Genomic DNA, 54,949 nt, shown 5'->3' with positions numbered 1-54,949 from the left:
CCCCCCGCCTCAGCTGGCCAGGGTCTCCTGGAAGCGGACCGGGCGGCCGGCGGCGGGGCCGATCAGTTCGTCGTCGCGCATGACGGTGCGGCCGCGCACGATGGTCATGACCGGCCAGCCGGTCACCTCCATGCCGTCGAACGGGGTCCAGCCGCAGCGCGTGGCCATGTCGGCGTGGCGCAGGGTGCGGCGAGCCTTCAGGTCGACGATGGTCAGGTCGGCGTCATAGCCCTCGGCCATGCGGCCCTTGCCGGCGATGCCGAACACCCGCTGCGCCCCGTGGCTGGTCAGGTCGACGAAACGCTCCAGCGTCATCCGCCCCTCGGCGACGTGGTTGAGCATGACCGGCACCAGGGTCTGCACCCCCGGCATGCCCGACGGCGAGGCCGGATAGGGCCGCGCCTTCTCCTCCAGCGTATGCGGGGCATGGTCCGAGCCCAGCACGTCGGCCACCCCGTGGGTGATGGCGCGCCACAGGCCGGCGACGTGGCCGGCGTCGCGGATCGGGGGGTTCATCTGCGCCAGCCCCTTGAGCCGCTCGTAGGCCTCGGGCGCCACCAGCGTCAGATGCTGCGGCGTCACCTCGACCGTGGCCACATCCTTGTTGTGCGACAGGAACTCGATTTCCTCGGCCGTGGTCACGTGCAGCACGTGGATGCGGGCGCCGGTCTCGCGCGCCAGCCGCACCAGCCGGTGCGTCGACTGGATGGCGCTCTGGGCGTCGCGCACCTCCGGGTGGCTGGTCCAGTCGCCGGTGCGGGCCAGCGGCCGGCGCTCGGCGAGGCGGTACTCATCCTCGGAGTGGAAGGTGGCGCGGCGCTTCACATGACGCAGCACCTCGCGCACGCCGTCGTCGTCGGCCACCAGCAGGGTGCCGGTCGAGGCGCCCATGAACACCTTGACGCCGCAGCAGCCCGGCAGGCGCTCCAGCTCGCCCAGCAGGCGCGCGTTCTCGTGGGTGCCGCCGACGTAGAAGGCGTGGTCGGTCCACATGCGGTCGCGGGCGCGGGCCAGCTTGTCCGCGAGCGCCTCCGGGTCGGTCGTGGCCGGCTCGGTGTTGGGCATCTCGAACACGGCCGTGACGCCCCCCAGCGCCGCGGCGCGGCTGCCGGTCTCGAGGTCTTCCTTCCACTCCAGCCCGGGTTCGCGGAAGTGCACCTGGGTGTCGATCACGCCCGGCAGGACGGTCAGGCCCGTGGCGTCGATCACCTCGCCGGCCGAGGCCTGGCCCAGGTCTCCGACCTTGACCACGCGACCGTCGATGACGCCCACATCGGCGAGCCCGCGCCCGGCGTGGTTCACCACCTCACCGCCGCGGACGATGAGGTCGAAGGTCGTGGTCATTTGCGGCTCCGGACGAGAAGGTTTCGAGCGACCTGCAGCACCCTCTCGGCCGGCAGGTCCATCATGTGCTGAATGGCCTGATTGAGGCCCGGGTCAAGAGCCCGGAACTCGTCGAGGCTGCGCGGTCCGCGCACCGCCTCGCCGCCCCACGGCCCGGTGCGGGTCTCGTCGGAGGGGCCATAGACCGCGACGGCGGGCGTCCCGGCCGCGACCGCCAGCTGGGTCCAGATCGAGTCCGCGCCGATATAGAGCGTCGCGCGCGACAGGGCGGCGGCCGTTTCGAGCCGGGTCAGCTTGCCCTGGGCCTCGATGGTGCGGTCGCGCGAGGTGGCCAGCCGGATGCTGTGGGCCGCATCCCGGTCCACCTCCTCGCCGACGATCAGCAGCCGGCCGCCGGCCAGCGGACCGTCGTCGGCCAGAAGCGCCGCGGCCACCTTGGCGAAGCGCTCGGCCGGCCAGCGCCGCCCGATCCACTCCACGCCCGGCCCGATGGCGAGGATGGGGCGATGGTCCGGCCGCACCAGGGCGTCGGCGGCCGCGAGGGTCGCCTCGCCGAAGAACAGGCGGGGGGCGGGCGGCGTCTCCAGCTGGAGCACCCGGGCCGCCGAGACCACCGCATGCAGGGGCTCCGGATCCGGCGTGCGCACCGCGCGCTTGCGCCGACGCAGCTTGTCCGACACCGGCCCGCCGCGCAGGTCGACGATCAGCCCCCAGCGCGTGCCACGCACCTGGTTCCACAACTTCAGCCAGTCGAACGCCTTCTCTCCGTCCAGGACGATCAGGCGATCGAGCCGCGGCGTATCGGCGAACAGCGGGGCGCTGGCGGCGGAGCCGACGACGGTGAAGGTCGCCCGCGGCATCTGCTCGACGAGATACCCCAACACGCCCGATGACAGGACCGCCGCCTCCACGTCGGCCTCGGCGATGTACAGGATGGGAAAGGGCCCGCTCATCGGTTCAGCCTTACGCGGATTCTGTCGCCAGAATGAGGCCGCACTGTTAGGGTGGCCAATGCTTCCTCTTGTCCCGGATCGCACCTGCGGCGGCTGCACCGAGTGCTGCCGGGCCATTCCGCTCAGCCTGCCGGAACTGTCGAAGCCGACCGGCAAGCTGTGCGCCTACGCCGTCGAGGACGGCGGCTGCTCCGTCCACGCCATCCGGCCCGAGGCGTGCCGCACCTGGTTCTGCCTGTGGCGCGTCGTCGACCTGCCGGAATCGTGGCGGCCCGACCGCTCCGGCGTGATCCTGCGCCCCGACGGTCTGATCGAGGGCCGCATCACGATCCACGTCGAGCGGCCGAACGAGTTCCTCGGCGGCGACGGCTTCTTCCTGGCGGTGTCGCAGTGGATGGCCGACGGCCTGCACATCGCCGTCAGCGTGCCGGGCCCGGTCGGGACCTTCCCGGCCATCGCCGACGCCACCGCCTATCTGCGCCCGCCAGTCGAGGCCGGCGATCCGGCCGAATTCCTCGCCCGCCTGCTGCGCCTGCTCGACAGCCTGTCCCGCCACGACTTCGAGCCCGACGGGCTGGTCGAGCACTACGCGGTGAAGTGAGCGGCGCTCTCCTCCCCCATAGCGCAGCGTATGGGGGAGGGGGACCGCGCGCAGCGTGGTGGAGGGGGCGACCGCTGGCGCCGCGCCTGAACTCGCCCCCTCCACCGCCTTCGGCGGTCCCCCTCCCCCGGGCCACGGGGAGCGATGCACCGGCTGCGCTCCTGCTCCCTTCCCCCTCGATGGGGGAAGGGCCGGGGATGGGGGTGGGAGCGCCAGGGCTTGAGGACATGGCGCGCGAGGCGGCAGCGCCTCCTGCACCCCTCCGCATCGGTCGCGCCCCCACCCCCACCCCACCCTCCCCCATCGAGGGGGAGGGCTTTGGCGCTCACGGCCGCCCCCTCCCCTTCTGCCGCCCCTGCCCCGCGCCTATCTTGCCATCATGCCCGTCGCCCGCCTGAGCTCTCGCGCCCTCGTCCGCGTGTCCGGACCGGACGCCCGGTCCTTCCTGCACGGCCTGCTGACCCAGGATGTCGAGACCCTCGCGCCGGGCGCCCTGCGCTTCGGGGCCCTGCTGACGCCCCAGGGGCGGATGCTGTTCGACCTGTTCCTGTGGGGCGAGGCGGACGCCGTGATCCTTGACGTCGCCGCCGACCGGCGCGCCGCCCTCATGCAGCGGCTGAGCCTGTACCGCCTGCGGGCGCAGGTGGAGATCGCCGCCGACGACCGCCCGGTGCTGGCGGCCTGGCCCGATGTTCCGGCCGGGTTCGTCGCGGATCCCCGGCTGGCGGCGCTGGGCGGCCGGGCCCTCGGCGAGGTCGCGGCGCCCGACGCGGAAGAGGCCGCGTATCAGGCCCACCGCCTGTCGCTTGGCGTGCCCGACCCGACCCTCGATCTCGACGAGAGCACCTACCCGATCGACGGCGGCCTCGACCGGCTCAACGGCATCGACTTCGCCAAGGGCTGTTTTATCGGCCAGGAGACCACCAGCCGGATGAAGCGCCGCGGCGAGATCAAAAAGCGCATGCTGCCACTCACCTTCGACGGTCCGCCGCCGCCGCCGGGCGCCGAGGTGCTGAACGGCGAGCTGCGCGCCGGCGAGGTGCGCACCGGGCTCGACGGCGCCGCCATCGCCCTGCTGCGACTGGACCGGCTGGTCGGCGAGCTCACCGTCGAGGGCCGGCCCGTCAGGGTGCGGACGCCGGTGTGGCTGGAGGGTTAGCCGCCTAGCTTGGCGACGGATAGCGCACTGATCCTCAAGATCAGAGTGGGCTTATGCCCCCCGGGCCTCCCCGCCAGTAATCGGCGCGCTTGGCTGCTCCGACCCGGTCTTCGGCGGGCGTGCGCAAAATGAGCGCGCCCGGATGAGGATCCCGTGGATCCGCTCGCGTCGGCATCTGCCAGTCCAGCCTGCAAACGCGACAGCTGCGCTTGTCGATGAATACGGAAGACGCGTGGTTGAGAGAGGGTTCGCCCGCCGGTGTCCACTGCTGGACCATCACGGAAGACCCCTGGTCGTAGACCTCGAAGCCGAGATCGCGCTGGGCAGGATACGGCGACCGGGTAGCGATCGCATGTTTCGCTGTTTCGACGTAGTCGCAACGCTCAACAGTCGGCCCGGTGCATCCCGGGGCAGCGACATTGGCAGTCATGAGCAGGCCGAGGCCAGCCAGGATCACCAGCAAACCGAAACCCGGCCACCCCAGACTGGCGATCAGTTTTCCGCTGTTCACGCGTGGTGTCCCGGCGCAGCCCTCTCCAAGGACACAGTACCACCCCAGCGACACCTTTGGGCTACCCTCCCCCCATGACCGACTCACGCTGCGCCTGGTGCGGGACCGATCCGCTGTATGTCGCCTATCACGACACCGAGTGGGGCGTACCCGAGTACGACCCGCGCGCCCTGTGGGAGAAGCTGGTGCTGGACGGGTTCCAGGCTGGTCTGGCGTGGATCACCATCCTGAAGAAGCGGGAGGCGTTCCGGGCCGCCTTCGACGGCTTCGATCCGGACAGGGTCGCCCGCTACGGCGAGGCCGACCGGGCCCGGCTGCTGGGCGATGCGGGAATCGTCCGCTCGGGCGCCAAGATCGACGCCGCGATCCGCGGCGCGCGCATCTGGTGCGACATGCGCGAGCGCGGCGAGGACTTCTCGGCCTTCCTGTGGGACGTCGTCGACGGGCGGCCGGTGCAGACCGGCGCAACGACGATGGCCGAGGTGCCGGCGCAGACGCCGACCTCCGTGGCCATGGCCAAGGCGCTGAAGGCGCGCGGCTTCAGCTTCTGCGGCCCGGTCATCACCTACGCCTTCATGCAGGCCACCGGCATGGTCAACGACCACGTCCACACCTGTTTCCGCCATGCCGAGGTGAAGGCTATGGGCGGGCGATGAGCAAGGCCCGGCCGATTCCGACCCTGACCCTCGAGACGCGGCTCTCCGGGCGCGTCTGCGGGCCGGTGTGCGGTGTCGACGAGGCGGGGCGGGGTCCCTGGGCCGGCCCGGTATCGGCGGCGGCGGTGATCCTGTCGCCGGACCGCCTGCCGGCCGGGATCAACGACTCCAAGGCGCTGACAGCAAGGCGGCGCGACGCCCTCGAGGCGGAGATCAAGGCCTGCGCTGTCGGCTGGGGCGTGGGCTTCGCCTCGGTCGAGGAGATCGAGGCGCTGAACATCCTGCAGGCCACGGGCCTGGCCATGCGCCGGGCGATCTCGGCGCTGGAGGTGGCCCCGGCGGCGGCGCTGGTGGATGGCAACTACCGCTTCGAGCTCCCTTGCGAGGTCGAGACCGCGGTCGGCGGCGACCGCCTCAGCCTGTCGATCGCGGCCGCCTCGATCCTCGCCAAGACGGCGCGGGACCGGCTGATGATGGAGATGGACGCCCTCTATCCGGGCTACGGCTTCGCCGGGCACAAGGGCTACAGCGCCCCGGCGCATCTGGCGGCGCTGAAGGCGCTGGGGCCGTCGCCGATCCACCGTCGAAGCTGGGCGCCGATCCGCGCCTTGCTGGCGCCGGAAACCGTCTAGAGGGCGAGGGCGGAGCCCAGCAGCGCCCCGAGCAGGGCGGCGGCCACGCCACCCCCGCCGACGATCATCCAGCGCGGCGTCGGCGCAGATGGACTCTCCCCGGCGTCATTGGCCGGGGCGCGGGACGTGCGCGGATAGCTGGGCGCGCGCCACGCGACCGGATCGAAAGCATCCGCCGCGCGCCGCAGCCGCAAGCTCGCGCCGGACACGCCGAACGTCTGGTCATGCTGTGGAGGTGAGGCCACGTCGCTTCCGTCCATGCTCGCCGAACGCCCATCAGAGCCGTCTCGTTCCGGGGCGGTCAAGCGCGCGCACGGGGTTCAGGCCGCGCGACGTGACGACAGTGGCTCGCCGACCACGAACAGGCGCTCGACGTTGCGCAGGCGCCCCACCGCGCCGACCTTCACGCCGCGGCGATCGTGGATGCCGATGCGCGCCCCGACATAGCGCGGCCGCTCGACCTCGATCACCTGGACAGGCCCACGCGACTCCAGCATCTGCATCAACGTCGGCAGGTCGACGAAGCCCTCGTCATTGAACGACACAATCAACCGCCGGCACGGCAGGCGGGTGATCACGTCCCGCAGCGCGGGCGCGATGCCGTGCTTGAAATTGAAGGGGCTTTTGCGGGTCCGGCAATCGACGCGCTTGTTGGCGAGGCCATAGGTCTCGGGCCGGTCCCACAGCACGAGGCTCTCCCAGATATGGTAGTTCCCCAGATAGGAATGGTGGTTGTAGGGCGGATCCAGGTAGACGAGGTCGGCCTCGACCTCATGGGCGATGTCCAGCACGTCGGCGCGGGTGGCGCGGCACGGTCCCGAGGCGGAGCGCGGCAGCAGTTCCGGCACGCGAAGCCGGATCGGGTTGAGCGCGCGCGGGGCCCAGCTCTTCATGAAGGCCATCTGCACCCCGGCAGTGGAATCGACCTTGTCCGCCGCCTGGATCAGGCTGGTCAGGGCGATGGCCTCCAGCTCGGGCTCCAGATGCAGGGCGGCGATGTGCTCGCGCACCGCGTCGATGACGGCGCCGTTGTCCGGATGGAAGAAGCGCGCCTGTTCGCAGAAGGTCTCGGTGAACCAGCCCGGGCGCGGCGGCAGCGCCGCCAGCTCCGCGATCAGCCGCGACGCGCGATCGCCCCAGACCTCGAGATCGGCCTGGACGAGGGCCGTGGCGAGAGTGGCCGCATAGGCGTTGACGTCATTGGACCAGACGGCGAGGCCGCGCTGCTTCAGCGCATGGCTGACGCGGGCGGACCCTGAAAACAGGTCCGCGACGGTTCCGCCGTCCGGCAGCAGGGCCGAGACAGCCGCCGTGAGCGGCTCCATCACCCCGCGCTTGGACCCGATGTATTTGATCACCGGCGCAGCATGCGGCCGGGGCGAGGCGATTCACAATCCCCGCCCCGGCGACGCGACGCCGGCTCAGCGCAGCTCGACCTCGAGGGTGTAGGCGCCGGTGTCGCGCCCCAGGCTGCTGGCGCGCACCGAATAGATGCCGTCCTCGTCGAAGGTGTACTGGATGCGGCTGTTCAGGCTGCCCGCCCCGTCGTCGTCACGGGCCAGTTCCGCCCCGTCGCAGCTGACGCCGGTGTAGAGCTTCAGATAGGCGTCGAAGTCGGTTGAGGAGTGGGTGATGGTCACCGCCTGGCCGTTCAGGGCGCCGAAGGTGAAGCAGTCGAAATAGGCGCCGCCGCCGGGCTCGGCCCGGTCGCCGGCCTCGAGGTTGCCGTACTCGGTGCCGCGCAGCAGCACGCGGGTCGGCAGGGCCGTCGTGCCGCCCCCGGCGCCGCGCGAGCGCACGCCGAGGATGGTGTAGCGACCGGTGTCGCCATCGCTCAGCGAGGTGGCGCGCACGAGATAGCGGCCGGAATAGTCGAAGGAATACGACAGGCGCGAATTCAGGCCGATGCCCTCACCGTCGTCATTGGTGCCGAACACGCTCATGCTGCTGCCGCAGCCCGAACCGCTGCCGATCGCCAGGAAGGCGTCGAAGTCCTCGGACTGCAGGGTGATGGTCCAGGTGTCGCCCGCCTGGGCGTCGATGGCGTAGCAGTCGTAGAAGGCCCCATCGACCTGCGGGTCGCTGGTCTGCAGCCGCCCGTTCTGGACGATCTGGTCCTGCAGGGCCGACTGGGCCTGGGCGGCGCCCGCAGCGAGCGCGAGCAGGCTGGCGGCGGCCACGGCGGCCGTCATGCGCTTGATCATGTTGAATTCCCCTCTGGTCGTTGCCCCCAAGTGACGCAACCTTGGCCGTCGCCGGCGGTCATTGCAACCGCGGTTATGCGACATCCGGCTGCAGCGGCGCCCGCCTCAGGGCGGCGAGATCGCCTGAACCGGTGCAGAAGCAGACCGTGCGTAGCTGGCGCGCGACCCCCTCAAAATGGGTCACTACCGCCTCGGTCGAGACGGTCGCCGCCGCCAGCACGCCGGCCGCCTGGCCGACCAGATCGGCGCCCAGCCGGAGCGCCCGGGCGACGTCGAGGCCGTCGCGGATGCCGCCGGACCCGATCAGTCCGATGTCCGGACAGGCGGCGCGCACCGCCTGCAGCGAGGCCGCCGTCGACAGGCCCCAGCTGGCGAAAGCCAGGGCGTGGGCCTTGTCCGCCGGGTCGGTGGCGCGCTCGCCCTCGATCAGGCCCCAGTTGGCCCCGCCGGCCCCGGCCACGTCCAGCGCCGCCACGCCCATGTCCGCCAGTCGCCGCGCCGTCGCCGCCGACAGGCCGGCCCCGGTCTCCTTGACCACCACCGGGGCGTCGAGCCCGCGGACGAGGGCCTCCAGCGCCGCCGCCACGCCGCGCCAGTCGCGGTCGCCCTCGGGCTGGCAGGCCTCCTGCAGCGGATTGAGGTGCACGATCAGGGCGTCGGCGCCGATCATGTCGAGGGCGCGGCGGGCGGCGTCGAGGCCGAAGCCGCGGGTCAGCTGGGCGGCGCCGATATTGGCGAGGATCGGGACACCCGGCGCACGATCCCGCAGGCCGCGGTTCAGCCCGCCGGCGCCGCCATCCTCCAGCGCCGAGCGCTGCGAGCCGACCGCGAGGGCGATGCCGAGCTGCTGCGCCGCCTCGGCCAGCCGGGCGTTGATGGCCTCTGCGCGCGAGGGGCCGCCGGTCATGGAGCTGATCAGCAGCGGCGCCTTCAGCCGTCGGCCGAGAAAGGTCGTCCCGAGATCGATGGCGGCATGATCGAGGTCCGGCAGGGCCTCATGCACGAACCGAACCCGCTCCAGCCCGGTGGTCAACGCATGCCGCCCGCCGCCGGCGAGGACAACGTCCAGATGCTGGTCCTTGCGATCGACAGTCCGACTCATGGGTCCATCCGCGCCTTCGGGTCGCGCTGGCGGTCGATAGCCTGAAAGGCTAGGAGATGACCATGCCCTGGATCGCCTTCACCCTGCTGACCCTGGCGGTGTTCTTCCTGATGGAGGGCGTCGCCTGGTGGTCGCACAAGTACATCATGCACGGCTGGGGCTGGGGCTGGCACCGGGATCACCACGAGCCGCACGACAAGCCGCTGGAGGTCAATGATCTCTACGCCGTGGTCGGCTCGGTGGTGGCCATCACCCTGTTCGTCATCGGCTGGGCCACGGGGCTGTGGTGGGTCTACGCCATCGCCACCGGCGTGACCCTGTATGGCGCCGTCTACGCCTTTGTGCACGACGGCCTGGTGCACCAGCGCTGGCCGTTCCACTTCATGCCGAGGAACGGCTACGCCCGTCGCCTCGTCCAGGCGCACAAGCTGCACCATGCGGTGCAGACGAAGGACGGCGCGGTCTCGTTCGGCTTCGTCTTGGCGCCCGACCCGCACAAGCTGCGGGCGAAGCTGAAGGCCCTGCGCGCGGCGCGGAAGACGGATGCGTGAACCCCTCTCCCTCCCCTTCAAGGGGAGGGTGGCTGAGGCCGCAGGCCGAAGCCGGGTGGGGGCGGCGCGGCGACCCTGCGACGTCGGTTGCGTGACCTTGCAGCTCAAGGGATCACAGCGACCACAACGGGCCCTGTGCAGCGGGGCGCGCAGCGCATTCCATGGAAGGGCCAGCAGGGCAATCGCCTGCGGCGCCGTCCTGCGACGCCGCCGTGCCCTCCGTGCCTTCCTCTGTGATCTCCGTGATGAACCTTCGACGGTCGCCACGACAGCCAGGCGTCGGCGCCGACACCCCTCATCCGTCATGCTCCGCATGACACCTTCTCCCGCAAGGGGAGAAGGGGCGAACGGCCGGCGCCGCTCTCGTCGTCCCTACACCCGCGTCCACATGTCGGGGCGGTCCGGCGCGGGCCGTCCGCGATCCAGCAGCCGCGTCCAGAAGGCGATCAGCAGGCCGCGGCTGAAAAGCCACAGCTTCGCGCCCTTGCCGACCACGGCGCGACGGTCCCAGACGCGGGGGCCGTCGCGGACCACCTTGCGGCCGATCTCGCGATAGACGCCGCGCGCCGCGGCGATGGCCAGGGACGAACGGAACGGCAGCGAACGGAGGCCCTCGCGGGCGCTGTCGTAGTAGGGCTCGGCCACGTCGAGCAGGCGGCGCGCCACGTCATGCACGGCCGCGCGGTTGGCCGGGTCGGCGACCGCTTCCGGCGTCGGCGTCAGGCCTGCCTCGACCAGCCATTCGGAGGGCAGATAGACGCGACCGTTGCGGGCGTCCTCGATGACGTCGCGGCTGATGTTGGTCAGCTGGAAGGCCAGGCCGAGATCCTGGGCGCGGCGCAGCACCAGCGGGTCGGACGCCCCCATCACCCGGGCCATCATCACCCCGACCACCCCGGCCACATGCCAGCAGTAGGCCAGCACATCCTCGAGGGTGCGATAGGGGGTCTGGGCCACGTCCATGGCGAAGCCGTCGATCAGATCCAGCGGCCAGCGCTCGGGCAGCTGGTGGCGCAGGGCCACGCGCTGGAAGGCGGCGAAGGTCGGATCGGCCATGGTCTCGCCGGCCAGGGCCCGGCGCGTCAGGTCGTAGAGCCGCGCCAGCCGGCGCTCCTGCTCCTCGCGGCTCAGCGCCTCCTGGCCATGCCCGTGGTCCTGCCCGTCGATCTCGTCGTCGCAGCGCCGGCACCAGGCGTAGAGCAGCCAGGCGTCCTCCCGCACCTGCGGATCGAACAGCCGCGAGGCGGAGCGAAAGCTCTTCGACCCGCGGGTGATCGATTCCTTCGAGGCGGCCAGGACGGCGTCGGTCATGGCAGGGTCTTGAGGTCCTCGAGCATCAGGCCGGCGGTGGCCTTGGCGGAGCCCACCACGCCAGGAATGCCGGCGCCCGGATGGGTGCCGGCGCCGACAACATACAGGTTCGGCACGCGGTCGTCGCGGTTGTGGGTGCGGAACCAGGCGCTCTGGGTCAGGATCGGCTCCAGCGAGAAGGCCGAGCCGAGGTGGGCGTTGAGGGTGTCCTCGAAGTCGTCCGGCGTCCAAAGACGATGGGTGACCAGATCCCGCTTGAGGTTCGGAATGTACCGCGCCTCGAGGTAGTCCATGATCTTGTCCGCATAGCGCGGGCCCTCGACGGACCAGTCGATGTCGGCCGCCCCGAGGTGGGGCACGGGACTGAGCACATAGAAGGTCGAGCAGCCCTCCGGCGCCATCTCCGGATCGGTGGCGCACGGGCTGTGCAGATAGAGCGAGAAATCGTCCGGCAGGGTCGGCCCCTTGAAGATCTCGCCGATCAGCTCGCGATAGCGCGGCCCGAAGCAGATGGTGTGGTGGGCCAGCTGCGGGTGCTTCGCCTTCAGGCCGAAGTGCAGCACGAACAGCGACATGGAGAAGCGCTTGGACTTCAGGTCGCGCGCCTTGGCCTGGCCGCGGGCGGTGTGGCCCAGCAGCCTGTCGTAGGTGTGCACCACGTCAGCGTTGGAGGCGACCATGTCCGCCGCGATCGTCTCGCCGCTGTCCAGCGTCACGCCCGTGGCGCGACCGTCGGCCATCTCGATGCGGGCCACCGGCGCGTTCAGCCGCACCACCCCGCCCATGTCCTCGAAGGCGCGCACAAGCCCGGCGATCAGCGCGCCGGTGCCGCCGCGCGCGAACCAGACGCCACCCCGCCGCTCCAGCGCATGGATCAGGGCGTAGACCGAGCTGGTCTTGAACGGGTCGCCGCCCACCAGCAGGGTGTGGAAGCTGAAGGCCTGCCGCAGGTGCGGGTCCTGGATGTAGCGGGCCACCATGGCGTGGACGCTGTTCCAGCTCTCCAGCCGCGCCAGCTCCGGCGCCGCCTTGATCATCGACCAGAAGCTCTGGAACGGGACCGCTCCGAGCTTGATGTAGCCCTCCTGGTAGAGCTCCTCGGAATAGGCATGGAAGCGGTTGTAGCCGTCGACATCGGCCGGGTTGAAGGCCGCGATCTGGCGCTCCATCGCCGCCTGGTCGTCGTTGTAGTCGAAGCTTTTCCCGTCCTCCCAGCACAGGCGGTAGAAGGGATCGACCGGCATCAGCTCGACATAGTCGGACAGCTGTTTGCCGGTGCCGTCGAACAGCTGGGTCAGGCAGTCCGGATCGGTGATGACCGTCGGGCCGGCGTCGAACTTGAAGCCCTGGTCGTTCCAGACGTAGGCGCGGCCGCCCGGCTTGTCGCGCTTCTCGACAAGGGTGGTCTGCACCCCCGCGCGCTGCAGGCGAAGGGCCAGGGCGATGCCGCCGAAACCGGCGCCGATGACCACTGCGCGGCGGGCCGTGACGTCTCTCATGGGGTCTGACTTTCGCCTGTCTCGCGCAGTTCGCGCAGAGCTTTTCGGATAGGTACGGGGGGTTTTCCCGCCAGGATGCGGGCCTTGTCCAGCACGGTGGAGCGGCCTGCGTAGAACCGCCGCACGAGGCCTTCGGGCAGGCCGTAGAAGCGCTCCAGCACCCGCCAGCGCGCCTCCGGTTCGGCCGCCCGGAACAGCATCCGGTCCAGCAGGCGGTAGAAGCCGCGCCGGCGCCACAGGTCGCGAGAGCGCGTTTCCAGCAGCCCCCTGAGCGCCGCGCCATCGAGCGATGGCGACGCGGCCACAAGGGCGGCGGTCTCGACCGCGTCGGGCAGGGAGTAGCCGGTCGTCGGGTGGAACAGGGCCGCCGCCAGACCTGCCCGCGCCACACCCGGCGCGCCGGCGCTCCAGAAGGCGTCCATGTCGCCGTCGAGGGCGATGGGCAGGATGCCCTCCTCCTCCTCGACCACCGCCGCGACGCGCCAGCCGCGCGACAGGGCGTAGGCGTCGATGCGGCGACGCAGGGCCTCGCGATCCAGCGCCGGACCGTCGGCGTAATAGGTGTCCTCGACCAGCACCGTGTGCGCGTCGAACGGCAGCAGATAGACGAAGCGGTAGGCCCCGTGCTGGGCCACCGTGGCGTCCATGATGGTCGGGCGGGTCAGGCCATGCGGGGCCTCGAGGCGCAGGGTGCGGCCGAGGAAGACCTGCCAGCCCAGTTGCAGCTCCGGCGACGGGCCTGGCCCGCGTGCATCGACCACGCCCCGCGCCGTCAGGGTGCGCTGGTCCGCCAGCCGCACCGTCGTCGGCGACAGATCCACCGCCTCCGCTGCGATCAGCCGATCGCCCAGCAGCGGCCGCACGGCGGCGTCGAGCCGCTCCGCCGTGAGGCTGTTGTAGGGCGTGCGCAGGACCCGCGAGCGGTTGGGGAAATGCACCTCGTAGCCGTCGGCCCAGCGGTGGGCGATGGCCGGCGTCAGCCAGACCCGGTCCGCGTCAGAGACGTCGCCGTCGAAGAAGGACCAGGTGTGACGGCCGCCCAGCCGGCCCTCGCGCTCGACCACGGCCACGCGCAGGTCCGGCCGCGCAACCGCCAGACGCCAGGCGATCAGGCTGTTGGCCAGCCCGCCGCCGACCAGGATCAGGTCGAACTCGGTGTCGGCGGGCACGGACGCGGTCCTCAGGGCTTGGGGTCGACCCTCAGGATGTAGGGTCCCAGCTGCTTGGCGTCGAAGCCCTGCGCCCGGATGACGTAGACGCCGTCTTCCCGCGCGGTCCAGTCGAGACGGGCGTGGGTGTCGGACAGGCCATCGTCGTCGCTGGATGTCGCCATGAAGGGCTCAGCCTCCGGACCGATCGCGACCACGGCGTCGAAGTCGTTGGACGCCATGATGATGCGGATGGCCTCGTCGGCCTTCAGCCGGATGCGATAGGCGTCGAAATAGACGCCGTCCTGCAGCCCGTCGTCCTCGCTGAGCACGCCGCGCGCCACGCCGCCGACAAGGATGCTGCCGGGCGCCGGCGGCGGACCGCGGTCCAGCGTCTCCAGCGCATAGAGGCCGGTGGCCTCGCCGCCGAGCGGCGAGACCCGGAGCAGGTAGGCCCCGTCTGTCTCCGGCACGAAGTCGAGGCGGGAGTTGAAGCCCTCGCCCAACCCGTCGTCATCCTCCGCCAGCGGCAGAAACTCGCCGTCGGCCGCGGAGAGTCGCAGATAGCTGTCGAAGTCTCCGGACCGCAGGATGGCCTGGAAGCGCCGACCGGCCTGAAGCTCGAGCCGGAAATCCTGATAGTGGCGCCGCTCCTCGTCGCGCGGGCTGTCATCGGTCAGCTCGCCGCTGTGATTACGGCCGACGGCCAGATCGAGCGGCGGCGGCGGCGGCGCGACCGTTTCCAGCGCGACGGTGTAGCGGCCCTCGCCGCCATCGAGGAAGGCCCGGACCTCGATCAGATACTCGCCCGCCGTCGCGAGGGTCTGGGTGATCCGGGAATTGGTGCCGACGTCGCCGCCGTCGTCGTCCTCGGCCACCAGCGACCCGTCCGGCCCGATCAGGGACAGATAGGTGTCGAAGTCGTCCGAGCCGAGCGAGACCTGCACCCGGTCGCCGGCGGCGCCGGTGAAGGCGTAGACCTCGGCGCGATACCCTTCGGCCGTCACCGGCGCATCGGCGGTCAGCTCGCCCGAGCGGCTGTCGCCCACCGCCAGCGTCGTGCGCGGCGGCGGCGGCGGCGGCACGGTGCGCGTCAGTCGGTAGGCGCCGAGCGCGCCGCCGCCGAGCGGCCGGGCCCGGACAACATAGTCGCCCGCCTCCGGGGCGGTGAACACGAGCCGGGAATTCAGCCCGAGGCCCGGCGCGTCATCGTTGCGCGCCAGCTCCACGAACCCCCCGTCGGTCTCGCGGCCCACGAGGAGCAGGGCGTCGAAATCCTCGGACTCGAGGGTGAACATGTCGCGCTGGCCGTCCGCCGCCGAGAAGACGAAGGCGTCGAAGGCGGCGTCAAACTCGTCCACCGGGTCGCCCTCGGCGATCTCGCCGGAGACCGGGTCATCCAGACCGATCGGCTTGGGGCTCGGCGCCGGCGGCGCGGGCGCGCGCTCGCTCAGCGTCAGGGTGTAGGGCCCGCCCTCCAGCCCGCCGAGGGCCCGGGCGCGCAGCACGAAGCGGCCGCTGTAGGGGGCCGTGAACCGCAGACGGGAGTTGAAGCCTTCGCCGAGGCCGTCGTCGTCCCACGCCAGCGCCTCGCCCTCGCTCCCGTCCACGGCGAACATCTCGAGGTAGGCGTCGAAATCGTCGGCGCGCAGGGTCGCCTCCAGCCGCTGCCCGACCGCGGCGTCGACCGCATAGTCGTCGTAGCGATAGCCGTCCCGCTGACGGTCGGCCGCGGTCAGGGCCCCGTTGATCACGTCGCCGACGCCGAGGGGCGCAGGGCTCTGGGCGATGGCCCCGCCGGCCATGGCCAGGGTCAGGGCCGCCGCAGCGGTGGCGGCCAACAGGGTGCGGCGCATGGCGAGTCTCTCCGAACGGACGCGCGATCATAGACGCCGAACCCCCGCCTCTGTAAACGCGCCGCGTGCCTTTCAGGTCAGAGTTCCGGAGCCCCGCCATGGCCGACGCCCCCGTCCCCGCGCGCCGCATCGACGGCAAGGCCTTCGCCGAGGGCCTGCGTCAGCGCGTCGCCGCCGCCGCCGCGCGGCTGCAGGCTGACCACGGCGTCCAGCCCGGACTGGCGGTGGTCATCGTCGGCGAGGACCCGGCCAGCCAGATCTATGTGCGCAACAAGGGCGAGCAGACCGCGGCCGCGGGCATGCGCTCGGACACCCACCGCCTGCCGGAGAGCACCTCGCAGGCCGAGCTGCTGGCGCTGATCGCCGACCTCAACGCAGACCCGGGTATCCACGGCATCCTCGTGCAGATGCCCCTGCCCGGCCACATCGACTCCGCCGCCGTGCTGGACGCCATCGCCCCGGCCAAGGACGTCGACGGCTTCCATGTGGTCAACGCCGGACGGCTGGCGGTCGGCCTGCCGGCCCTGACCCCCTGCACGCCGCAGGGCGCCATCCTGCTGCTGCGCGACACGCTCGGCGACCTTTCCGGGCTGGAGGCGGTCGTCGTCGGCCGCTCCAACATCGTCGGCAAGCCGATGGCCCAGCTGCTGCTGGCGGAGAACTGCACCGTGACGGTGGCGCACTCCCGCAGCCGCGACCTGCCCGCCGTCTGCCGCCGCGCCGACATTCTGGTGGCCGCGGTCGGCCGGCCCGAGATGATCCGCGGCGACTGGATCAAGCCGGGCGCGACGGTGATCGACGTCGGCATCAACCGCGTGCCCTCGGCCGATCCGGTCAAGGCGGCGGCCGGCGGCACCCGCGTGGTCGGCGATGTGGCCTATGCCGAGGCGGCGGCGGTCGCCGGCGCGATCACGCCGGTGCCGGGCGGCGTGGGCCCCATGACCATCGCCTGCCTGCTGGCCAACACCTATGTCGCCGCCTGCCGCGCGGCCGGCGTGGAGCCCGAAGTCCTCGGCTGAGCACGGCGACTGTCGCAAACCCGCGCTTGAACCGGGTGGAGCTGCGCTGATACCTCTAGGGGCACAACACCCGGGAGGATGGGGCATGGTCGGACTTCAGCGGCGTCTCACGGTGATCGCAGCCATCGCGGCCCTCGCGCCGCTGACCGCGGCCTGCGGCGTCAACGCCATCCCCGAGCAGCAGGAACGGGCCGAGGCGGCGTGGGCCGACGTCCAGAGCCAGTACCAGCGGCGCGCGGATCTGGTGCCGAACCTCGTCGCCACGGTGCAGGCCTCGGCCATCCAGGAGCGCACCACCCTGACCCAGGTGACCGAGGCCCGCGCGCGCGCCACCTCGATCAACCTCGACGCCTCGGACCTCAGCAACCCCCAGGCCTTCCAGCAGTACCAGGCCGCCCAGGGCGAGCTGTCCAGCGCCCTGTCGCGCCTGCTGGTGACGGTCGAGGCCTATCCGCAGCTGCAGGCCAACCAGAATTTCCTCGCCCTGCAGTCGCAGCTGGAAGGCACCGAGAACCGCATCCAGATCGCCCGGCGCGACTACAATGAGGCGGTGCGCCAGTACAACACGACCCTGCGTGTGTTCCCGACGGTGATCTGGGCCAACACCATCCACGGCGGTTCGGAGCCGATGCAGCTGTTCACGGCCACGGCCGAGGCCCAGACCGCCCCGACGGTGAACTTCAACCTCGAGGCCCCGCCCGCCGCCGCGGGCGCGCCGGGCGGTGGCCAGCCGCCGGTCACGCCGGGCGCGGCGCCGGGAGCCTGATGACCCTGTTCCGGCGGCTCGCCGCCCTCCTGCTGATCCTGATGCTGGCGGCCGCCCCGGCGGCGCTGGCGCAGACATCGCCGACCTTCCCGACCCTGACCGGCCGGGTGGTCGATGAGGCGGATCTGCTGTCGCCGGAGACCGAGGCTGCGCTGGAGACGCGGCTGGCGCAGCTGGAGACCGACACCTCGGACCAGCTGGTGGTCGTCACGGTGCGGACCCTTCAGGACCTCGAGATCGAGGACTACGGCTACCGCCTGGGCCGGGCATGGGGCATCGGCCAGTCCGAAACCGACAACGGGGTGCTGTTGATCGTCGCCCCGGTCGAGCGGCGCGTGCGGATCGAGGTCGGCTACGGGCTGGAGCCCATCCTGACCGACGCCTGGTCGGCCCTGACCATCCACAACGACATCCTGCCGCGCTTCCGCGAAGGCGCCTATGAGGGCGGCATCCTCGCCGGGGTCGAGGCGATCGAGGGTCAGCTGCGCGCCGACCCGGCCGAGGCCCAGGCGCGCGCGGCGGCGGTCGAGGCCCCGCGGGCCGAGGCGCCGGCCGGTCCGGCCATCGTGATCGCCCTGGTGTTCCTGTTCCTCTTCCTCGGCCTTGTCGGCGGAGGTCTGCGCGGTCGCCGGCGTCGCAGCTCCGGCCTTGGCCCGGTCATCGCCTGGACCGTCCTCGACGCGCTCAGCCGCGGCGGCGGCAGGGGCGGCGGATTTGGTGGCGGCGGCTTCGGCGGCGGCGGGTTCGGCGGCGGAGGCGGCGGCTTCGGCGGCGGCGGCGCCTCGGGAGGCTGGTGATGCGGGTGAGCGAACAGGATCAGGCGCGCATCGCCGCGGCCATCGTCGAGGCCGAACGCTCGACCTCGGGCGAGATCTTCTGCGTGCTGGCCCGGCGCGCCGCCGGCTGGCAGGACGTGGCGCTGGCCTGGGCCGCCGCGGCCGCGCTGATCCTGCCGCTGGGGCTGATTCCGCTGGGCTTCGACGCCGCCTGGTTCCCCGGCATGGGCGAGAACTGGGAAGCGGCCCATACGGCGGCCCGCGACGTCACCATCGGCCGCACGCTGGCCGCCTACGGGATCGCCCAGGCGGCCGTGTTTCTCGCGGTTCTTCTGGCGCTGCAGTTGCCGGGCCTCCGGCGCATCATGGTCCCCGGTCCGCTGCGGCGGGCCCGGGTGCACCGCGCCGCGATGGAGCAGTTCCTCGCCCACGGGATCCACGTCACCGAGCAGCGCACCGGCGTGCTGATCTACGCTGCGCTTGAGGAGCATGTGGTCGAGGTCGTCGCCGACCGCGGCATCTACAGCCGCGTCGACCCGGCGATCTGGAGCGAGGTGATCGAGCAGCTGGCCCGTCGCCTCAAGCAGGGCCGCGCCGGGGATGGCTTCGTCGAGGCCGTCAGCCGCTGCGGCGCGGTTCTGGCGGAGCACTTCCCGCCGGGCGCGCGCAATCCCGATGAACTGCCCAACCACCTGATCCAGCTGTGAGCATTCACCGGGTCGCCACGCCGCGCCCACGCCGGTAGAAACGCCCCATGCCCCGCCTGATGACCTGGAATGTCCACCGCTGCGTGGGCGGCGACCGTCGGCTCGATGTCGACCGCGTCGCGGCGGTGATCGCGGACAGCGCCCCGGACGTCGTGTGCCTGCAGGAGCTGGATGTCGGCCGGGCGCGAACCGGCCATGTCGACCAGGCCGCGGCCATCGCCGACCGGCTGGGCATGGAGCTACGCTTCCACCCGGCCATGACGATCGAGGCCGAGCTGTATGGCGACGCCATCCTGACCCCGCACCCGGAGCGGCTGGTCAAGGCCGGCCCGCTGCCGACCGTGACCGGCATCCCCGGCCTCGAGCCACGCGGGGCCCTGTGGGTGCAGCTGGAGATCGACGGTCAGCCGCTCAACGTCATCAATACCCACCTCGGCCTCGTGCCGCGGGAACAGCGGCTGCAGGCGGCGGCCCTCGTCGGGCGGGACTGGCTGGGCCATCCGGAGATGCAGGGGCCGGTCATGCTGGCCGGCGACTTCAACGCCACCTCGATCACCCGCCCCTATCGGCTGATCGCCGCCCGCCTGGCGGATGCGCAGCGCCGGCTCGGCCAGAGCCCCACACTCAAGACCTTCCCGTCCGGCTTTCCGGCCATACGCATCGACCACGTCTTCCTCAGCCCGGAGATCCGGCCGACGGCGGTGTCGGTCCCCTTCTCACCCCTCGCCCGGATGGCGTCTGACCACCTCCCGCTGGTGCTGGATTTCGCTATCGGGACGGCGGACGCCGCCTAGCTCCGGGGAACGCGCGGACGCTGCGAGGGCAGCCGCCGCCGCCATGGCCGGAAGGAGTCGCGCGGCGAATGCGGATCGCCCAGCTGCCACTCGGCCACCATCTGCTCCAGCGGCGTGGGGCGGTCCTCGCCGAGCAGCCGCATGCGGCCATCGGCCAGCTTCTCGATCGCGCGCCCGGTCGAGCCCTCCAGCGCCTCCACAGCGGCGAAGGCCTCCGCCGACTGGCCGAGGAAGTGGGCGATGGTGCGATGCCGGAAGGCGCGCACCACCTCGCGGCCGGCCTCGTCCCGAGGCTCGACGGCGACGTCGCACTCGGTGTCGAAGCCCATCGACCTGTTGTTGAGATTGGTCGAGCCGATGCGCAGCAGGGCGTCATCGACGATGGTCACCTTGGCGTGGACGATCAGGCGCTCCCGGGCCTCGGTCAGCGGACTGAAGGCGAACAGGCGATGGTATCGGTCCGCCTGTTCGAGCCGGTACAGCATCTCGGCGCGGGCCGGATCCATCGTCATGCTGTCAAACCAGCTGGGCGCACGCCCGGTGGTGACCAGCACGATCTCCGGCCCGTCCGGCTCGGCCAGACGCGCCGCCAGCGCCTCGGCGATCACGGTCGAGGTGAAGTACTGGTTCTCGAAGTAGATCAGCCGGCGGGCCGCGGCGATGACCGACAGATGCAGCGCCTCGTTCTCGCGCACCTCGGGGCGGCCGCGCCAGCCCGGCTCGGTGCGGGCGATGCCGACCGGGACATCGATCAGGTCGGGCGTGACCGAGGCGGGCCAGGGGTCGCTGCGCACCTCGACAGGCGCCGTCCGCTCCCAGGTCGCGCGATACCAGCGGTCCCGGGCGAGATCGGCCAGGGCCCGGGCGGCGGGGCCATCGAGCACGCACATGGTCTCGTGCCGCGGCGGGGCGATGCGGCCGCCGGGCATGACGCGGCGCGGATCGCCATCCAGATGCTCGGGGGTGTCCCAGCGATCCGTGGCGATGTCGCCGCCGCCGACGAAGGCCACCGCCTCGTCGATCAGGACCAGCTTCTGGTGGTGACAGGCGCCGATCGGTCCGGGGGAGTCGAGATGCAGCTCGACCAGCCGCTTGCGGAACCAGGCCTGGGCCCGGTGCGGATAGAAACCCTGGGATGCGGCGATCAGGATCGGGGAGCGCCAGATCAGCAGGCGGACGTCGAGGTCCGGGTTCTGACGCACCATGCGCCTCAGCCGCCGGCCGATCTCGGCGTCCCGCCCCTCGGCGGACGGGTCGAGGCGGGTGCGCGGATCAAACTGCCAGCCGAGGACGATGACTGACCGCCGCGCCGCCGCCAGGGCCTCGTCGAGCGCGTCGAAATAGGCGGCGGTGTCCAGCAGGACCGCGAAGCGGTGCGCCGGGGCGACCCGCCAGCAGTTGCGGCCCGGGTCGAGCAGCGACGACGGCGTTCCGGGCCCCGCCTCCATCCGCCTCTGCCTCCCTTGTCCGTGCCTGCCGGAAAGCCTTAACTGACCCTGAGTTTCTGCCTAGACCGAAATCGGTTCAGTTGGACGTCGTCCAACGCGGCCCGGATTTCGGTCCAGCTTGAATCGAGAGCCTGGTTCACGGCATCGGCGGGGTCTCGCAGCGATCCCACGTCAGCCGAACAGGCTCTGGACGGCAGAGGTGACGATTTCTTCATGCCCGGGGCGCTTGTGCGGCGCGCCGCCTGCGCGCATAGAGACAGGTGGCTCTTGGCAGGGGAAGGACAGATGCAGGCGCTGATCGACCTGATCGCAGGCTTTCTCGTTCTGCTGGCCGCTTCCGCGCTCGCCCAGTTCGGCGTGGAGATTCGCCGTCCCGCCGATGACCAGCCTGAAGTGCGCCGGGTCTCGGACTGCGGCGAGACGCCGTCGCGCCCCGCCGCCATCGTCGCTGTCCAGCCCAAGTGCTGACCGGGCGCCTGCGCGCCCTTCCCGCCGCGCTCCCGACCCGCTAGGTTCGCTGCCTGCGCGAGCCCGCCCTGCCTGCTGGCTGAGTCGCCACTCGAGACCGGATGACGATGACCCGCCGCCCACGGCAGCCTCTCACCCTCCACGATCCCGCCGAGGACGCCGCTGCGCCGGCGACCGGTCCGGACGACGCGGCGGAGGCGATGGCGGCGGATCTCGCCGGTCCGCCGGACCTGCCCGCGGACGACGCCCCTCCCGAACTTGAGCCCCTGCCCGAACCGCGGCCAGACTTGCGGCCGGACGTGCGTCGCCCGGTCCTGTCCGAACGCCGTCGACGCCGCCTGGCCGAGGACGCGGCCCTGCGCCTGACGCCGGACCGCGAAGCGGAGGCGGTTCCGCCGCTGCGTGAGATGGCCGATCCCGCCGCCGGGGCGCCGCCGGCGCGCCGGATGGAGATGCCGGTCGTGGAGCCCACGCCGCCGCCCGCCGGGCCGGCTCGCGAAACGACGGCGCTGACCCCCATGCGCGATCCGCCGGCGGAAGGGCGCGGACCGGGCCTGCCAGCCATGGCCGCCGCCCTCGTCTGGACTGGCGGCGTCGCCAGCTGGCTGGCGTGGGAGATCGGCTCGGGCGCCGTCGAGTTCGAGCCGCTGCGGGTCGCGGTCTATGCGCTGCTGGCCGTCGCCCCCGCCGGCCTGATCCTGCTGATCGCCCAGGCGCTGCGGCAGAGCCGCCGGCTGGCCTATGAGGTGCGGCGCGCCCGCGAGCTGGCGGAGAGCCTGACCGCCCCCACCACCCTCGCGGCCCGCGAGGCTGGCCAGGTCATGCAGAGCCTGCGCGCCGACATCGACCAGGTGACCCTCGCCACCGAGCGCGCGCGTCAGGACCTCAACCTGCTGCGCGAGACCCTTGGCGAGGAGACCCGCCGGCTGAACGACACCGCCGAGGCCGCCGCCCGCATGGCGCACCGCCTGTCGGATCAGCTGTCCGCCGAGCGCGAGGCCATGACCGGCCTGACCGCCAACCTCGACCGTCAGGCCGCGGCCGTGGTCGACGCGGTCGAGCGTCAGTCGCGCATGGTCGGCGACGCCTCCGACCTGGCCCAGGCGCAGCTGCGCGAGGCCGAGGCCGCGCTCGCGGCCCGCGCCGCCGACCTGGCCGCCGCCGCCCAGGAAGCCCAGGACGCCGCCCGGCTGGCCTCGGACGACCTGGCCCGCCAGACCCTGCGGCTCGAGAACGCCGGGGCCGGCGTGGCCGAACAGATCCAGTCGGTCGAGGAAGGTCTGGGCCAGCAGCGCGCCGCCCTCGTTCAGGCCGCCTACGCCCTGCGCACCGACCAGGAGGACTTCTCGGCGCTGGTCGAAAGTCAGCGGGCGCAGCTGATCGAACAGCTGGGTCAGACGCGGACCGCCGCCGCCGACCTCGGGGACGTGTCGCAGCGCGCCGGCGAGACCCTGCGCGATCTCGTCGAGGCCGCCGCCGAACAGTTCCGCAGCCTGATGGAGATGGCCGCCCGCGAGTCCGACGAGTTCGACGCCGCCACCAAGGTGGCGCTGGACAAGTTCGACGCCCTCGCCGCCGACGCCCGCGACACCCTCGTCGAGGAAACCCGCCGCGCCCTCGAGGCGCTGAAGGCCACCGCCGATGACGCCCGGCTGGCGGCGGACGCCGCCGCCGAGCAGGCGCAGATCCGGGCTGACCGGCTGGGCGAAGCCCTGTTCGAGTCGGCCCAGAAGGCCGACGCCGCGGCCGACGCCCGCCTCGACGAGGCCCGGCGCCTGGCCGCCGGCGCCGCCGACATGGTCGAGCGCACCGGCGAAGAGACCGTCGCCCGTCTGGAAGGCATGCTGGAACGGCTGAGCCAGTCGCTGGAGACCGTCCGCGCCTCCGTGGCCGAGGTCGAGGCCCGCTCGCGCAGCCTGCCGCAGGACACTCAGGCCCAGATGCGGGCGCTGGAACAGACCGTCGACGCGGGGCTCAACGCCTTGGCCGAGGCCGCCCGCCGCGCCCAGGCCGAGACCGACGCGCTGGAGGCCGGCTTCCAGGAGCGGGTGCGCCGCAACTACGACATGCTGAGCGAGACCGTGCGCCTGATGGGCGTGGTGTCGGGCGAGACCCCGGGCGCGCGGCGCACGCCGCCGCGGCCGCCCGAGGGGCTGCCCCCGCTGCAGTTCGCCGAGCCGCCGCCGCGCCGCCCCGCCCGGCCCGAACCGGAGCCGTCCCGCGCCTTCGGCCTGCGCGGCCGCCTTTCGGCCGAACCCGCTGCGCCCGCCTCCCCCGCGTCCGGCGGGCCGCTGGACTGGAGCGACCTGGAAGGCCCGGCCGAGGCGCCGCTCGAACTCGACACGCCCCTTCCGTCCACCACGGTCGAAGCCGACCTCGAAGCCAGCCAGGCCCGCGTCGGCGAGGCCATCCGGCGGATGGGCGTCGACCCCAACGCCCTGCTGCCGCGCACCCGGGTCGAGGACGCCGCCGCGGCGCTGGCCCAGGGCGACGCCGACGGCGCGCGGCAGGTGGTGCGCCGGGTGGCTCCGGCCGCTGTCCGCAGCGTGTCGCGCAAGGTGCTGGCCGATCCGGAGCTGCGCGCCGATGTCGAGCGTCACGTCCGGCTGGTGGCGCGTCAGCTCGCTGACGCCGCCCGTCGGGGCGACCGGGATGCCGTGATCGACCGGCTGCACAGCGACGCCGGCCGCGCCTTCCTGCTGCTGGACGCGGCGGTCGGCGACCTGGCCTGACACAACGTCACTGCGCCCGGCCGGTCACAGGCCGCACCCCTTCCGACAGGAACCGCGCTGCTCCGGACTTGACCTGCCGCGACCGGGGTCGCAGGGTCGCCTGCCCGTCATCATTTCGTCACGGACGCCCGGGGGCCCATGCTCGATCCCAACTTCGAGGCTGAAGCGGCGCGCCGTCCGCACGTGGGGCTTTGCCCGGTCGGGGTGCCGGATGTTCCCGCCCCGCCCGCCAGCCACGGGGCAGGCTACCGCACCCTGTCCGGCGATGCCGACGCCCTGCTGCGCGCGCTCAACAGCGGTGAGGTCCAGGGCCTTCTGATCCTCGCCCCGGGCCGGGCCGACGGCGCCTTCCAGCTACAGCTGCGCGCCGAGAATCGCACGCCGGAGGGGCAGCGGCTGCTGCCCGTCGGCCCGAGCGTGGCGCGGGCGACCGTGCCTGTGCCCGAGCTGGTCCGGGCGCTGCTGGACCGCCAGGAAACGGCGGAGGTGGTCTCGGCCGCTGCGCCGGACGGGGCCGGGGCCCTGTTCTACGGGGTCCTCGCGGGCCTCGACGACTATCGCGACACGCCGCCCGTCGGACTGCTGCGGGTGCCGGCAGACGCCTCGCCGGATCGCATCGCCGCCGCTGCCGCCGCCTGCGCCCAGGCCATGGGGCGACGGCTGGCCCCCCTGCCCCGTCAGGCCTGAGCGGGCGCGCCCAGCCGCCCCCGCAACCGCAGGGCCGCCAGTCCCCCGGCAGCCGCCAGCCCCGCCATGGCGACATAGCCCGCAGCGCCATAGGCGTCGTAGAGCGGCCCCGAGACCACGGTCGCCAGCCCGATCAGGACGCCGGACGACAGGGCCGAGGACAGGGTCTGGGCGGCCGTCTGGTGCTGCGGCGCGCTCAGCCGCTCCACCAGTTCGAGCCCGGCCAGGAACACCGCCGCGAAGCTGAAGGCGTGCAGGGCCTGCAGCGGCCACAGGGCCCAGGCGGGCGGCGCCAACGCCAGCACCGACCAGCGCACCACGGCGAAGGCCGCGCCCCAGCCGAGCAGGGTCAACGGCCCGATGCCGGCGCGACGCCGCCAGGGCTCCACCACCCACATCCACAGCACCTCGGCCATGACGCTGAAGCCCCACAGGAGGCCGGTCATGCCCTCGGAAATGCCCCGCGCCTTCCACTCCACGGCCGAGAAGGCATAGTAGAAGGCGTGACTGGCCTGGACCGCGCCCACCGCGATGATGGCTGTCATGAAGACCGGATCGGCCACCAGCCGTCCGAGGCCGGCGAAGCGCTCACGCCCCCGGGGCGGCGTGGGGCCGTCGGCGACCGGCTCCGGCGGGGCCAGCAGGGCCACCGCCCCGGTCAGCAGGCTGGCGACGGCGATCCACAGGATGATGACATCCGCCGGCGCGCGCAGCAGCAGGCCCCCCATGGCCACATTGGCGATGACAAAGGCGATCGAGCCGGCGCTGCGCGTCGGGGCGAAGGCGAAGCCGCGGGCCCGGCCCAGCCGAAGGGTCAGCACATCGGTCAGGGGAATGATCGCCGCCGCCGCCGAGGCGCCGATGAACCACAGCGGCAGCCACAGGGCGAGGCCCTCGACCAGGCCCGCCGCGCCATAGCCGAAGGCGGCGACGACGCCGAGGATGGCGATGGGGGTGCGTCGCAGCCGGAAGCCGTCGGCCCAGACCGCCAGCAGCGGCCCGACCACCAGTCGGGCGAGGGTCGGGGCCGCCAGCAGCGCGCCGATCTCGGCCCCGCTCAGGCCCTGTTCGCGGAACCACAGTCCGGCGAACGGCAGGCTGACGCCGGTGGCGCCGAAGAGCAACACATAGAGCAGACCCATCCGGGCGGCGGCGTTCATGGGCCGCGCGATAGCAGACTTTCGGAATTCCGTCGGCTAGGTTCACAGAAATGACTCACCCCTCCCGCCTCGCCGTCGTCGCGGCCCTGAACGGCGCCCTTGCGGTGGCCCTCGGCGCGTTCGCGGCGCATGGCGTCGGCCCCGACGCGGAAGCCCTGTTGCGGACAGGCGCCCAGTACCAGGGCGTCCACGCGTTGCTCGGCGTGGTCTGCGCCGTCGCAGCGCCCGCGGGCCTGATGCGGCTCGGCGGCTGGCTGGCCGTGAGCGGCGGTCTGGTGTTCTCCCTGGCCCTTGCGGCGATCGCCCTGCTCGACGTCCGGGTGATGGGCGCGGTCGCCCCCGTGGGCGGCAGCCTCATGATTCTCGGCTGGCTGACCCTCGCCGCCGGCGCCGTCCGGCGCCCCGGCTCTCCGCCGGCCTCACCGACGCCGTCCACCTGATCACCGCCCCGGCGGACCTTTCCGGAGTACCGAGTTCCCCATGCTGTTTCCCACGACCCCGACCACGCGCCGCGACCTGTTCCCGGAAATCGAGCCGTTCGCGACCGGCTTCCTGTCCACCGGCGGCGTCCACGAGGTCTATTACGAGGAATGCGGCAATCCGAACGGCCGGCCGGTCGTGGTCCTGCACGGCGGTCCCGGCGGCGCGGTGAATCCGGGCATGCGGCGCTACTTCGATCCGCAGAAGTACCGCATCATCCTGTTCGACCAGCGGGGCTGCGGGAAGTCGACGCCGAACGCCTCGCTTGAGGACAACACCACCTGGACCCTGATCGAGGACATCGAACGGCTGCGCGAGCGTTGCGGGGTCGAGGCCTGGAGCGTGTTCGGCGGGTCGTGGGGCTCCACCCTGGCCCTGGCCTACGCCATCACCCACCCCGAGCGGGTGCAGGCGCTGATCCTGCGCGGTATCTTCCTGCTGACGAAGAAGGAGCTGCACTGGTTCTACCAGGACGGCGCCTCGATGCTGTTCCCGGACGCCTGGGAGCGCTTCCTCGCCCCCATTCCCGAGGCGGAGCGCGGCGACCTGATGGGCGCCTACTACCGCCGCCTGACCGGCGACGACCGCGAGGCGCAGCGGGCCTGCGCCGTGGCCTGGTCGAGCTGGGAGGGCGAGACCGTGTCGATCGAGGGCCCCGCCGCGCGGCCGGACAAGTTCGCCGACCCGGATTTCGCCCTCGCCTTCGCCCGCATCGAGTGCTGGTACTTCACCAACGGCGGCTTTTTCCCCGAGGACGGCTGGCTGCTGAAGAACATCGGCCGCATCCGCCACATCCCCGCCTGGATCGCCCAGGGCCGGTTCGACGTGGTGACCCCCATGTCAGGCGCCTGGGCGCTGCATCGCGCCTGGCCGGAGGCGAAGCTCGACGTCGTCCCGGACGCCGGCCACGCCTCGTCCGAACCGGGCATCATCGACAGCCTGGTGCGCGCCACCGACTGGGCCGCGAGTCTCTAGCCGCCACCGGGGTCGGTCCGGTCGACCAGCTCGTCGAGGCGGAAGCCGATCCGGCGCGCCTCGCGGGCCTTCGGCCGGGCCATGGCGTTCAGCACCACGCTGACCTGGGTGTAGTGCTGGACCAGCCGCACCGGCCGCCCCTCGGCAGTCCGACCGAAGAACAGGATGAGGTCCGGCCCCCAGAAGCCGAGGTCCTCGATCTGCATCATCTGGTCGCCGGGCAGGCCGACCAGCCGGACCCCGACCTCCTCGTCCGGATCGAGGCTCGCCTCGAACTCCTTGATCAGCCGCGACAGGCGGACGAAGGCCCACTCCGCCGGGTTGTCGCGCATGTGCACGCCGCGGGCGAGGCCTTCGGTGTTGGCGGGCTCGCCGGCCATGGGCTGCGGACAGGGGGCGAACATGGCCGGATCGGCCTTGGGCAGGGGAGCGTCGGTCATGCCCGCAGCCTCGCATGCTCCGGCGGCCGGATCAGCCCCTGACGCGGCCGTCGGCTCAGATCAGGCCCGAGCCCTTGGGCAGTTCGGTGTAGCGGTGCACGCGGACGGCCTGGATCAGGCCGAACCCGACCATCAGCATCAGCATCATCGAGCCGCCGTAGGACATCAGCGGCATGGGCACGCCGACGACCGGGGCCAGCCCCATCACCATGGCGCCGTTGATGAGCAGATAGACGGCGAAGGTCGCCGTCACGCCCAGCGCCGCCAGCCGCGCGAAGTGGCTGTGCGACAGGGAGGCGATGCGCAGACAGGTCAGGACGATGGCGAGGTAGCAGACGAGGATGGCCACCGAGCCGACGAAGCCGAACTCCTCGGCCACGGTAGCGAAGATGAAGTCGGTGTGCCGCTCGGGCAGGAACTCCAGCTGGCTCTGGCTGCCGAGGCCGTAGCCCTTGCCGAGCAGCCCCCCCGAGCCGAGGGCGATCTTCGACTGGATGATATTGTACCCGTCGCCTGACGGGTCGGCGGAGGGGTCGAGGAAGGTCAGCACCCGTTTGCGCTGGTATTCGTGCATCCCGAACATGACGTACGGCGGGATCGAGACCACGGCGGCGATGGCGATCGGGGCGATGATCTTCCAGCTCAGACCCGCCACGAACATGATCGCCGCTCCGGTCAGGGCGAGCGACATGGCGGTGCCGAGGTCCGGCTGGTGGGCGACCAGAATGAACGGCAGGCCGACGATGGCGGCCGGGAAGACCAGCTTCCAGTGCAGCCGGGCCTCCTGGGCCGTGGCGCCGTGGTACCAGCGGGCCAGGGCCAGCACGACCGCCAGCTTCATGAACTCGGCCGGCTGCACCCGGGTGACGCCGAGGTCGAGCCAGCTCTGGGCCCCGTTGACGGTGACCCCGACCACCTCCACCGCCAGCAGCATCAGCAGGGTGACGCCGTAGAAGGGATAGGCGACGGCGAACCAGATCCGCAGATCCAGCAAGGCGAGGCCGATCATCAGCATGACGGCGAAGCCGAAACGCATCAGGTGATTGGCGGCCCACGGCTCCCACGAGGCCCCGGCCACCGAATAGAGCATAGCCGTCGAGGCGCCGCCGATGACGCACAGCAGGGCGGTCAGCCGCCAGTCGATCTGGCTCAGCTTGACCGGCAGGCGGTCGCGCTCGCCGGGACGGGTCAGGGCGGAGGCGGTCATTGCGGCGGCTCCGCCAGATAGGGTCGTGGACCGGCCGGGGCCGGCGCAGGCGCGGCCGGGCGCGGCGAGGGGGCCGGCGGCGGCTCGGGCGTCTCCTCGGGGGCCGGCGGCGCCGCCCCCTCGTCGACCGCGTCGAGCGGCGCCTCGGGCGCCGGGGGCAACGGCCGCTCGATGCGGGCGCGCATGTCCGGGTCCTTCAGCAGCGCCACCTTCATGATCTCGCGGGCGCGCGGCGCGGCGTCAGCCGAGCCGCCGACGGGGGCGTGCTGGATGATCAGGGCGATGGCATAGCGCGGCGCGTCGTGCGGCGCGAAGGCGACGAACAGGGCGTGGTCGCGCTTGCTCCAGACCGCGTTACGCGGCCCGCGGTCCTCGCCCGGGCGATAGTCGCGCGACTGGGCCGTGCCGGTCTTGCCGGCCATCAGGATGTCGCCCAGCCCCAGCTGGGAGGCGCGGTAGGCGGTGCCGCGCACGTCGTTGGCCACCGCCGCCATGCCTTCGCGGACGATGTCCAGGTGCTCGGTGGCGAAGGGCAGGTCCGGGAACGGCGCCTGGGGCCGCTCCTCGCCGCCGACCGACTTGATCAGGCGCGGCTGCACCGACTTGCGGCCGTTGGCGAGACGCGCCGTCATGATGGCCAGCTGCAGGGCGTTGGCCTCAAGCGCGCCCTGGCCGATCGACACCGACAGGGTCTCCCCCGGATACCAGGTCGGGTCGCCGCGCCCGACGGCCTCGACGAACTCGCGCTTCCAGCGCGTCGAAGGCACCGTGCCGTCCGACTGGCCGCCGATGCCGATCTCGTAGGCCTTGCCGAAGCCGAGATCCTCGGCCACCCGCGCGATACGGTCGACGCCGGCGCGGTTGCACAGGTGATAGAAGTAGGTGTCGCACGAGTTCTTGATCGCCTCGTGCATGTTGACCGAGCCGTGCCCGCCGGCTCTCCAGCAACGGAAGGTGCGGCCGCCAAACCGGTAGCCGCCGGTGCAGACCACGCGCTCCTCGGGGTCGATCCCGGCGTCCAGATAGGCCAGCGCCGTGGTCATCTTGAAGGTCGAGCCCGGCGGGAAGGTGCCGTAGATCGCCTTGTCGAGCAGCGGGCGGCGCTCATAGTCCGCCCAGGCGCGATAGATGTCGCTGGGCACGCCCGAGACGAACAGGTTCGGATCGAACGACGGGGCCGAGACCATGCACAGGATGTCGCCGTTACGGACATCCATGACGACGCAGCCGCCCGACTCCTCGCCGAACACTTCCAGCGCCCGGTTCTGCACATCGGCGTCGAGGGTCAGCACCACCTCGGCGCCGGGCTCGGCCGGCCGGCTGCCGCCGACATCCTCGGCCACCACGCGGCCACGGGCGTCGACCTCGACCCGGTTGCCGCCGGGCTCGCCGCGCAGAACCTCGTCGAGCGCCCTCTCGACCCCCTGGCGGCCGACCCGGAAGCCGGGGTTGAAGAACAGCGGCGGCGGCTGCTCCCCGCGCTCCGTATAGGCCTCACGGTCCCGGGCGTTGGGCTTGGCCACATAGCCGAGCACATGCGCGAAGGCGCCGCCGAACGGATAGAAGCGCTGCTCGTGCATGTCCGCCATCACGCCGGGCAGCTCGTTGGCGTACAGATTGACCTTGGCGAACTCCTCCCAGGTCAGGTCGCTCTTGACCGGCACGGGAGAGAAACGCGGCGCGGCGTTGACGTCGCGGATGATCGACCGTCGGCGATCCACCGTGTCGGGCAGCAGCTGGCCCAGCAGGTCGAGCGTCTGGTCGAGATCCTTGGTCTCGTCGCGAACCACCAGCACCCGGAAGCTGGGGCGGTTGCCAGCGATGACGACGCCGTTGCGGTCCTTGATCACGCCGCGCGGCGGCGGCACGAGGCGGTAGTTGAACTGGTTCTGGGTCGCAAGCGTGGCGTATTCGCCGGCCTGCACCACCTGCAGCTGCCCGAGCCGGAAGGTCAGGGCCGTGACGCCGAGGCCGGTGATGCCGCCCAGCACCAGGGTGCGGCGCAGGAACGAGCCCTGCCGCTCATTGACGTCGGAGAAGAAGATCGAGGGTTCGCCGCTCATCGGGTCTCCCTTCCAAAGGCGTTGCAGCCGTGGCGCCGGCCTGTAACGGGGGTGTGGCGGAGACAGGTCATCTGAACCGCACGTCCGTGTCGTCGAAGCGTTCGATCAGCCAGGCGGCCGCCGGGAAGGCCAGCAGCGTGGGCAGCACCTGGCCCAGCAGGGCCAGCAGGCTCGGCGCGTTGCCGGCGCGCACCGTGACGATCAAATAGGCCATGAGGAAGGCGCCGAGGGTGGCCAGGGCGTACCAGCCAAACAGCACCCGGGTCTCCTGTCCCGCCAGCAGGTTGCGGCTCGCGAGCACGGCCCCGTAGACCCCCAGCAGGCACAGGGGCCAGAGCCCGACCGGACCGCCCCAGAACAGGTCGAGAAACAGCCCGACGACGAGCAGGGCCGCCGGGGCCGCCATCGACGGCCGGATCAGCGGCCAGGCGAAGGCCAGCACCAGCGGCAGCACCGGCTCGGGGAGTTTCAGCCCGAACAGCTCGATCGGCGTCGCCAGCAGCAGCGTCGCCGCCAGAACGACGAGCGCGGGATAGACGATCCATTGCGTGGGCCCGACCACCCTGACCGCGCCACCGCGCCTCACCGGGGCTGCGCCCCCGGCGCAGGCTGGGGCGAGGCGGCTTCGGCGCGGGCGACGGCCTGGGCGGCCGCCGCCTCCGCGGCCCGACGCACCGTCTCGTCGCTGATCGCCGCCGCCGTGGCGGCGTCGACCGGCGGGGCGGCCGTCAGGCCGGCCAGCGGCGGCGCATTCAGGGCCTCACGGTCGGCCAGCTGGGCGAAGTCCTCGAACAGGAGGATGCGGACGTAGTCGATCGCGCCCCGATCGCTGAACAGCTTGACCCGCCAGGAGCCGTCGATGCCGCGCGCCGCCACGCCGATCGGCACGCCGCGGGGCACCCCGCCGCCGTCGCCGGACGAGAGGATCCGGTCGCCGGACTGGATGGCGTTCGAACCGCGCAGGAACTCCAGCCGCGGGTTGCCGCTGCCATCGCCGGTCATGATGGCGCGGGCGTCGGTGCGGTCGACCAGCACCGGCGTGCGGCTGGCGACATCGGTCAGCAGGACCATGCGGCTGACCCCGGGGGTCACGCCGGCGATACGCCCGACGAGGCCGTGCTCGTTGACGACCGGATTGCCGACCCTGATGCCCTTGCTGGAGCCCGCGTCCAGCAGGCGGGCGTTGGCGAAAGGTCCGCGCGACTCGGACACGGAACGCGCCGTGGCCATGGCCACCGGCGGCTCGACCCGCAGGCCCAGCATGGCCTCGTAGCGCGCATTGACGTTCTTGAGGGCGATGGCCTGGTCGCGCCAGGGCTCAAGTTCGGCCAGCTGCGCCCGCAGGCGGCGATTCTCCTCGACCGCGTTGAAGTAGCCGGCGATGTGGTCCGACGCCGCGCCGATCCAGCGCACCGGAGCCGCGAACAGCCCGCTGACGGGTCCGGCGGTCTGGGCCACCCCGCCGCGCAGGCCGTTGTAGGGCCCCTCGCCATCGGCCGTACGATCGCCGAGCAGCAGCACGACCGCCAGCACGCCGGCGGCCACGGTCGCGGCCGCCGCGGTCCAGGCCAGCGGCACCTTCAGGGTCTCGAACGGTCCGTCGCGAAACGCCACGGCGCGCCTTCCTCGGCAGGGGGCGGAAGCGGCGGGACAACCCCCGCCGCACGGGCAGCCTATTGCAGAATCAGGCCGATTTGAAAACGGCCCTCACGCGGGAATGACCGCGCCGACCTCAAAGGGTGGCGTCGAGCACGCCCTTCATCCAGCGCGGGTGCTCCAGCACGCGGCCGCAGCCGATGGCGACGCACGACAGCGGGTCGTCGGCCACGGTCACCGGCAGGCCGGTGTGGTCGCGCAGCTCGGCGTCGAGGCCGCGCAGCAGGGCCCCGCCGCCGGTCAGCATGATACCCTTGTCGGCGATGTCGGCGGCCAGTTCCGGCGGGGTCGCCTCGAGCGCCACCTTCACCGCCTCGATGATCTGGGTGACCGGCTCGGCCAGGGCCTCGGCGGCCTGGCGTTCGGAGATGCGCACCTCGCGAGGCACGCCCTGCATCAGGTCGCGACCCTTGACCTCGATCGACAGGCCCTCGCCGTCAGGCGGGATGCGGGCGGTGCCGATGTCCTTCTTGATGCGCTCGGCGGTGGTCTCGCCGATCAGCAGGTTATGGTTGCGGCGCATGTAGCTGATGATCGCCTCGTCCATCTTGTCGCCGCCGACGCGGACCGAGCGCGAGTAGACAATGCCCGACAGCGACAGCACGGCCACCTCGGTGGTGCCGCCGCCGATGTCGACGACCATCGAGCCGGTCGGCTCGTGGATCGGCAGGCCGGCGCCGATCGCCGCCGCCATCGGCTCGTCGATCAGGCCGACGCGGCGGGCCGAGGCGTTGAGACAGGAATCGTTGATGGCGCGTCGCTCGACCGCCGTGGCGCCCGACGGCACGCAGACGATGATCTTCGGGTTCACGAAGCCCTTGCGGTTATGCACCTTGCGGATGAAGTGCTTGATCATCTCCTCGGCGACTTCGAAGTCGGCGATGACCCCGTCGCGCATCGGACGGATCGCTTCCATGTGGCCCGGGGTGCGGCCCAGCATCTGCTTGGCCTCGATCCCCACCGCGTGGACGATCTTGCGCCCGCCGACGTTCCGCAGCGCGACCACCGACGGCTCGTTCAGCACGATGCCCTTGCCCTTCATGTAGATCAGGGTGTTGGCGGTGCCGAGGTCCATCGCGATGTCGTTCGAGATCGCGCCGAAGAGGGAGAAGCTCATGGGGGTCGGTTACCGTTCAGGTTGGGGCCGTGGAGGGCGATGCTGGTCCTGCCCGCGGCGGCGACGCCCCTGACCGCAGCGCATCCCCACGCGCCATGGCCTTCCGATCGTCCTCGCCTCGCGGACTGTCCGCCCGTTTGCCTGCTGCTACAGGCGATTACAAGCCCTGAAACCACGCCATCCCGATGCGGGAGGCGAACGGCGGCCGGGCGCGCGAGGCGGCCTCGCAATCAGACGGCGCCCACAGAGCCGGAAGGGCCGCCGGCGAGGCGGTCGACGAGGGGGTACAGCTCGGCGTTCTCCCGCTCGATCCGCAGGGCCAGGGCCCCGATGACGCCGCGAGTCGCGGCGCGAAAGCGCTCCGGCGCGGACAGGATCGCCTCGGCCGACCAGTGGTCGCGATAGGCCAGCCAGGCGCCGAGGAGACCGCCCATATCCTGGAAACAGGCGCCCGCGGCGGCGCTGACCCGTTGGTCCGCAGACGCCATGAGCATGGGGTACATCCAGTCGTCCTCGGTGGTGAGGTGGACGACAAGCAGCCGGTCCAGCCCGACGATGGCCGCCCTCGCCTCGCTCGCAAGGTCACGGGTCAGGTCGCGATCCACGATGCCGGCGAGACCGCTCGCCTGACGCAGGATGCGGTCGTGTTCGTCCCGAAGCTGCGCCGTCGCCGTCATGCCGGCCTCCTGACCTTCCGCAGCGTGGGCGGGAAAGCCGTAACGGGGGATTAAGGATGCGGACGATCGGCTGTCGCGGCTTCGCGCCGGCGCACCCACTCGCGCACCAGCAGCATCAGGCCCAGCCAGACCACCGCGACCGCGGCGAGGATCAGCGAGGTCCAGACGCCGTCGCCGCTGACCGCCGTCACCACGGCTCCGCCGAAGAAGGCGACCAGCGCCGTCTTGGGCAGCACGCCCAGCGCGCAGCCCAGCAGGAAGGCCGGATAGGAGGCGCGCGTCGCCCCGAACGCCATGTTGACGACGATAAACGGGGCCGACGGGACGTTGCGGATCATGAAGCTGGCGTAGAAGGCGTTGCGCCCGACGAACCGCTTGAGCCGCTCCAGGGTGCGGCTGTCCAGCCGGTCGACCAGCCGCGCCGTCGGCCCGCGCCCCATCCAGTAGGTGACCCCGGCCGAGACCACCGTCGCCGCCCAGCTGTAGAAGAACCCGAGGCTCGGCCCGAACGCCACCACGCAGGCGGCGATCAGGATGAACTGCGGCGCCCCGATGAAGGCCGCCAGGACGAACAGCACGACGGTCGCGACGAAGGCCCAGGGGCTGCCGGCATAGCCCTGCAGCCACGCCTCCAGCCGATGCTCGGTCTGCAGGCCCAGCTGGGTCTTGCCCAGCCAGAGCAGGCCGAGGGTGGCGGCCAGCAGCAGCCCCGCCGCCAGCGCCGTGCGCCAGCGGCGGGCCTCCATGTTGAGGATGAAATCGAGCAGCCGGCGCATGGTCAGGCCTCAGGCGCGAACGGATCGATGATCCATTCGGACAGCATCCACTCGGAGAGATTGGGGTCCCAGACCCACAGCTGCCGATAGGGCGCGACCCTGCGGTCGTCGCCAGCCCTGTAGCTTGCGACGCCGGTGACAAGGCCACGGCGCGCATCGAGGCCCTCGAACGTCCGCTGCTCGAACCGGAGGTTATCCAGCTCCGCCAGACGGGCCACGATGAACTCGGCCACACGATTGTCACGGCCGCGTTCAGTTCGGACCTCGACGCCGGCCCAGTTGAGCACCGGCGAGCCGTTGGTCCCCAGCGCCGCGCGCCAGGCTCGGGGATCGGCGGGATCGAGACCGCGCCGGGGGCCGATCTCCGACCGGGCGTTGCGCAGCTCGACCGCTGTGAACCGGTCGCCGCGGAGCGCCATACAGGCGGCGAGGATGTTGACGTGACTCCGGTACCGGGTGGTCTCGAGTTGGTCGCAGGGCGCGATCGTCTCCACCGCGATCTCTGCAAGGCGGAAGGCGAAGCGGACTGTCAGCCCGTCGGAGCAGGCGTCCTCGGTGCGTCTGCGAACAGGTTCAAGGCGAAAACGTTCGGGCGAGGAGTTCGCCATCTCCACCGTAGAGACCCACGAATGCAGACAGATTGACGGGAAGCCGCCGGCCGCCGGCAGTTGCTCGAGCTGGCGATCCGCGAACCGCGACTCCGTCCTGACCCGGTTCCATGTCTCGAACGAGACCGGGCCGGAAAGGGTCTGGCCGGCGAACCCGTAGACAGTCGCGACGGGCGAGGCCCCGGGCCGGCGTTCGAAGGCGACCGCCGGCATCTCCTGTCCGTAGCCATCGACATAGAAGGCCCGGTAAACTTCCGCCCCCGACGCCGCCTCATCCTCGATCGAGGTAACGCCAAGGCGGGCGCGCGTCGCCGCCTGGCTGATGCTGTCGCAACGGTCGACGCCATTGTCGTCGAGACAATCACGGGACACGACCGGATCCTGCGCCAGGATGAGGGCGGCGACCCCGACCATAAAACTCATCGTCCCGCTCCTTCGAACCAAGGCCATTTGCACGCGCTCGCGCCCGCCCGTAAACAGCCGTTCTCCCCGAACGAGACTCGTCCATGTCCCAGCTGCAGTCGTCCGCCCTCGCCCGCGTCAAGCCGTCGGCGACCCTCGCCGTCACCGCCAAGGCGCGGGAGCTCAAGCGCGCCGGCCGCGACGTGATCGGCCTCGGGGCCGGCGAGCCGGACTTTGACACCCCGGAGAACATCAAGGCCGCCGCCATCGCCGCCATCCAGCGCGGCGAGACCAAGTACACCGACGTCGACGGCCTGCCCGAGCTGAAGGCCGCCGTGGCCGCCAAGTTCGCCCGCGAGAACGGCCTGACCTACGGGACCGACCAGATCCATGTCGCCCCGGGCGGCAAGGCGGTGATCTACAACGCCCTGGTGGCCACCCTGTCGCCCGGCGACGAGGTGATCGTGCCGGCGCCCTACTGGGTCAGCTATCCGGACATGGTGCTGCTGGCCGGCGGCGAGCCGGTGGTGGTGATCGGCCACGAGGCCGACGGCTTCAAGCTGAAGCCCGAGGCGCTGGAGGCGGCGATCACGCCGAAGACCAGGTGGCTGATCCTCAACAGCCCGTCGAACCCGACCGGCGCGGCCTATACCCGGGCCGAGCTTGAGGCCCTGGCCGGCGTGCTGGCGCGGCATCCCCACGTCTGGGTGATGACCGACGACATGTACGAGCACCTGATCTACGGCGACTTCGAATACACCACCATCGCCCAGGTCGCGCCGTCGCTCTACGAGCGCACCCTGACCGTCAACGGCGTGTCCAAGGCCTACGCCATGACCGGCTGGCGCATCGGCTATGCCGGCGGGCCGAAGCCGCTGATCGACCTGATGCGCAAGGTCGCCGGCCAGACCACCTCCAACCCCTCCTCGATCAGCCAGTGGGCCGCCGTGGAGGCGCTGAACGGGCCGCAGGACTTCATCGGCGAGCGCCGTGACGCCTTCGAGCGCCGCCGCGACCTGGTGGTGTCGATGCTGAACCAGGCCACGGGCATCCGCTGCCCCAACCCGGAGGGCGCCTTCTATGTCTATCCGTCGGTCGAGGGCCTGATCGGCAAGGCGACCGCGGAGGGCAAGGTGATCGACAGCGACGAGGCCTTCGCCACCGCCCTGCTGGAGGCCGAGGGCGTGGCCGTGGTGCACGGAGCGGCGTTCGGCCTCAGCCCCTATTTCCGCATCAGCTACGCCACCTCGGACGCGGTGCTGGAAGACGCCTGCCGCCGCATCCAGCGCTTCGCGGCGGGGCTGCGCTGAGGGGTCGACCGGCCTCGGGCGGGGGCGTGACGGTCGCTATTCGCGGCGCGGGCCGTTGATCAGCTCATCGACCTCCTGAAGACGACGGTAGCCGGAATAGGCTGGCTGCCAGCCCGCCGCGACCAACTGCCCCTGGCCGTCGAGCTGACGCCAACTGGCGATTGTGGAAGTCGTCACATGAAAGGGCATGGCTCCCAGCGCAGAAAAGACATTCGTCTGCGTGAAGCTGCCGCCAGTCGAGGCGTGAAGACGCACGAGGAGGACCGAAGCTCCAGCCTGATCCAGGTTACGCGCCACCTGTCGAAGCCGGAGCAAGGCGCCAAGCTGGGCCCCATCGTCCGCGGCAAGCTCTTCGCCAAACGTCTGATAGGCCGACAGCGCAAGATCTAGCTGCGCGCAGAGATCCAGCCGCGACGCCAGACGGCCGGCTGCCGCCTCCTCCTCCTCGGCGAGCGCCCTCATCTGGACGCAGCGTCGCCGTCCCGGCTCAAGGCCGCTGCGAGCCTCATCGAGAGCGAGAAGCTCGGAGCTCAGTGCAACAGCCACCTCGCGGCTGACGGGTCCGGTCATCGGCTGTAGCCGCCGCGCCTGACCCGGAGGCTCGGCGGCCAGCACGGCAGCGACAAGCGCGGCGTCGTCCAGAGCCGGTACATCAAGGCCCGCGGCTGCGTAGTCGCTGCGGAAATAGCTCAACAGGGAATTGATCAGCGGAATCGCGGCGGATAGAGCGCCAACGCCCTTTCGCCCTCCGCTTTCCGCAATGCCGAGGCCCGGAGCGGTAATCTGGTCCGCGATGAGTCGAGCTCGTCCCAACTGCGCTGTCAGCGCCGCGTGCCGAACTTCATAGACGCGCAGGGGTGTCTGATCAGGGAAGACGTCACCGCCAGCAACAAAGACCGGCCCATTCATTCCTCGCGCCAGATCCGAAATGATCCCGGTTCCGACGTCTCCAAGGTGTCGCGCGGCGAGCACCATTGCCTCCGCCTCGCCAGCCCCGTCACCAACGTTCATCTCGCCCTCAACACCGGATTCCGGTAGAGTCGGGGTTCGCAGCGTTCGGATTTCCTGCTCGAGTTTGGCGATATCGCGTTCCAGCTCCAGTTCGGTGCGCCGCTGCTCGGCGGGCGATGGCGGCGTTTCGCCTTCCACAGGTGGCGTCTGGGCGTGAGCAGAAGCTCCTGCCATCAGCAGAAACGCCCCTGCCATCAACGCTTGCGCGGACTTGTTCATTTTCGCCCCTCCCGAGAAGGGGCAACCCTACGACGAATAACGTCGATACGCCAGAGGTGTTTAACGCGTCAGGCCGCCCGGCTGACGGCGAAGTCAGCGAGGCTTTCCAGCGCCGTGCGCCACGGCCCCGGCGCCACCGTGCGCAGGGCGGTCTTGGCCGCCTCGGCGTAGTCGTGGGCCATGTCGAGGGTGGCGGCCAGGGCGCCGGTGCCGAGGATCAGCTCGCGCGCCCGGCGGAACTCCTCGTCACCGCGCTGGCCACCGTCGATGGCGGCGCGCCAGAAGGCGTCCTCGCGCCCGGCGGTGCGGGCCATGGCCACCAGCAGCGGCAGGGTCACCTTGCCCTCGCGGAAGTCGTCGCCGGCGTTCTTGCCCAGCACCTCGGAGGCCCCGCCGTAGTCGAGGGCGTCGTCGGCCAGCTGGAACGCCAGGCCGAGGTTCAGGCCATAGCTGCGCAGGGCCGTCACCGCCGCGTCCGGGGCCTCGACCGCCAGCGCCCCGGTCTCCGCCGCCGCGGCGAACAGCTCGGCGGTCTTGGCGGCGATGATGCGCAGATAGGTGTCCTGGTCCAGCTTGAGGTCGTGGGCGCGGGTCAGCTGCAGCACCTCGCCCTGGGCGATGACGCTGGAGGCGTTGGCCAGCACCCCGAGGGCGCGCATCTGGCCGGTGTCGACCATCAGCTCGAAGGCGCGGGCGAACAGGAAGTCGCCGACCAGCACGCTGGACGGGGCGCCCCAGATCAGGTGCGCGGCGACCTTGCCGCGGCGCAGCTCGGAGCTGTCGACCACATCGTCGTGCAGCAGGGTGGCGGTGTGGATGAACTCGACCGCCGCGGCGAAGCGGTGGGCGTTGGCCAGGTCCCGGCCGCCGACGGCGCGGGCCGCGGCCACGGCGATGAGCGGGCGCAGGCGCTTGCCGCCCGCCGAGACAATATGCTCGGCCAGCAGCGGGATGACCGGCACGGTCGACTGCATGCGCTCGAGGATCAGGCGATCCACCTCGGCCATGTCGGGGCCCGCGAGGCGCGCCAGGGCCTCGGCGTCGCCCTTCGGGCGGTCGGTCCGGGCGCGGGCTGCGGCGAGGGCGGCGTCCAAAGGCGGTCTCGTTTCTTCGTTTTGGCGCGGGGGAGCGCGCGGGATTCGCGTCGACGACTTGCCCCGGCGCGGCTGCGCCGACAATGGTGAGCCGGCCATGAGGGGTCAAGCCGCGTGACCGTCGCATCTACCGCCGCCGCGCCGGGGTCAACCCCTGTGCGCGAGGACCTGTTCCTCGGAGGGCGGGTGAAACTGCGCCAGCCGACACGCGGCTATCGCGCCGGGATGGACTCCGGCCTGCTGGCGGCCGCCTGCGCCGCCGGCCCCGGCCAGAGCGTGTTCGAGGCCGGCTGCGGGGCCGGCGCGGTGCTCTGCCAGATCGGCGCGCGTTGCCCGGACGTGCAGCTTCAGGGGCTGGAGCGCGATGCCGCCATGGCCGCCCTCGCTGGCGAAAACCTCGGGCTCAACGCCCTCGCGGACCGGGGGGCGGTGCGCCTCGGCGAGGTCGCGGCCGGACCGCTGGCCGACGAGCGCGGCCGGTTCGACTGGGCCGTCAGCAACCCGCCCTTCTTCGACGACCCCGGGGCCCTGCGCGCGCCGGGCCCCGGCAAGCGCGACGCCTGGCTGGCCGACGACGGCCTGCAGGCCTGGCTGGACCTGCTGTCGCTGAACGCGCGCGAGGGCGGCCGGGTGCTGCTGATCCACCGGGCGGACCGGCTGGCGGACATCCTGGAGGGGCTGAAGCGCCGCTGCGGCTCCTTCGCCGTGCGGCCCGTGCACCCCTTCGCCGACGCCCCGGCCAAGCGGGTGCTGGTCCGCGCCATCCGCGGCGGCCGCGCCCCCCTGATCCTGCACCCGCCCCTGGTGCTGCATGAGCGGAGCGGGGGTCACACGGCGGCCGCGGAAGCGATCCTGCAGGGCGAGGCCGGTCTGGAGGTCTGATCAGGCGGCCACAGCCGCCGCCAGACGGCCCTGCAGGCCCCGCGCCCCGGTCGCCGCCGCAGCGTCGCCGCTGACCCGGAAGTAGGAGACCAGCCGCGACAGCTCCTGCGACTGGCCCTGCAGGCTGGCCGCCGCCGCGTTGGACTCCTCGGCCATGGCGGCGTTGTGCTGGGTGGTCTGGTCCATCTTGCCGACCATGGCGTTGACCTGATCCAGGTTGTCGGACTGGTCGCGCGACGCCGCGGCGATGTCGGCGATCAGGCCGTCGATGTGGCCGACCCGCTCGACGATGCTCTGCAGCGCCGAGCCGGTGTCCTTGACCAGCTTCGCGCCGTGCTCGACCTCGGTGCTGCTGCCGGCGATCAGATCCTTGATCTCCTTGGCCGCCTCGGCCGACCGCTGGGCCAGGGCCCGGACCTCCTGGGCGACCACGGCGAAGCCGCGGCCTTGATCGCCCGCGCGGGCGGCCTCGACCCCGGCGTTGAGCGCCAGCAGATTGGTCTGGAACGCGATCTCGTCGATCACCCCGATGATCTGGCCGATCTGGGTCGAGGAGGCCTCGATCCGCTGCATGGCGGAGATGGCCTGGGCCATGATCTCGCCCGAGCGCTCCGCGTCGTTGCGCGCGGTGGAGGCCGCCTCGGCCGCCTGCCGGGCGTTGTCGGCGCTCTGGCGCACCGCCGAGACGATCTGGCCGACGGTCTCGACCGTCTCGCTCAGGCTGGCGGCCTGCTGCTCCGTGCGGGACGACAGGTCCTGCGACGCCGTGCTGATCTCGTGGGCCCCGCCCTCCATGGCGTCGGAAGCCTTGCGGATCGCCGCCACGGCCCCGGCCAGGCTGTCGATCGCCGCCAGATAGTCGGCGCGCAGCTGGCTGTACTCTTCCGGCATGTCGTCCGGCATCTCATGGGAGAGGTCACCGCGGCTGAGCGCCGCCATGGCCTCGCCGACGGTCTTCACCACCCGTTGGCGCTCGGTATGCAGCACCTCGGCCTCGGCGGTCTTTCGCGCCGCCTCGGCAGCTTCCAGATAGACGGCGATAGCCAGGTCCATGTCGAGCATCACCGCCTTGGCGATGGCCCCGGCCTGGGCCTTCAGCGCGGCCGACGAGCTGCGGCCGCCCATCAGCCTGCCCTTGGGCCAGTGCGAGTCGATCAGCTTGCCCAGCAGGTGCTCCAGCACCAGCGCATAGCCGCCGATGTACCAGCGCGGCTCCAGCCCGATGCGGGCATGGGTGTTCCCGACCTGGGTGACCGCCGCCATGAAGTCGGCGTCGAACCGGCCGGCGGCGATGGCGCGCCAGTGGTCGATCTGGCGCCCGCGCGCACCCGAGATATGGTTCTCGTCCCGGAAGAAGCGGCGCGTCTCCGGCGTGGCGCGCACCTGGGTGTAGAAGGCGTCCAGGGCGTCCGGCAGGGCCCCCAGCACCACGTCCTGACTGGCGTTCAGCGCCGCCTGGGCGTCAGGGCCAAGGCGCATGAAGTTCAGGCGGTCCTGCAACGCCTGGTTGGACATTGGCTTCCTCCGTAGACATGGGCCGCCTTGGCCCTTTCCCCGCGAACACTGATCGCCCAGCGTGTTGAGCGAGGCGTTAACGCGCGTTCAGGAGTGCTGTGGCGCGTTGTCTACGGGGTTCTACGGATATGGTCCGGAAGGACCGCCGGTCCTGTCAGGACTCAGCGCTTGGTGGCGCTCCCGCGCGGGCCGAAGCCCTGGACCAGCGCCTGGTGCAGGGCCGTGGGCCGGCCGGCGTCGTCGAAGGCCAGGGGACTGTCCCCGCCCCCTTGCCGGTTCACGAAGCTGTCGCCGTCGCGCAGCCCCCACAGGGTGAAGGCGTAGCGCTGACGCTCGGGCAGGGCGGCGAAGGCCTCGGCATACTCCATCACGCGGGCGGTCTGCAGCGCCCGGCGGGAGTCGCGCCGCGCGCGGTCCAGCAGACCCGCGCCCATCGGCGCGTCCAGCTCCGACACATGGATCGGCAGGCCGAAGGCGGCGGCGTCGCGCATGAAGGCGCTGATCTGTCCCGCCGGGATGTCGATGTCGAGGTGCGCCTGGGTGCCGATCCCCGTGATCGGGGCCCCGGCGGCGAGCAGCCGCTCCACCAGCCGCAGGAAGGTCGCCCCCTTCAGCGGCAGGTTCTCCAGATTGTAGTCGTTCAGGAAGAGGACCGCGTCCGGGTCGGCGGAGCGGGTCTGCTCGAAGGCGCGGGCGATATAGCCGTCCTGCCCGAACCGGGCGCTCCAGTGGCAGTGGCGCAGGCCGTCGCCGTCCTCGGCCACCGCCTCGTTGACCACGTCCCAGCCGGCCAGCTGTCCGCGGTAGCGCCCCGCCACGACGGCGATGTAGTCGTCGAAGGCGCGGGCGCGGCGCGCCGGCTTGATCGCCTCGAACCAGTCCTGCCCCTGCGAGTACCAGATCAGGGCATGGCCGTGCAGGCGCATCCCGTTGGCCCGGGCGAAGGCGGCGATGCGGTCGGGCGCGTCGAAGCGCCAGCCGCCGTCCTCGGCCAGGATGTACTCCATCTTCATCTCCCACTCGGGCGTGAGCTGGGAGATCTCGCGGCGGGCCAGGGTCGTCCACGCCGTATCGTCGAGCTGGCCGCTCATCACGGCGACCCCGACCGGGGCCGGGGCCAGCGCCTTCAGCGGCGCCGCCGCCGGCGCGGCCTGGACGGGGGCCCGGCCGCAGGCGGCGAGGGCCAGCGTGGAGAGAAGGAGGGCGCGGCGAGTCGCCCGCATCGCGGTCAGGGGCGGGGGGCGGATCACGCCGACCGGCGGCGCAGGCCCAGTTCGTCCAGCGCGGCGCCGTCGCGCTTGCCCTGGGCGGCCAGCTGGTCCAGCCGGGCCACCTCGGCCACATGCTCGAACTTCTTGAGCTCCTCGAAGGCCTCGCTGAGGGCGTCGCGGGCCCCGGCCTCTTCGGACTCGATCACCGCCAGATCGCCCTCGGCTACGGTGCGGCGCAGCTTCCAGCCATCGAGATAGGCGGTCAGCATCATGTTGGCGTCGGTGTCCTGGCGGGCGCGCTCGCGCTCGACCTCGGCCTCGGCCTCCAGCACCGCCAGCCGCATCTCGGCCGAGGCCCGACGCCCGGTGATCTCGGCGAGGCGCTTCTGCAGCGTCTCCACCTGATGGTTGGAAATCCGGATCAGGGAATGCGCCCAGGCGGTCATGGCAGGTCCTCCGTCAGCAACCCTTGATTCAGAATCGTTTCCAGACGGCTAAAGCTCTCGGCCATCGGCGTCGCCTCGTCGGGCGACTGGCTGAGAAAGGCCTCCAGACCGGGGTTCAGGGCGATGGCCCGGTCGACGATCGGATCGGCGCCCGCACGGTAGGCGCCGATGCGGATCAGCTCCTCCATGTTGGTGTAGGCGCTCAGGCTCTGGCGGGCGCGGCGCGTCAGGTCCCACTCCGCGGACGACTGGCAGCCCGGCAGGGTGCGGCTGACGGACTTGAGCACGTCGATGGCCGGGAAGCGGCCGCGCTCGGCGATCTTGCGGTCCATGACGATGTGGCCGTCGAGGATCCCGCGCACGGCGTCGGCGATCGGTTCGTCGTGGTCGCCGCCGTCCACCAGCACGGTGAACAGGGCGGTGATCGGTCCCGCCGTGGTGCCGTCCGGGCGGCGCGGCCCGGGCCCGGCGCGCTCCAGCAGCTTGGGCAGTTCGGTGAACACGGTCGGGGTGTAGCCCTTGGTGGTCGGCGGCTCGCCGGCGGCCAGACCGATCTCCCGCTGGGCCATGGCGAAGCGGGTCACCGAGTCCATCAGACACAGGACCTCGAGGTCCTGATCGCGCAGGAACTCGGCCAGGGCCAGGGTCATGTAGGCGGCCTGGCGGCGCTTCAGGGCCGGCTCGTCCGAGGTGGCGACGACCACGATGGCGCGGGCGAGGCCCGCCTCCCCGAGCGTCTCCTCGATGAACTCGCGCACCTCCCGGCCCCGCTCGCCAATCAGGCCAACGACGACCGCATCGCAGCTGGCCTGGCGCGCCAGCATCGACAGCAGCACCGACTTGCCGACGCCCGAACCCGCAAAGATGCCCAGGCGCTGGCCCCGGCAGGTGGTGGTGAAGACGTCCATGGCGCGGACGCCGAGGTCGAGCCGCTCGCCGACCCGGCCGCGGGCGTGGGCCGGCGGCGGCGGCGCGCGCAGCGGATAGGGAACCGGACCGGTCGGCAGCGGGCCCTTGCCGTCGATCGGCTGGCCGAAGGCGTCGACGATCCGCCCCAGCCACGCCGACGTCGGCCGCACGGCGGCGGCGGAATCGATGATGCGGATGTCGGCGCCGGGGGCCACCCCCTCGACCGGACCGAACGGCATCAGCAGCGCCTTGGCGTCGCGGAAGCCGACCACCTCGGCCGGCAGGGGCGGCTGGTGCAGGCGCTGGATCTCGGCCCGCGCCCCGACCGCCAGCCGGCTGAGGCCGCCACGGCTCTCGATCAGCAGGCCGTTGACCCCCGCCACCTTGCCGGTGACGCTGAGTGGATCGATCGCGTCGACGGCGGCGATGAGATTACGCAACGGGCGACGGCCTCTGACGGGGAACGCTCGAAGGGTGGCCTGACGTGGTTAACGCGGGATAAAGGCGGCATGCTCGGACCGAGGCGTCGCGCCCTCGTGAAGGAAACCTGATGCGCCGCCGCACCGTCCTCGCCGCGCTCGCCGCCGTCGCCGCCAGGCCCACCTGCGCGGCCGGGCCCGAAGGGCGAACGATCATCGTGGGCGGCGGGGTCGCCGGTCTTGCGGCCGCACGCGCCCTGGCGGAGGCAGGCGGGGACGTGGTGGTGATCGAGGCGCGCGCCCGACCCGGTGGACGCGTGCGTACCTCCCGGCTCTGGCCTGACCTCCCGGTCGACCTCGGCGCCAGCTGGATCCACGGCGGGCGCGGCAACCCGCTGACCGTTCTCGCTGACGCTGCGGGGGCGCGCCGCGTCGCCACGTCTTACGAGCGCAGCCTGACGCTGGACGCCGGCGGGCGCCCGGTGGACCCTGACGCTGTTCTGGCTCCCGCCGCACAACTTGTCGAAGCCGCTCGCGCCGCTGCCGAGGGCCTGACCGGGGATGTATCCCTGGCCCGCGCCGTGGAGCTCTCGCCGGCGTGGACCGATGCGGATGTCAGCGCACGGCGACACATTCGAGCCTGGGTCAACAGCGCGATCGAGCATGAGTACGGCGGCGACTGGACGGCGCTTTCATCCTGGCGCTTCGACGAGGGCGAGGCCTTCCCCGGAGAAGACGTCCTGTTTCCCGACGGCTATGACCAGTTGGTGGATCACCTCGCGAGAGGCCTGAACGTCCAGCTTGGCCGCCCCGTCGCCGCTATAGCCCCCCGCGGCGCAGGCGTGGCCGTGACCCTTGGCGACGGCGAGGTGCTGGCCGGCGAGCGCGTCGTACTGACCCTTCCGCTGGGGGTCCTGCAGGCGGGCCGGGTGGCGCTGGAGGAGCCGCTCGCGCCCGCCCGTCAGGCGGCCATCGACACCCTTGGCGTGGGCCTCCTCAACAAGTGCTGGCTGCGCTTCGAGCAGGTCGCCTGGCCGGACACCGTCGACTGGCTTGGCTGGCTGGGGGCGCGCGACGGCCACTGGGCCGAGTGGATCAGCCTCGCCCGGGCCACAGGAGCGCCTGTGCTGGCGGGGTTCAACGCCGGCGGCGCGGCGCGTGACGTCGAAGCGCTCGACGACGCCGCCACCCGCGACGCGGCCGTCGAGGCCCTGCGCGCCATGTTCGGATCCAGCTTCCCGGCTCCCGTCGCAGTCCAGGTGACCCGCTGGGCCCAGGATCCTCTGGCGTTGGGGGCCTACTCCTTCAACGCCGTCGGAACCGGGGCTGCCACGCGTCGGGCGCTGGCCGGACCCGACTGGGACGGCAGACTGATCTTCGCCGGCGAGGCCGCCGCCGCCGAGCACCCGGGCACAGTGCACGGGGCCCTCCTGTCGGGACGGGCTGCGGCGGCCCTCGCACGTTAAACCACCAGGTCCGCTCAGCGTGGCGCCAGTTCCCTGGTGAAGAAGGCCGCGACCTCGGCGTTGAAGGCCTGCTGGAAGGCGGCGCGGTCGAAGCCCGGCGTGGGGGCGCAGACCATCGGCGCGGCGGCGGCGAGCTCGGCCGAGCAGGGCGGCATCATGTCGAAGTGATCCGCCCCCTCGACCACGCGGTAGTCGGGCGGCGTCGGCAGGGCGTCGTGGACCGCCTGGGCGTAGAAGGGATGCGGCAGGACGCGGTCTTGCGACGGGCGCCACAGCTGCACCGGAACCGTGACGTCGGCGAGGCCCTCGCGGCCGAAGGTGTAGCCCAGGGCGGGCGCCGCGGCGACGACGGCCCGGATACGGCCGTCGTGGGTCCACTCGGGCGCATACACGACCGGGGCGGAGCCTCGCGCCGCCAGCAGACGGCAGTCGTAGAAGCCGGGGTTGGCGCGACAGTGGTCGATCACCCGGGTCAGGTCGGGCCGCCCGCCGGCGGCGGCCAGCACGGTGAAGCCGCCCGAGGAGAAGCCGAAGGCGCCGATGCGAGCGGGATCGACCTGCAGCCCGCCGGCCCCGGTCTCCACCATGTGGTCGATCAGGCGCTTGAGCTGGCGCGGCCGCTCGGCCACCTCCGTGGCCCGGCTCTGGTCGCGGTAGTTGTCTCCGGTGTGGCTGAGGGCGGCGACCATGAAGCCGGCGCGGGCGAGGGCCTCCGCGGTCGCGGCGTGGCCGGTCCAGCTGCCGCCATTGCCGTGCGAGATGACCACGAGCGGCGCCCGGGCGCCCGGGGCGGCGCCCGGCGGCAGCCAGACGCCGCCCTCGATCGCCGGACCATCGCCGTCGGGAATGGACAGGCGCAGGCGCGTCACGGCGGCGGCGGCCTGGACAGGCGTGGCGGCGGTCGCCGGGGCCCCGGCCAGGCCGGGAGTCGGAACGGCGGCGCCGAGGGCGGCGGCGAGGGCGGCGATCAGGGCGAGGCGGGAGGTCATGGGAAGCGATCCGGTGCGGGTTGCGATGACCCTCCGATGCCGCCGCCGGGCCAGCCTCGCCAGCGCCGCTTCGCCAACGGGCGAACGGGTTCGCCGGCGGGCCGACGGGGCTGCATCCGGGGCCCGGCTCGGCTATGGCGAGGACCATGCTGCGCCGCCTCGCCCGCCCCTCCCCGGCCCTCGCTCGCCTCGGGATCGCCGTCGCCCTGTCGACGGCCGCGGGCGTTTTCCTTGGCCTGCTCGGCCCCTTCGGCAGCTACCGCAACGGCGGCGCGGGCGAGCGCATCGCCTATTTCGTCGTCACCTTCTGGGTCGCCAGCCTGCTCTACGCGGTGATCGTCCCGGCCGCGGCCCAGGCGGCGGCGCGCGCCCGCCTGCCGCTATGGCTGTGGGCCCCGCCGGTGATCGCCGCCGCCGCCGTGCCCGTCGCCGCCGTCAGCCGCGTCGGGGCCCAGGCCCTCTGGCCGTGGATCGACAGCCGCGTCGGCCTGCTGGAATGGTATGGCCAGAGCCTGCTGCTCAGCGTGGTCGCGGTCGGCGCCGCCCTGCTGGTGCGGCGCGCCTGGGCCCCGGCCACGCCGGCCGGCCCGCCCGCGACGGCGGACCCCGCTGGAGCCGCGGCCTCCCCCCTCCCCGCCTGGCGCCGCGAAGGCGTGATCTGCCTGCAGATGGAGGACCACTACGTCCGCATCCACACCCCGACCGGCTCGCGGCTGGAGCTGATGTCCATGAGCCAGGCCATCGCCGCCCTCGCCGGCGTGGAGGGCTGGCGGGTGCATCGCTCGTGGTGGGTGGCGCGCGCCGCGGTCGAGGCGGCCGAGCCGGACGGGCGCAACTGGCGGCTCAGGCTGCGCGGCGGCCTGCGGACCCCGGTGTCCCGCGCCAATGTCGCGCCCCTGCGGGCCGCCGGCTGGCTGCCGCCCGCCGACTGAAGCGGATCAGTGGAGCCGGGGGTTGGGGCCGCGCCGGACCCAGCCGAGCGCGATCAGGAACATCACCATGACGATCGGCACATCCAGAAAGGTGCTGAACACCAGCCAGGCGTCGCGCGAGAGCAGGACCACCGCCACGGCGTTCATGCTCGCCGAGGCCAGACCGATCAGCCCCATGGCCACGCCGAGCCGCGCCGCATCGACCTCGAAGGCGAGATAGCGCGCCAGCCGGACCGCCAGCAGTTGCCCCTGGCGGAACAGACCGTCGGCGAGAAACGGCAGCGCCCCGATGACGCCGAGGACGGTGCCGCGATGCTGCACGAACCGCTCGTCCTGGAAGGCCAGGGCGAAGGCGGCGGACAACAGCCCCATGGCGATGCCGAACACCGCAAGGCCGCCCAGCAGGTCCACCCGGATCACCTTCTGCACGCCCCACAGCAGGAGGCCGGCGACGGCCCCGCTGACCGCCGCCGTGACAAGCCCGAACTCCCGCGCCACGAAGAAGAAGGCGAGACCGAGGCTGATGTCCGTGGCCAGCGACGGCCAGTTGCGCTTCCAGGCCGCCGCGTTGCGGGCGTGCTGCGCCATCGCCTCGGGACCGTCGACGCCTTCGGCAAGGCGGCGCAGCCGCGGGCCGAAGCCCAGCGGGCGGCCGAGGTGCGTTTCGAACACCACGACGCCGTCGCGGCGCGCCCGCAGGCCATAGGTCCAGGCGTTGGCGGGCCCCACCTCGACCTCGACAACGCTCCCGTCCGGTCGCTCCCAGCGCAGGATATGGTTGCGGAGGGGATCGGGTCCGCCCTTGCCGACCCCGTCGGCGGCGACCTCGACCCCGTCCGCCGTCAGGGTCGAGCGTGAGCTGTCCGTGAAGGTCTCGTGCAGAACGACAAGCTTCGCGCCATCGACCGTGAAGGTGCGGGTGAAGCGGGTGAGGCGAAGCGGCATGGCGAGTCCGGAGCAGACATGGGGGGCGCGGTGCGACCCGTGGCCGACCGCGGCCCCGCACTCAAGTCCGCGCGGCGTCGCGCCCTACTGCCCCTGACCGAGGCTGTAGCCGGGCTGGCCGTCGAAGTCGCACAGGTGCTCGGTCTTGATGAACTCGATCCCGGCCTCGGCGGCGCGCAGCTGCAGGGCGGCGATCTCCTGCACCGTGACCGGTCCGCCGCCGTTCATGAAGCGGCAGCGCCAGTGGTCGGTGAGCAGGGTCTCGGGGGCCCCGTCCGGCCACACCTTTACCCCGCGGTTGGTGACCATCTTCAGCTTCAGCCGGTTGTCCTCGACCGACTGCAGGCGGGCGGCCAGGGTGTCGGGCGAGCCGTCGCGGAACTCGACGAACAGGTCGACGCCGACCGTGGTCTTGCTGGCGGCCGGGCGGCGGGCGCTCTCGGCCGGCTCCAGTCGCAGCGGCGCGGCGCCGGCGTAGCTGACCGGGGTCAGGCGCTCGGGACGACGCCCGAGCCGCGCGATCACCGCCTGGGCGAAGCCGTCCGTGCCGACCTTCTCGCGCGAGATCGCCGGGTCATAAACGTCGGGCGTATGGATCCCGTCCTCGAGCGTGGCCAGCCAGGCGTTGTGGATGCGCTCGGCCACCTCGCTGCGGCCCAGATGGTTCAGCATCATCACCGCCGACAGCAGCAGGCCCGAGGGGTTGGCGACCCCCTTGCCGGCGAGGTCAGGGGCCGAGCCGTGCACCGCCTCGAACATGGCGATCGTGCCGCCGATGTTGGCGCTGCCGCCCATGCCGACCGAGCCGGCGATCTGCGCCGCGATGTCCGAGATGATGTCGCCGTACAGGTTCGGCGTGACGATGACGTCGAACATCTCCGGCGTGTCGGCCAGCCGCGCCGCGCCGATGTCGATGATCCAGTGGTCCTTCTCGATGTCGGGGTATTCAGCGCCGATCTCGTTGAAGACCTGGTGGAACAGGCCGTCGGTCAGCTTCATGATGTTGTCCTTGGTGAAGCAGCTGACCTTGCGGCGGCCGTTGGCGCGCGCGTACTCGAAGGCGTAGCGGACGATGCGCTCGCAGCCCGGGCGGCTGACGATCTTCAGGCACTGGTAGACCTCGGTGGTCTGGCGGTGCTCGATCCCGGCGTAGAGGTCCTCCTCGTTCTCGCGCACGATGACCACGTCCATCCCGGGATGGCGCGTGCGCACGAACGGGGCCCAGGCGGTGCACGGCCGGACGTTGGCGTAGAGGCCCACCGTCTTGCGGATCGTCACGTTCAGGGACTTGAAGCCGCCGCCCTGGGGGGTGGTGATCGGGGCCTTCAGGAACACCCCGTTGCGGCGCAGGCTATCCCAGGACTCCGGCGCGATGCCCGAGGTGTGACCGGCGTTATAGACGCGCTCGCCGATGTCGATGACGTCATAGCGCAGGTCCGCGCCCGCGGCGTCGAGGACCGAGAGGGTGGCGGTCATGATTTCCGGGCCGATGCCGTCGCCGAAGGCGACCGTGACGCGCTGGGTCATGGGAACTCCTGTGAATGTGGCGCGCCTCCTACAGGGCCCCAACACTTGACGAAACCTCATGGCCGTAATGACTGTGATAAGTTTTGGATATGCCCGCCCCGCCGTGGGTCTTCAGTCCCCCTGACGCCGCCTTGAGAGACCCTGCGGCGGCGACTGTTGTGGCGGCCCGTCCGCGGACATAGATCAGGGGCTCCGCCAGACTGGAGCGCCCGATGTCCGACCTGCCCGCCTATGACGCCGCCCGCCATCGCAAGGCCGGTCGCGGCAAGGTCTACGCCTCGATCCTCGACACCATCGGCGACACGCCGCTGGTGGCCCTCCCGCGGCTGTCCGGCGAGCTGACCCCGAAGGCCACCGTGCTGGCCAAGCTGGAGTTCTTCAACCCGATCGCCTCGGTCAAGGACCGGATCGGCGTGGCCATGATCGAGGCGCTGGAGCAGGCCGGGAAGATCGGCCCCGGCAGCGTGCTGATCGAGCCGACCAGCGGCAACACCGGCATCGCCCTGGCCTTCGTCGCCGCCGCCAAGGGCTATCGCCTGATCCTCGTCATGCCCGAGAGCATGTCGATCGAGCGCCGCAAGATGCTGGCCCTGCTCGGCGCCGAGCTGGTCCTGACCCCGGCCGAGAAGGGCATGAAGGGCGCCATCGCCATGGCCCAGGAACTGCTGGAGCGGACCCCGGGCGCGGTCTCCCCGGCCCAGTTCGACAACCCCGCCAACCCGGCCATCCACCGCGTCTCGACGGCGGAGGAGATCTGGGCCGACACCTCCGGCGCGGTCGACATCGTGGTCGCCGGCGTCGGCACCGGCGGCACCATCACCGGTGTCGGCCAGGTGCTGAAGGCGCGCAAGCCCGGCCTGCAGATGGTCGCCGTCGAGCCGACCGCCAGCCCGGTGCTGTCCGGCGGCGAGCCAGGCCCGCACAAGATTCAGGGCATCGGCGCCGGCTTCGTACCGTCTGTGGTCGATCGCTCGATGATCGACGCCGTCGAGCAGGTCTCCAACGAGGACGCCTTCGACATGGCCCGGCGCGCGGCGCGCACCGAAGGCCTGCCGGTCGGGATCAGCTCGGGCGCCGCCCTGACCGCCGCCTTCCGCCTCGCCGCCCGCGACGAGAACGCCGGCAAGACCATCGTCGCCATCATCCCCAGCTTCGCCGAGCGCTATCTGTCGACGGCCCTTTTCGAGGGACTGTGAGCCGCAGCCGACCCGTCATCGCCGATTAACCCTCTCGGCCCTAGCCTCGGGGCGTCATGACCGACGCTGCGGCCCTCGCCGCCCCGGGCCCCGGGCCCGAGGGCCATCGCGCCCGCCAGGCGCTGCTGAAGCGTCTGGCCGACGTCGTCTCCCTGCCTGCCAGCCGCATCAACGCCTTCGAGCGGTCAGTGGTGGGCGACCTGCTGGTCGAGATGCTGCGTCTGGCCGAGCCGAAGGAGCGGCTTCGGGTGGCCGCGCGGCTCGCCCCGCTCAGCGAACTGCCCAACGCCCTCGCCCGGCTGCTCCTGCGCGACACGCCGGACATCGCCGGTCTGCTGATCGAGCGGTGCGCCGCCCTGACCGACGCCGACCTTTGCGCCGCTGCCCAGGACACGGGCATCGAACATCGGCTGCTGATGGCCCAGCGGAGAGGCCTGTCGGAGGTCCTGACCGAGACCCTGATGTCCCCGGGCGAGCCCGAGGTGGTGGCCGCGCTGTTGCGCAACGCGACCGCCCGTCTGTCGCCTCCGGGGATCGAGATGATGGTCGGGCTCAGCCGCGATCATCCGGCCCTGTGCGACCTGCTCCTGCGTCGACCCGAGCTGCGCCCCTCGGGCGCCTACGCCATGTTCTGGTGGTGCGGTCCCGACGAGCGCCGCCTGATCCTGCAGCGCTTCGCCGTCTCCCGCGAAGTGATGCAGGAGGTGGCGGAGGACGTGTTCGCCATGGCGGCGGCCGAGAACTGGTCGGACCCGGTGGCGCGCAAGGCGCTGCAGTTCATTGAGCGCCGGCAGCGCAACCGGGCGGCCATCGAGAAAAGCCCCTTCGCCGATCTGGAAGCCGCCATCGCCCATGCGGCGCGCGAGGGTCTGAGCCGCGAGACGGCGACAGAAATCGCCTATCTGGCGGGGGTCAAACCCCTGACCGGCGCCAAGATTCTCGGCGACCTCGGCGGCGAGCCGGTCGCCATCCTGTGCAAGGCCACCGGGCTCGACCGCAACGACCTCGCGGCGCTGTGGCGCGCCCTGCGCCGGCCGGAGACCGACGAGACCGGGGCCCCGCATCCAACCTGGGAGCGGGTGCAGCAGACCTGGGAGATGCTGGCGGTGGACCGCGCCCAGACCGTGCTGCGCTACTGGAACTGGGCCCTGTCCTCGGCCCTGTCGCCGCGGCTGCTCCAGGCGATCCGCGACGGCGATGAAGACGCGGCCGATCCCTATGCGACGCCCGAAAGACTCGCCATTCTGACCTTGTCGCAGGACTTCAGACGCCCCGTCTGATCTGGAAAGCGTCACGCCAGCTCTTGTGCGGCCATGTTGATCGGGCCGGGGAATACGTGTATCGGCGAAGCCGTAAACGGGCCTCGCCTGCACGATTTCATAAACACTGATCTGGAAAACGTTCGTATGGAACAGAAGTCTGAGCTTCTGGAGATGACCGCCGACATCGTGTCGGCCTATGTCGGCAACAATTCGGTCGAGGCGGCGACGCTGCCGCAACTGATCCAGAACATCCACACGGCGCTGTCGCAGATCTCGAGCGGCCCGGTCGAGCCCGAGCCGACCCCGCAGGAGCCGGCCGTGCCGGTTCGCAAGTCGATCACCCCGGACTACCTGATCTGTCTGGAGGACGGTCGGAAGTTCAAGTCGCTGAAGCGCCACCTGCGCACCAAGTACGACATGAGCCCGGAAGAGTATCGCGCCAAGTGGGGCCTGCCGAAGGACTACCCGATGGTCGCCCCGAACTACGCCCGCGCCCGCTCGGAGCTGGCCAAGCAGATGGGCCTCGGCCAGGGCGGCCGTAAGCCGGCCCGCGCCGGCCGCGCCAAGAAGTAATCAGGCGCCGCGCGCCACGAACGCGCCGTTGAGGAAGCCCGGCTTGCCATAGCGCAGCCGGGCTTTTTCGTGGTCGCAGACCGTCCCGCCGGCAGCTTCCAGCACGGCCTGCCCCGCCGCCGTGTCCCACTCGGACGTCGGCCCGGTCCGCGGATAGAGGTCCGCCTCGCCCCCGGCGATCAGGCAGAACTTCAGCGAGGAGTCGACGCCGCGCCAGCGCGCCGCGCCATGCGCCGCCGCCAGCGCCGCGGCCTCGTCGCGGCCGACGGAATGGCTGATCACCATCTCGGGCGCGTCCGGCCGCGACCGCGCCTTGAGCGGTCGCCAGGGCCCGCCCGTTTCCCGCTGCCGGGCCCCGCCCGCCGCCGTCCCGTGCGCTGACGTCCCGTGCGCTGACGTCCAGGTCCGGCCCAGCGCCGGGGCCACCACCGCTCCGGCTGCCGGATCGTCTCCACGCATCAGGGCGATGTTGACGGTGAAGGCGTCCTTGCCGGCGACGAAACCGCGGGTGCCGTCCAGCGGATCCACCAGCCACCACCAGGCCCCGGTGCGCAGCTC

General features: G+C 71.9%; 54 protein-coding genes (1 of these 54 cut by a window edge). 22 read left to right on the top strand and 32 right to left on the bottom strand.

Annotated elements, in window-relative coordinates:
* Window positions 1–9: 9 nt before the first annotated feature.
* Both VGN74_RS01450 and VGN74_RS01445 read right to left on the bottom strand, forming a co-directional pair.
* A complete protein-coding gene (locus VGN74_RS01450; protein WP_327445582.1) occupies window positions 10–1,344 on the bottom strand; it encodes a dihydroorotase in 1,335 nt (444 codons plus the stop codon).
* The gene (locus VGN74_RS01445; RefSeq protein WP_327445581.1) at window positions 1,341–2,297 is read right to left on the bottom strand and encodes a glycosyltransferase family 9 protein; all 957 of its coding nucleotides are present in this window, start codon (window positions 2,295–2,297) and stop codon (window positions 1,341–1,343) included. Before VGN74_RS01445 ends, VGN74_RS01450 begins: the two co-directional genes overlap by 4 nt.
* A 58-nt stretch (window positions 2,298–2,355) precedes the next feature.
* Here VGN74_RS01445 and VGN74_RS01440 point away from each other — a divergent pair, with 58 nt between their 5' ends.
* The gene (locus tag VGN74_RS01440; protein ID WP_327445580.1) at window positions 2,356–2,898 is read left to right on the top strand and encodes a hypothetical protein; all 543 of its coding nucleotides are present in this window, start codon (window positions 2,356–2,358) and stop codon (window positions 2,896–2,898) included.
* A gap of 379 nt (window positions 2,899–3,277) precedes the next feature.
* Window positions 3,278–4,057 carry a folate-binding protein gene (locus tag VGN74_RS01435; RefSeq protein ID WP_327445579.1) on the top strand — a complete coding sequence of 260 codons (780 nt, stop codon included), beginning with the start codon at window positions 3,278–3,280 and terminating at the stop codon, window positions 4,055–4,057.
* A gap of 40 nt (window positions 4,058–4,097) precedes the next feature.
* Here VGN74_RS01435 and VGN74_RS01430 read toward each other — a convergent pair whose 3' ends face one another.
* On the bottom strand, window positions 4,098–4,568 hold the full coding sequence (locus VGN74_RS01430; protein WP_327445578.1) for a hypothetical protein: 471 nt from the start codon (window positions 4,566–4,568) through the stop codon (window positions 4,098–4,100).
* Window positions 4,569–4,642: 74 nt separating this feature from the next.
* Between VGN74_RS01430 and VGN74_RS01425 the strand changes: the two genes are divergently transcribed.
* Window positions 4,643–5,224, top strand: coding sequence for a DNA-3-methyladenine glycosylase I (locus tag VGN74_RS01425; RefSeq protein WP_327445577.1), 582 nt, complete (start codon window positions 4,643–4,645; stop codon window positions 5,222–5,224).
* Window positions 5,221–5,856: a ribonuclease HII gene (locus tag VGN74_RS01420; protein WP_327445576.1), complete on the top strand. Its 636-nt coding sequence runs from the start codon at window positions 5,221–5,223 to the stop codon at window positions 5,854–5,856. The genes VGN74_RS01425 and VGN74_RS01420 overlap by 4 nt, the downstream gene beginning before the upstream one ends.
* On the opposite strand, the gene VGN74_RS01415 is transcribed toward VGN74_RS01420, so the two are convergent.
* The 4 genes from VGN74_RS01415 to fni all read right to left on the bottom strand — a co-directional run bounded on the left by VGN74_RS01415 (window position 5,853) and on the right by fni (window position 9,162).
* Window positions 5,853–6,101: a hypothetical protein gene (locus VGN74_RS01415; RefSeq protein ID WP_327445575.1), complete on the bottom strand. Its 249-nt coding sequence runs from the start codon at window positions 6,099–6,101 to the stop codon at window positions 5,853–5,855. The two genes, VGN74_RS01420 and VGN74_RS01415, sit on opposite strands and share 4 nt — an antisense overlap.
* Before the next feature lie 75 nt (window positions 6,102–6,176).
* Window positions 6,177–7,214 carry a DNA adenine methylase gene (locus tag VGN74_RS01410; RefSeq protein ID WP_327445574.1) on the bottom strand — a complete coding sequence of 346 codons (1,038 nt, stop codon included), beginning with the start codon at window positions 7,212–7,214 and terminating at the stop codon, window positions 6,177–6,179.
* Window positions 7,215–7,277: 63 nt separating this feature from the next.
* Window positions 7,278–8,060 carry a hypothetical protein gene (locus VGN74_RS01405; protein ID WP_327445573.1) on the bottom strand — a complete coding sequence of 261 codons (783 nt, stop codon included), beginning with the start codon at window positions 8,058–8,060 and terminating at the stop codon, window positions 7,278–7,280.
* A 73-nt stretch (window positions 8,061–8,133) separates the two neighbouring features.
* Window positions 8,134–9,162: a type 2 isopentenyl-diphosphate Delta-isomerase gene (gene fni, locus VGN74_RS01400; protein WP_327445572.1), complete on the bottom strand. Its 1,029-nt coding sequence runs from the start codon at window positions 9,160–9,162 to the stop codon at window positions 8,134–8,136.
* Between the two features lie 62 nt (window positions 9,163–9,224).
* On the opposite strand from fni, the gene VGN74_RS01395 reads away from it, so the two are divergent.
* Complete coding sequence (locus tag VGN74_RS01395) at window positions 9,225–9,713, top strand: sterol desaturase family protein (RefSeq protein WP_327445571.1); 489 nt, start codon at window positions 9,225–9,227, stop codon at window positions 9,711–9,713.
* A gap of 372 nt (window positions 9,714–10,085) precedes the next feature.
* On the opposite strand, the gene VGN74_RS01390 is transcribed toward VGN74_RS01395, so the two are convergent.
* From VGN74_RS01390 to VGN74_RS01375, 4 genes are read right to left on the bottom strand one after another with little or no spacing between them, the layout of a single operon-like run.
* Window positions 10,086–11,024, bottom strand: coding sequence for a phytoene/squalene synthase family protein (locus tag VGN74_RS01390; RefSeq protein WP_327445570.1), 939 nt, complete (start codon window positions 11,022–11,024; stop codon window positions 10,086–10,088).
* Window positions 11,021–12,523 carry a phytoene desaturase gene (locus VGN74_RS01385; RefSeq protein WP_327445569.1) on the bottom strand — a complete coding sequence of 501 codons (1,503 nt, stop codon included), beginning with the start codon at window positions 12,521–12,523 and terminating at the stop codon, window positions 11,021–11,023. The genes VGN74_RS01390 and VGN74_RS01385 overlap by 4 nt, the downstream gene beginning before the upstream one ends.
* On the bottom strand, window positions 12,520–13,692 hold the full coding sequence (gene crtY, locus VGN74_RS01380) for a lycopene beta-cyclase CrtY (RefSeq protein WP_327445568.1): 1,173 nt from the start codon (window positions 13,690–13,692) through the stop codon (window positions 12,520–12,522). Before crtY ends, VGN74_RS01385 begins: the two co-directional genes overlap by 4 nt.
* Window positions 13,693–13,703: 11 nt before the next feature.
* On the bottom strand, window positions 13,704–15,527 hold the full coding sequence (locus tag VGN74_RS01375) for a PPC domain-containing protein (protein WP_327445567.1): 1,824 nt from the start codon (window positions 15,525–15,527) through the stop codon (window positions 13,704–13,706).
* A gap of 98 nt (window positions 15,528–15,625) precedes the next feature.
* Between VGN74_RS01375 and folD the strand changes: the two genes are divergently transcribed.
* From folD to VGN74_RS01350, 5 genes are all read left to right on the top strand, one after another.
* Complete coding sequence (folD, locus tag VGN74_RS01370) at window positions 15,626–16,546, top strand: bifunctional methylenetetrahydrofolate dehydrogenase/methenyltetrahydrofolate cyclohydrolase FolD (RefSeq protein WP_327445566.1); 921 nt, start codon at window positions 15,626–15,628, stop codon at window positions 16,544–16,546.
* 85 nt (window positions 16,547–16,631) lie between these two features.
* Entirely contained in the window at window positions 16,632–17,312 is a 681-nt protein-coding gene (locus VGN74_RS01365; protein WP_327445565.1) for a LemA family protein, read from the top strand.
* A complete protein-coding gene (locus tag VGN74_RS01360) occupies window positions 17,312–18,109 on the top strand; it encodes a TPM domain-containing protein (RefSeq protein WP_327445564.1) in 798 nt (265 codons plus the stop codon). Before VGN74_RS01365 ends, VGN74_RS01360 begins: the two co-directional genes overlap by 1 nt.
* Complete coding sequence (locus VGN74_RS01355; protein WP_327445563.1) at window positions 18,109–18,795, top strand: TPM domain-containing protein; 687 nt, start codon at window positions 18,109–18,111, stop codon at window positions 18,793–18,795. The genes VGN74_RS01360 and VGN74_RS01355 overlap by 1 nt, the downstream gene beginning before the upstream one ends.
* Window positions 18,796–18,842: 47 nt before the next feature.
* Window positions 18,843–19,589, top strand: coding sequence for an endonuclease/exonuclease/phosphatase family protein (locus VGN74_RS01350; protein ID WP_327445562.1), 747 nt, complete (start codon window positions 18,843–18,845; stop codon window positions 19,587–19,589).
* On the opposite strand, the gene VGN74_RS01345 is transcribed toward VGN74_RS01350, so the two are convergent.
* Window positions 19,586–21,037: a phospholipase D-like domain-containing protein gene (locus VGN74_RS01345; RefSeq protein ID WP_327445561.1), complete on the bottom strand. Its 1,452-nt coding sequence runs from the start codon at window positions 21,035–21,037 to the stop codon at window positions 19,586–19,588. The genes VGN74_RS01350 and VGN74_RS01345 overlap by 4 nt on opposite strands.
* Before the next feature lie 285 nt (window positions 21,038–21,322).
* On the opposite strand from VGN74_RS01345, the gene VGN74_RS01340 reads away from it, so the two are divergent.
* The 3 genes from VGN74_RS01340 (at window position 21,323) to VGN74_RS01330 (ending at window position 24,924) form a co-directional block, all read left to right on the top strand.
* Window positions 21,323–21,505 carry a hypothetical protein gene (locus VGN74_RS01340; protein WP_327445560.1) on the top strand — a complete coding sequence of 61 codons (183 nt, stop codon included), beginning with the start codon at window positions 21,323–21,325 and terminating at the stop codon, window positions 21,503–21,505.
* 107 nt (window positions 21,506–21,612) lie between these two features.
* Window positions 21,613–24,237, top strand: coding sequence for a tipN (locus tag VGN74_RS01335; protein WP_327445559.1), 2,625 nt, complete (start codon window positions 21,613–21,615; stop codon window positions 24,235–24,237).
* A gap of 138 nt (window positions 24,238–24,375) precedes the next feature.
* A complete protein-coding gene (locus tag VGN74_RS01330; RefSeq protein WP_327445558.1) occupies window positions 24,376–24,924 on the top strand; it encodes a hypothetical protein in 549 nt (182 codons plus the stop codon).
* Here VGN74_RS01330 and VGN74_RS01325 read toward each other — a convergent pair.
* Window positions 24,915–26,084, bottom strand: a complete 1,170-nt coding sequence (locus VGN74_RS01325; protein ID WP_327445557.1) for an MFS transporter — start codon at window positions 26,082–26,084, stop codon at window positions 24,915–24,917. The two genes, VGN74_RS01330 and VGN74_RS01325, sit on opposite strands and share 10 nt — an antisense overlap.
* A gap of 50 nt (window positions 26,085–26,134) precedes the next feature.
* Between VGN74_RS01325 and VGN74_RS01320 the strand changes: the two genes are divergently transcribed.
* Together VGN74_RS01320 and pip are read left to right on the top strand one after the other, a co-directional pair.
* Complete coding sequence (locus VGN74_RS01320; protein ID WP_327445556.1) at window positions 26,135–26,524, top strand: DUF423 domain-containing protein; 390 nt, start codon at window positions 26,135–26,137, stop codon at window positions 26,522–26,524.
* Between the two features lie 40 nt (window positions 26,525–26,564).
* A complete protein-coding gene (pip, locus tag VGN74_RS01315) occupies window positions 26,565–27,539 on the top strand; it encodes a prolyl aminopeptidase (RefSeq protein ID WP_327445555.1) in 975 nt (324 codons plus the stop codon).
* Here pip and VGN74_RS01310 read toward each other — a convergent pair.
* The 9 genes from VGN74_RS01310 to VGN74_RS01270 all read right to left on the bottom strand — a co-directional run bounded on the left by VGN74_RS01310 (window position 27,536) and on the right by VGN74_RS01270 (window position 36,506).
* Window positions 27,536–27,979 carry a DUF6173 family protein gene (locus tag VGN74_RS01310; protein ID WP_327445554.1) on the bottom strand — a complete coding sequence of 148 codons (444 nt, stop codon included), beginning with the start codon at window positions 27,977–27,979 and terminating at the stop codon, window positions 27,536–27,538. The genes pip and VGN74_RS01310 overlap by 4 nt on opposite strands.
* A 55-nt stretch (window positions 27,980–28,034) precedes the next feature.
* Window positions 28,035–29,186 carry a rod shape-determining protein RodA gene (gene rodA, locus VGN74_RS01305; RefSeq protein WP_327445553.1) on the bottom strand — a complete coding sequence of 384 codons (1,152 nt, stop codon included), beginning with the start codon at window positions 29,184–29,186 and terminating at the stop codon, window positions 28,035–28,037.
* Window positions 29,183–31,249 (bottom strand): penicillin-binding protein 2, encoded by a 2,067-nt coding sequence (gene mrdA, locus VGN74_RS01300; protein ID WP_327445552.1) that lies wholly within the window; start codon window positions 31,247–31,249, stop codon window positions 29,183–29,185. The genes rodA and mrdA overlap by 4 nt, the downstream gene beginning before the upstream one ends.
* 67 nt (window positions 31,250–31,316) lie before the next feature.
* Window positions 31,317–31,811, bottom strand: coding sequence for a hypothetical protein (locus VGN74_RS01295; RefSeq protein WP_327445551.1), 495 nt, complete (start codon window positions 31,809–31,811; stop codon window positions 31,317–31,319).
* Between the two features lie 20 nt (window positions 31,812–31,831).
* The gene (mreC, locus tag VGN74_RS01290) at window positions 31,832–32,863 is read right to left on the bottom strand and encodes a rod shape-determining protein MreC (protein ID WP_327445550.1); all 1,032 of its coding nucleotides are present in this window, start codon (window positions 32,861–32,863) and stop codon (window positions 31,832–31,834) included.
* 118 nt (window positions 32,864–32,981) lie between these two features.
* A complete protein-coding gene (locus VGN74_RS01285; RefSeq protein WP_327445549.1) occupies window positions 32,982–34,022 on the bottom strand; it encodes a rod shape-determining protein in 1,041 nt (346 codons plus the stop codon).
* A gap of 230 nt (window positions 34,023–34,252) precedes the next feature.
* A complete protein-coding gene (locus VGN74_RS01280) occupies window positions 34,253–34,699 on the bottom strand; it encodes a hemerythrin domain-containing protein (RefSeq protein ID WP_327445548.1) in 447 nt (148 codons plus the stop codon).
* Window positions 34,700–34,749: 50 nt separating this feature from the next.
* Entirely contained in the window at window positions 34,750–35,475 is a 726-nt protein-coding gene (locus tag VGN74_RS01275; RefSeq protein ID WP_327445547.1) for a TVP38/TMEM64 family protein, read from the bottom strand.
* A 2-nt stretch (window positions 35,476–35,477) separates the two neighbouring features.
* A complete protein-coding gene (locus VGN74_RS01270) occupies window positions 35,478–36,506 on the bottom strand; it encodes a hypothetical protein (protein WP_327445546.1) in 1,029 nt (342 codons plus the stop codon).
* An 83-nt stretch (window positions 36,507–36,589) separates the two neighbouring features.
* On the opposite strand from VGN74_RS01270, the gene VGN74_RS01265 reads away from it, so the two are divergent.
* Window positions 36,590–37,795 carry a pyridoxal phosphate-dependent aminotransferase gene (locus tag VGN74_RS01265; RefSeq protein ID WP_327445545.1) on the top strand — a complete coding sequence of 402 codons (1,206 nt, stop codon included), beginning with the start codon at window positions 36,590–36,592 and terminating at the stop codon, window positions 37,793–37,795.
* 36 nt (window positions 37,796–37,831) lie between these two features.
* On the opposite strand, the gene VGN74_RS01260 is transcribed toward VGN74_RS01265, so the two are convergent.
* Both VGN74_RS01260 and VGN74_RS01255 read right to left on the bottom strand, forming a co-directional pair.
* Window positions 37,832–39,025 carry a hypothetical protein gene (locus tag VGN74_RS01260; protein ID WP_327445544.1) on the bottom strand — a complete coding sequence of 398 codons (1,194 nt, stop codon included), beginning with the start codon at window positions 39,023–39,025 and terminating at the stop codon, window positions 37,832–37,834.
* Window positions 39,026–39,093: 68 nt separating this feature from the next.
* Window positions 39,094–40,119, bottom strand: a complete 1,026-nt coding sequence (locus VGN74_RS01255) for a polyprenyl synthetase family protein (RefSeq protein WP_414643513.1) — start codon at window positions 40,117–40,119, stop codon at window positions 39,094–39,096.
* A gap of 114 nt (window positions 40,120–40,233) precedes the next feature.
* Between VGN74_RS01255 and VGN74_RS01250 the strand changes: the two genes are divergently transcribed.
* Complete coding sequence (locus tag VGN74_RS01250) at window positions 40,234–41,001, top strand: tRNA1(Val) (adenine(37)-N6)-methyltransferase (RefSeq protein ID WP_327445543.1); 768 nt, start codon at window positions 40,234–40,236, stop codon at window positions 40,999–41,001.
* Here the strand turns inward: VGN74_RS01250 and VGN74_RS01245 are convergent, their stop codons facing one another.
* The 4 genes from VGN74_RS01245 to fliI all read right to left on the bottom strand — a co-directional run bounded on the left by VGN74_RS01245 (window position 41,002) and on the right by fliI (window position 45,522).
* Entirely contained in the window at window positions 41,002–42,516 is a 1,515-nt protein-coding gene (locus VGN74_RS01245) for a methyl-accepting chemotaxis protein (RefSeq protein ID WP_327445542.1), read from the bottom strand.
* A gap of 161 nt (window positions 42,517–42,677) precedes the next feature.
* A complete protein-coding gene (locus VGN74_RS01240) occupies window positions 42,678–43,739 on the bottom strand; it encodes an endo-1,4-beta-xylanase (RefSeq protein ID WP_327445541.1) in 1,062 nt (353 codons plus the stop codon).
* Window positions 43,740–43,762: 23 nt separating this feature from the next.
* Window positions 43,763–44,173, bottom strand: a complete 411-nt coding sequence (locus VGN74_RS01235; protein ID WP_327445540.1) for a flagellar export protein FliJ — start codon at window positions 44,171–44,173, stop codon at window positions 43,763–43,765.
* A complete protein-coding gene (fliI, locus tag VGN74_RS01230; RefSeq protein ID WP_327445539.1) occupies window positions 44,170–45,522 on the bottom strand; it encodes a flagellar protein export ATPase FliI in 1,353 nt (450 codons plus the stop codon). The genes VGN74_RS01235 and fliI overlap by 4 nt, the downstream gene beginning before the upstream one ends.
* Window positions 45,523–45,632: 110 nt before the next feature.
* Here fliI and VGN74_RS01225 point away from each other — a divergent pair, with 110 nt between their 5' ends.
* Window positions 45,633–46,967, top strand: a complete 1,335-nt coding sequence (locus VGN74_RS01225) for a flavin monoamine oxidase family protein (RefSeq protein ID WP_327445538.1) — start codon at window positions 45,633–45,635, stop codon at window positions 46,965–46,967.
* A gap of 14 nt (window positions 46,968–46,981) precedes the next feature.
* Here the strand turns inward: VGN74_RS01225 and VGN74_RS01220 are convergent, their stop codons facing one another.
* Entirely contained in the window at window positions 46,982–47,956 is a 975-nt protein-coding gene (locus VGN74_RS01220) for an alpha/beta hydrolase family protein (protein WP_327445537.1), read from the bottom strand.
* A gap of 146 nt (window positions 47,957–48,102) precedes the next feature.
* Between VGN74_RS01220 and VGN74_RS01215 the strand changes: the two genes are divergently transcribed.
* Window positions 48,103–48,888, top strand: a complete 786-nt coding sequence (locus VGN74_RS01215; RefSeq protein ID WP_327445536.1) for a LytTR family DNA-binding domain-containing protein — start codon at window positions 48,103–48,105, stop codon at window positions 48,886–48,888.
* Window positions 48,889–48,894: 6 nt separating this feature from the next.
* Here VGN74_RS01215 and VGN74_RS01210 read toward each other — a convergent pair whose 3' ends face one another.
* Both VGN74_RS01210 and VGN74_RS01205 read right to left on the bottom strand, forming a co-directional pair.
* Window positions 48,895–49,833: a septation protein IspZ gene (locus VGN74_RS01210; RefSeq protein ID WP_327445535.1), complete on the bottom strand. Its 939-nt coding sequence runs from the start codon at window positions 49,831–49,833 to the stop codon at window positions 48,895–48,897.
* An 84-nt stretch (window positions 49,834–49,917) separates the two neighbouring features.
* A complete protein-coding gene (locus VGN74_RS01205) occupies window positions 49,918–51,360 on the bottom strand; it encodes an NADP-dependent isocitrate dehydrogenase (protein WP_327445534.1) in 1,443 nt (480 codons plus the stop codon).
* A gap of 212 nt (window positions 51,361–51,572) precedes the next feature.
* Between VGN74_RS01205 and cysK the strand changes: the two genes are divergently transcribed.
* From cysK to VGN74_RS01190, 3 genes are all read left to right on the top strand, one after another.
* The gene (gene cysK, locus VGN74_RS01200; RefSeq protein WP_327445533.1) at window positions 51,573–52,556 is read left to right on the top strand and encodes a cysteine synthase A; all 984 of its coding nucleotides are present in this window, start codon (window positions 51,573–51,575) and stop codon (window positions 52,554–52,556) included.
* 56 nt (window positions 52,557–52,612) lie between these two features.
* A complete protein-coding gene (locus VGN74_RS01195; protein WP_327445532.1) occupies window positions 52,613–53,836 on the top strand; it encodes a DUF2336 domain-containing protein in 1,224 nt (407 codons plus the stop codon).
* A gap of 126 nt (window positions 53,837–53,962) precedes the next feature.
* Complete coding sequence (locus VGN74_RS01190; protein WP_298276406.1) at window positions 53,963–54,391, top strand: MucR family transcriptional regulator; 429 nt, start codon at window positions 53,963–53,965, stop codon at window positions 54,389–54,391.
* Here the strand turns inward: VGN74_RS01190 and cysQ are convergent, their stop codons facing one another.
* Window positions 54,392–54,949, bottom strand: partial view of a 3'(2'),5'-bisphosphate nucleotidase CysQ gene (gene cysQ / locus VGN74_RS01185; RefSeq protein ID WP_327445531.1) — the 3' portion only. The gene runs 258 nt beyond the window's last position; the window shows 558 of its 816 coding nt (coding positions 259–816); the start codon falls outside the window, past its right edge — the gene reads right to left on this strand; it ends in the stop codon at window positions 54,392–54,394.

It is taken from the genome of Brevundimonas sp. (assembly GCF_035998205.1).
In the GTDB taxonomy this organism is placed as follows: Bacteria; Pseudomonadota; Alphaproteobacteria; order Caulobacterales; family Caulobacteraceae; genus Brevundimonas.
The sequence above is the reverse complement of the archived record's forward strand: the minus strand, read 5'-3'. Positions and strand labels throughout refer to the sequence as shown.

Excerpts from the sequence above, each read along its gene's own strand:
- VGN74_RS01340 (WP_327445560.1), top strand. The coding sequence starts at position 21,323 with ATGCAGGCGCTGATCGACCTGATCGCAGGCTTTCTCGTTCTGCTGGCC.
- VGN74_RS01425 (WP_327445577.1), top strand. The coding sequence starts at position 4,643 with ATGACCGACTCACGCTGCGCCTGGTGCGGGACCGATCCGCTGTATGTC.
- VGN74_RS01265 (WP_327445545.1), top strand. The coding sequence starts at position 36,590 with ATGTCCCAGCTGCAGTCGTCCGCCCTCGCCCGCGTCAAGCCGTCGGCG.
- VGN74_RS01245 (WP_327445542.1), bottom strand. The coding sequence starts at position 42,516 with ATGTCCAACCAGGCGTTGCAGGACCGCCTGAACTTCATGCGCCTTGGC.
- VGN74_RS01450 (WP_327445582.1), bottom strand. The coding sequence starts at position 1,344 with ATGACCACGACCTTCGACCTCATCGTCCGCGGCGGTGAGGTGGTGAAC.
- cysK (WP_327445533.1), top strand. The coding sequence starts at position 51,573 with ATGTCCGACCTGCCCGCCTATGACGCCGCCCGCCATCGCAAGGCCGGT.
- VGN74_RS01260 (WP_327445544.1), bottom strand. The coding sequence starts at position 39,025 with ATGAACAAGTCCGCGCAAGCGTTGATGGCAGGGGCGTTTCTGCTGATG.
- VGN74_RS01385 (WP_327445569.1), bottom strand. The coding sequence starts at position 12,523 with ATGAGAGACGTCACGGCCCGCCGCGCAGTGGTCATCGGCGCCGGTTTC.
- VGN74_RS01235 (WP_327445540.1), bottom strand. The coding sequence starts at position 44,173 with ATGACCGCCTGGGCGCATTCCCTGATCCGGATTTCCAACCATCAGGTG.
- VGN74_RS01345 (WP_327445561.1), bottom strand. The coding sequence starts at position 21,037 with ATGGAGGCGGGGCCCGGAACGCCGTCGTCGCTGCTCGACCCGGGCCGC.
- VGN74_RS01365 (WP_327445565.1), top strand. The coding sequence starts at position 16,632 with ATGGTCGGACTTCAGCGGCGTCTCACGGTGATCGCAGCCATCGCGGCC.
- VGN74_RS01395 (WP_327445571.1), top strand. The coding sequence starts at position 9,225 with ATGCCCTGGATCGCCTTCACCCTGCTGACCCTGGCGGTGTTCTTCCTG.
- VGN74_RS01375 (WP_327445567.1), bottom strand. The coding sequence starts at position 15,527 with ATGCGCCGCACCCTGTTGGCCGCCACCGCTGCGGCGGCCCTGACCCTG.
- VGN74_RS01285 (WP_327445549.1), bottom strand. The coding sequence starts at position 34,022 with ATGAGCTTCTCCCTCTTCGGCGCGATCTCGAACGACATCGCGATGGAC.
- VGN74_RS01440 (WP_327445580.1), top strand. The coding sequence starts at position 2,356 with ATGCTTCCTCTTGTCCCGGATCGCACCTGCGGCGGCTGCACCGAGTGC.
- VGN74_RS01220 (WP_327445537.1), bottom strand. The coding sequence starts at position 47,956 with ATGACCTCCCGCCTCGCCCTGATCGCCGCCCTCGCCGCCGCCCTCGGC.
- VGN74_RS01190 (WP_298276406.1), top strand. The coding sequence starts at position 53,963 with ATGGAACAGAAGTCTGAGCTTCTGGAGATGACCGCCGACATCGTGTCG.
- VGN74_RS01445 (WP_327445581.1), bottom strand. The coding sequence starts at position 2,297 with ATGAGCGGGCCCTTTCCCATCCTGTACATCGCCGAGGCCGACGTGGAG.
- VGN74_RS01215 (WP_327445536.1), top strand. The coding sequence starts at position 48,103 with ATGCTGCGCCGCCTCGCCCGCCCCTCCCCGGCCCTCGCTCGCCTCGGG.
- VGN74_RS01360 (WP_327445564.1), top strand. The coding sequence starts at position 17,312 with ATGACCCTGTTCCGGCGGCTCGCCGCCCTCCTGCTGATCCTGATGCTG.
- VGN74_RS01195 (WP_327445532.1), top strand. The coding sequence starts at position 52,613 with ATGACCGACGCTGCGGCCCTCGCCGCCCCGGGCCCCGGGCCCGAGGGC.
- VGN74_RS01240 (WP_327445541.1), bottom strand. The coding sequence starts at position 43,739 with ATGCGGGCGACTCGCCGCGCCCTCCTTCTCTCCACGCTGGCCCTCGCC.
- VGN74_RS01350 (WP_327445562.1), top strand. The coding sequence starts at position 18,843 with ATGCCCCGCCTGATGACCTGGAATGTCCACCGCTGCGTGGGCGGCGAC.
- VGN74_RS01325 (WP_327445557.1), bottom strand. The coding sequence starts at position 26,084 with ATGAACGCCGCCGCCCGGATGGGTCTGCTCTATGTGTTGCTCTTCGGC.
- VGN74_RS01210 (WP_327445535.1), bottom strand. The coding sequence starts at position 49,833 with ATGCCGCTTCGCCTCACCCGCTTCACCCGCACCTTCACGGTCGATGGC.
- VGN74_RS01205 (WP_327445534.1), bottom strand. The coding sequence starts at position 51,360 with ATGACCCAGCGCGTCACGGTCGCCTTCGGCGACGGCATCGGCCCGGAA.
- VGN74_RS01390 (WP_327445570.1), bottom strand. The coding sequence starts at position 11,024 with ATGACCGACGCCGTCCTGGCCGCCTCGAAGGAATCGATCACCCGCGGG.
- VGN74_RS01280 (WP_327445548.1), bottom strand. The coding sequence starts at position 34,699 with ATGACGGCGACGGCGCAGCTTCGGGACGAACACGACCGCATCCTGCGT.
- VGN74_RS01275 (WP_327445547.1), bottom strand. The coding sequence starts at position 35,475 with ATGCGCCGGCTGCTCGATTTCATCCTCAACATGGAGGCCCGCCGCTGG.
- VGN74_RS01405 (WP_327445573.1), bottom strand. The coding sequence starts at position 8,060 with ATGATCAAGCGCATGACGGCCGCCGTGGCCGCCGCCAGCCTGCTCGCG.
- VGN74_RS01420 (WP_327445576.1), top strand. The coding sequence starts at position 5,221 with ATGAGCAAGGCCCGGCCGATTCCGACCCTGACCCTCGAGACGCGGCTC.
- VGN74_RS01435 (WP_327445579.1), top strand. The coding sequence starts at position 3,278 with ATGCCCGTCGCCCGCCTGAGCTCTCGCGCCCTCGTCCGCGTGTCCGGA.
- VGN74_RS01310 (WP_327445554.1), bottom strand. The coding sequence starts at position 27,979 with ATGACCGACGCTCCCCTGCCCAAGGCCGATCCGGCCATGTTCGCCCCC.
- fni (WP_327445572.1), bottom strand. The coding sequence starts at position 9,162 with ATGAGTCGGACTGTCGATCGCAAGGACCAGCATCTGGACGTTGTCCTC.
- rodA (WP_327445553.1), bottom strand. The coding sequence starts at position 29,186 with ATGACCGCCTCCGCCCTGACCCGTCCCGGCGAGCGCGACCGCCTGCCG.
- VGN74_RS01355 (WP_327445563.1), top strand. The coding sequence starts at position 18,109 with ATGCGGGTGAGCGAACAGGATCAGGCGCGCATCGCCGCGGCCATCGTC.
- folD (WP_327445566.1), top strand. The coding sequence starts at position 15,626 with ATGGCCGACGCCCCCGTCCCCGCGCGCCGCATCGACGGCAAGGCCTTC.
- pip (WP_327445555.1), top strand. The coding sequence starts at position 26,565 with ATGCTGTTTCCCACGACCCCGACCACGCGCCGCGACCTGTTCCCGGAA.
- VGN74_RS01335 (WP_327445559.1), top strand. The coding sequence starts at position 21,613 with ATGACCCGCCGCCCACGGCAGCCTCTCACCCTCCACGATCCCGCCGAG.
- VGN74_RS01330 (WP_327445558.1), top strand. The coding sequence starts at position 24,376 with ATGCTCGATCCCAACTTCGAGGCTGAAGCGGCGCGCCGTCCGCACGTG.
- VGN74_RS01270 (WP_327445546.1), bottom strand. The coding sequence starts at position 36,506 with ATGAGTTTTATGGTCGGGGTCGCCGCCCTCATCCTGGCGCAGGATCCG.
- VGN74_RS01320 (WP_327445556.1), top strand. The coding sequence starts at position 26,135 with ATGACTCACCCCTCCCGCCTCGCCGTCGTCGCGGCCCTGAACGGCGCC.
- VGN74_RS01225 (WP_327445538.1), top strand. The coding sequence starts at position 45,633 with ATGCGCCGCCGCACCGTCCTCGCCGCGCTCGCCGCCGTCGCCGCCAGG.
- mrdA (WP_327445552.1), bottom strand. The coding sequence starts at position 31,249 with ATGAGCGGCGAACCCTCGATCTTCTTCTCCGACGTCAATGAGCGGCAG.